This is a genomic window from Pseudoflavonifractor sp. An85 (assembly GCF_002161235.1).
Classification (GTDB): domain Bacteria; phylum Bacillota; class Clostridia; order Oscillospirales; family Oscillospiraceae; genus Enterenecus.
The window spans coordinates 1-56,665 of sequence record NZ_NFHE01000001.1 but is presented as its reverse complement, the minus strand read 5'-3'; the positions used below and the strand labels follow the sequence as shown (position 1 = coordinate 56,665).

Annotated in this window: 59 protein-coding genes, 2 tRNA genes, 1 rRNA gene and 2 other annotated features (1 of these 64 cut by a window edge); of the genes, 13 read left to right on the top strand and 49 right to left on the bottom strand. The window is 58.2% G+C overall.

Translation table 11 applies throughout. The annotated features are described in order from the left end of the window. From greA to queA, 5 genes are all read right to left on the bottom strand, one after another. A protein-coding gene (gene greA, locus B5G37_RS00300; protein WP_087252942.1) for a transcription elongation factor GreA crosses the window boundary here: on the bottom strand, positions 1-149 show its beginning. 325 nt of this gene lie to the left of the window's left edge; only the first 149 of its 474 coding nucleotides appear in the window; it begins with the start codon at positions 147-149; the stop codon falls past the left edge of the window. Positions 150-313: 164 nt separating this feature from the next. Next, complete coding sequence (locus tag B5G37_RS00295; protein WP_158099317.1) at positions 314-745, bottom strand: TIGR04086 family membrane protein; 432 nt, start codon at positions 743-745, stop codon at positions 314-316. Positions 746-809: 64 nt separating this feature from the next. After that, positions 810-1,127 carry a preprotein translocase subunit YajC gene (yajC, locus tag B5G37_RS00290; protein WP_087252938.1) on the bottom strand — a complete coding sequence of 106 codons (318 nt, stop codon included), beginning with the start codon at positions 1,125-1,127 and terminating at the stop codon, positions 810-812. Positions 1,128-1,228: 101 nt separating this feature from the next. Beyond that, positions 1,229-2,362 (bottom strand): tRNA guanosine(34) transglycosylase Tgt, encoded by a 1,134-nt coding sequence (gene tgt / locus B5G37_RS00285; protein WP_087252936.1) that lies wholly within the window; start codon positions 2,360-2,362, stop codon positions 1,229-1,231. A gap of 23 nt (positions 2,363-2,385) precedes the next feature. Beyond that, on the bottom strand, positions 2,386-3,408 hold the full coding sequence (gene queA / locus B5G37_RS00280) for a tRNA preQ1(34) S-adenosylmethionine ribosyltransferase-isomerase QueA (protein WP_087253030.1): 1,023 nt from the start codon (positions 3,406-3,408) through the stop codon (positions 2,386-2,388). 290 nt (positions 3,409-3,698) lie between these two features. Between queA and asd the strand changes: the two genes are divergently transcribed. The 3 genes from asd to dapB are packed head-to-tail and all read left to right on the top strand — an operon-like array spanning position 3,699 to position 6,474. Continuing rightward, positions 3,699-4,787, top strand: a complete 1,089-nt coding sequence (gene asd, locus B5G37_RS00275) for an aspartate-semialdehyde dehydrogenase (protein WP_087252934.1) — start codon at positions 3,699-3,701, stop codon at positions 4,785-4,787. Between the two features lie 35 nt (positions 4,788-4,822). Then, positions 4,823-5,710, top strand: coding sequence for a 4-hydroxy-tetrahydrodipicolinate synthase (gene dapA, locus B5G37_RS00270; RefSeq protein ID WP_087252933.1), 888 nt, complete (start codon positions 4,823-4,825; stop codon positions 5,708-5,710). Positions 5,711-5,721: 11 nt separating this feature from the next. Next, positions 5,722-6,474 (top strand): 4-hydroxy-tetrahydrodipicolinate reductase, encoded by a 753-nt coding sequence (dapB, locus tag B5G37_RS00265; protein ID WP_087252931.1) that lies wholly within the window; start codon positions 5,722-5,724, stop codon positions 6,472-6,474. A 45-nt stretch (positions 6,475-6,519) separates the two neighbouring features. Here dapB and tyrS read toward each other — a convergent pair whose 3' ends face one another. The 27 genes from tyrS to glnA form a co-directional block, all read right to left on the bottom strand. Further along, the gene (gene tyrS, locus B5G37_RS00260) at positions 6,520-7,749 is read right to left on the bottom strand and encodes a tyrosine--tRNA ligase (protein ID WP_087252929.1); all 1,230 of its coding nucleotides are present in this window, start codon (positions 7,747-7,749) and stop codon (positions 6,520-6,522) included. A 16-nt stretch (positions 7,750-7,765) separates the two neighbouring features. Beyond that, positions 7,766-8,635: an EamA family transporter gene (locus B5G37_RS00255; RefSeq protein ID WP_087252927.1), complete on the bottom strand. Its 870-nt coding sequence runs from the start codon at positions 8,633-8,635 to the stop codon at positions 7,766-7,768. A 27-nt stretch (positions 8,636-8,662) separates the two neighbouring features. Next, positions 8,663-8,912: a binding site (T-box leader), on the bottom strand. A gap of 28 nt (positions 8,913-8,940) precedes the next feature. Further along, a complete protein-coding gene (locus B5G37_RS00250; protein WP_087252924.1) occupies positions 8,941-9,738 on the bottom strand; it encodes a Cof-type HAD-IIB family hydrolase in 798 nt (265 codons plus the stop codon). Between the two features lie 18 nt (positions 9,739-9,756). Next, the gene (recN, locus tag B5G37_RS00245) at positions 9,757-11,448 is read right to left on the bottom strand and encodes a DNA repair protein RecN (RefSeq protein ID WP_087252923.1); all 1,692 of its coding nucleotides are present in this window, start codon (positions 11,446-11,448) and stop codon (positions 9,757-9,759) included. Positions 11,449-11,477: 29 nt separating this feature from the next. Continuing rightward, positions 11,478-11,933 (bottom strand): arginine repressor, encoded by a 456-nt coding sequence (locus B5G37_RS00240; RefSeq protein WP_087252921.1) that lies wholly within the window; start codon positions 11,931-11,933, stop codon positions 11,478-11,480. 4 nt (positions 11,934-11,937) lie between these two features. Further along, positions 11,938-12,807 carry an NAD(+)/NADH kinase gene (locus tag B5G37_RS00235; protein WP_087252919.1) on the bottom strand — a complete coding sequence of 290 codons (870 nt, stop codon included), beginning with the start codon at positions 12,805-12,807 and terminating at the stop codon, positions 11,938-11,940. Further along, positions 12,804-13,613, bottom strand: a complete 810-nt coding sequence (locus tag B5G37_RS00230; protein WP_087252917.1) for a TlyA family RNA methyltransferase — start codon at positions 13,611-13,613, stop codon at positions 12,804-12,806. Before B5G37_RS00230 ends, B5G37_RS00235 begins: the two co-directional genes overlap by 4 nt. Then, the gene (gene dxs / locus B5G37_RS00225; protein WP_343229672.1) at positions 13,606-15,441 is read right to left on the bottom strand and encodes a 1-deoxy-D-xylulose-5-phosphate synthase; all 1,836 of its coding nucleotides are present in this window, start codon (positions 15,439-15,441) and stop codon (positions 13,606-13,608) included. The genes B5G37_RS00230 and dxs overlap by 8 nt, the downstream gene beginning before the upstream one ends. A gap of 28 nt (positions 15,442-15,469) precedes the next feature. Next, entirely contained in the window at positions 15,470-15,907 is a 438-nt protein-coding gene (locus B5G37_RS00220; protein WP_087252913.1) for a divergent PAP2 family protein, read from the bottom strand. Positions 15,908-15,920: 13 nt separating this feature from the next. Further along, positions 15,921-16,805 carry a polyprenyl synthetase family protein gene (locus B5G37_RS00215; protein ID WP_087252912.1) on the bottom strand — a complete coding sequence of 295 codons (885 nt, stop codon included), beginning with the start codon at positions 16,803-16,805 and terminating at the stop codon, positions 15,921-15,923. Then, entirely contained in the window at positions 16,795-17,031 is a 237-nt protein-coding gene (locus B5G37_RS00210) for an exodeoxyribonuclease VII small subunit (protein WP_087252910.1), read from the bottom strand. The genes B5G37_RS00215 and B5G37_RS00210 overlap by 11 nt, the downstream gene beginning before the upstream one ends. Further along, complete coding sequence (gene xseA, locus B5G37_RS00205; RefSeq protein ID WP_242962710.1) at positions 17,022-18,242, bottom strand: exodeoxyribonuclease VII large subunit; 1,221 nt, start codon at positions 18,240-18,242, stop codon at positions 17,022-17,024. The genes B5G37_RS00210 and xseA overlap by 10 nt, the downstream gene beginning before the upstream one ends. Further along, entirely contained in the window at positions 18,239-19,180 is a 942-nt protein-coding gene (locus B5G37_RS00200) for a DNA-binding protein (RefSeq protein WP_087252908.1), read from the bottom strand. The genes xseA and B5G37_RS00200 overlap by 4 nt, the downstream gene beginning before the upstream one ends. A gap of 26 nt (positions 19,181-19,206) precedes the next feature. Continuing rightward, positions 19,207-19,665, bottom strand: a complete 459-nt coding sequence (nusB, locus tag B5G37_RS00195) for a transcription antitermination factor NusB (RefSeq protein WP_087252907.1) — start codon at positions 19,663-19,665, stop codon at positions 19,207-19,209. 246 nt (positions 19,666-19,911) lie between these two features. Then, entirely contained in the window at positions 19,912-20,280 is a 369-nt protein-coding gene (locus B5G37_RS00190; RefSeq protein WP_087252905.1) for an Asp23/Gls24 family envelope stress response protein, read from the bottom strand. A gap of 107 nt (positions 20,281-20,387) precedes the next feature. Next, positions 20,388-20,960 (bottom strand): SpoIIIAH-like family protein, encoded by a 573-nt coding sequence (locus B5G37_RS00185; RefSeq protein WP_087252904.1) that lies wholly within the window; start codon positions 20,958-20,960, stop codon positions 20,388-20,390. A 22-nt stretch (positions 20,961-20,982) separates the two neighbouring features. After that, complete coding sequence (locus B5G37_RS00180; RefSeq protein ID WP_087252902.1) at positions 20,983-21,513, bottom strand: hypothetical protein; 531 nt, start codon at positions 21,511-21,513, stop codon at positions 20,983-20,985. After that, on the bottom strand, positions 21,510-21,998 hold the full coding sequence (locus B5G37_RS00175) for a hypothetical protein (RefSeq protein ID WP_087252901.1): 489 nt from the start codon (positions 21,996-21,998) through the stop codon (positions 21,510-21,512). Before B5G37_RS00175 ends, B5G37_RS00180 begins: the two co-directional genes overlap by 4 nt. Continuing rightward, complete coding sequence (locus tag B5G37_RS00170) at positions 21,995-23,089, bottom strand: stage III sporulation protein AE (protein ID WP_087252899.1); 1,095 nt, start codon at positions 23,087-23,089, stop codon at positions 21,995-21,997. The genes B5G37_RS00175 and B5G37_RS00170 overlap by 4 nt, the downstream gene beginning before the upstream one ends. A 12-nt stretch (positions 23,090-23,101) precedes the next feature. Beyond that, on the bottom strand, positions 23,102-23,491 hold the full coding sequence (locus tag B5G37_RS00165) for a SpoIIIAC/SpoIIIAD family protein (RefSeq protein ID WP_087252897.1): 390 nt from the start codon (positions 23,489-23,491) through the stop codon (positions 23,102-23,104). After that, positions 23,488-23,682: a stage III sporulation protein AC gene (gene spoIIIAC, locus B5G37_RS00160; RefSeq protein WP_087252895.1), complete on the bottom strand. Its 195-nt coding sequence runs from the start codon at positions 23,680-23,682 to the stop codon at positions 23,488-23,490. The genes B5G37_RS00165 and spoIIIAC overlap by 4 nt, the downstream gene beginning before the upstream one ends. A gap of 13 nt (positions 23,683-23,695) precedes the next feature. Continuing rightward, entirely contained in the window at positions 23,696-24,208 is a 513-nt protein-coding gene (locus B5G37_RS00155; RefSeq protein ID WP_087252892.1) for a stage III sporulation protein AB, read from the bottom strand. After that, on the bottom strand, positions 24,205-25,104 hold the full coding sequence (locus B5G37_RS00150; protein WP_087252890.1) for a stage III sporulation protein AB: 900 nt from the start codon (positions 25,102-25,104) through the stop codon (positions 24,205-24,207). Before B5G37_RS00150 ends, B5G37_RS00155 begins: the two co-directional genes overlap by 4 nt. Before the next feature lie 120 nt (positions 25,105-25,224). After that, a complete protein-coding gene (locus B5G37_RS00145) occupies positions 25,225-26,445 on the bottom strand; it encodes an LL-diaminopimelate aminotransferase (RefSeq protein WP_087252888.1) in 1,221 nt (406 codons plus the stop codon). A gap of 74 nt (positions 26,446-26,519) precedes the next feature. Beyond that, the gene (dapF, locus tag B5G37_RS00140; RefSeq protein WP_087252886.1) at positions 26,520-27,311 is read right to left on the bottom strand and encodes a diaminopimelate epimerase; all 792 of its coding nucleotides are present in this window, start codon (positions 27,309-27,311) and stop codon (positions 26,520-26,522) included. Between the two features lie 97 nt (positions 27,312-27,408). Continuing rightward, positions 27,409-27,951 carry an ANTAR domain-containing protein gene (locus B5G37_RS00135; RefSeq protein WP_087252884.1) on the bottom strand — a complete coding sequence of 181 codons (543 nt, stop codon included), beginning with the start codon at positions 27,949-27,951 and terminating at the stop codon, positions 27,409-27,411. Positions 27,952-28,001: 50 nt separating this feature from the next. Next, entirely contained in the window at positions 28,002-29,333 is a 1,332-nt protein-coding gene (glnA, locus tag B5G37_RS00130) for a type I glutamate--ammonia ligase (protein ID WP_087252882.1), read from the bottom strand. Positions 29,334-29,691: 358 nt separating this feature from the next. Here glnA and ppdK point away from each other — a divergent pair, with 358 nt between their 5' ends. Next, the gene (ppdK, locus tag B5G37_RS00125; protein WP_087252880.1) at positions 29,692-32,322 is read left to right on the top strand and encodes a pyruvate, phosphate dikinase; all 2,631 of its coding nucleotides are present in this window, start codon (positions 29,692-29,694) and stop codon (positions 32,320-32,322) included. A gap of 111 nt (positions 32,323-32,433) precedes the next feature. Here the strand turns inward: ppdK and B5G37_RS00120 are convergent, their stop codons facing one another. From B5G37_RS00120 to B5G37_RS00090, 7 genes are all read right to left on the bottom strand, one after another. Next, entirely contained in the window at positions 32,434-32,736 is a 303-nt protein-coding gene (locus B5G37_RS00120; RefSeq protein WP_087252878.1) for a hypothetical protein, read from the bottom strand. A gap of 153 nt (positions 32,737-32,889) precedes the next feature. Next, positions 32,890-34,758, bottom strand: a complete 1,869-nt coding sequence (locus tag B5G37_RS00115; protein ID WP_087252876.1) for an ABC transporter ATP-binding protein — start codon at positions 34,756-34,758, stop codon at positions 32,890-32,892. After that, a complete protein-coding gene (locus tag B5G37_RS00110; protein ID WP_087252874.1) occupies positions 34,758-36,572 on the bottom strand; it encodes an ABC transporter ATP-binding protein in 1,815 nt (604 codons plus the stop codon). Before B5G37_RS00110 ends, B5G37_RS00115 begins: the two co-directional genes overlap by 1 nt. 88 nt (positions 36,573-36,660) lie before the next feature. Then, entirely contained in the window at positions 36,661-37,323 is a 663-nt protein-coding gene (locus B5G37_RS00105; protein ID WP_087252872.1) for an ATP-binding protein, read from the bottom strand. Positions 37,324-37,333: 10 nt separating this feature from the next. Then, the gene (locus B5G37_RS00100) at positions 37,334-38,032 is read right to left on the bottom strand and encodes a LytTR family DNA-binding domain-containing protein (protein WP_087252870.1); all 699 of its coding nucleotides are present in this window, start codon (positions 38,030-38,032) and stop codon (positions 37,334-37,336) included. Positions 38,033-38,057: 25 nt separating this feature from the next. Then, on the bottom strand, positions 38,058-38,498 hold the full coding sequence (locus B5G37_RS00095; protein WP_343229671.1) for a GtrA family protein: 441 nt from the start codon (positions 38,496-38,498) through the stop codon (positions 38,058-38,060). A 68-nt stretch (positions 38,499-38,566) separates the two neighbouring features. Next, a complete protein-coding gene (locus tag B5G37_RS00090) occupies positions 38,567-39,739 on the bottom strand; it encodes an FprA family A-type flavoprotein (protein WP_087252866.1) in 1,173 nt (390 codons plus the stop codon). 201 nt (positions 39,740-39,940) lie between these two features. On the opposite strand from B5G37_RS00090, the gene B5G37_RS00085 reads away from it, so the two are divergent. Continuing rightward, positions 39,941-40,777 carry a DegV family protein gene (locus tag B5G37_RS00085; RefSeq protein WP_087252862.1) on the top strand — a complete coding sequence of 279 codons (837 nt, stop codon included), beginning with the start codon at positions 39,941-39,943 and terminating at the stop codon, positions 40,775-40,777. A 27-nt stretch (positions 40,778-40,804) separates the two neighbouring features. Continuing rightward, on the top strand, positions 40,805-40,939 hold the full coding sequence (locus B5G37_RS15835; RefSeq protein WP_275532967.1) for a hypothetical protein: 135 nt from the start codon (positions 40,805-40,807) through the stop codon (positions 40,937-40,939). A gap of 60 nt (positions 40,940-40,999) precedes the next feature. Here the strand turns inward: B5G37_RS15835 and B5G37_RS00080 are convergent, their stop codons facing one another. From B5G37_RS00080 to B5G37_RS00070, 3 genes are all read right to left on the bottom strand, one after another. Beyond that, positions 41,000-41,569 carry a DUF3267 domain-containing protein gene (locus B5G37_RS00080; protein WP_087252860.1) on the bottom strand — a complete coding sequence of 190 codons (570 nt, stop codon included), beginning with the start codon at positions 41,567-41,569 and terminating at the stop codon, positions 41,000-41,002. Positions 41,570-41,656: 87 nt separating this feature from the next. After that, a tRNA-Ser gene (locus B5G37_RS00075) sits at positions 41,657-41,748 on the bottom strand. A 26-nt stretch (positions 41,749-41,774) separates the two neighbouring features. After that, positions 41,775-41,861: transfer RNA gene (locus tag B5G37_RS00070), tRNA-Ser, on the bottom strand. Between the two features lie 145 nt (positions 41,862-42,006). Then, positions 42,007-42,243: a binding site (T-box leader), on the top strand. 56 nt (positions 42,244-42,299) lie between these two features. Between B5G37_RS00070 and leuA the strand changes: the two genes are divergently transcribed. Both leuA and proC read left to right on the top strand, forming a co-directional pair. Then, entirely contained in the window at positions 42,300-43,997 is a 1,698-nt protein-coding gene (gene leuA / locus B5G37_RS00065) for a 2-isopropylmalate synthase (protein WP_204217824.1), read from the top strand. Between the two features lie 15 nt (positions 43,998-44,012). Next, positions 44,013-44,828 carry a pyrroline-5-carboxylate reductase gene (proC, locus tag B5G37_RS00060; protein ID WP_087252858.1) on the top strand — a complete coding sequence of 272 codons (816 nt, stop codon included), beginning with the start codon at positions 44,013-44,015 and terminating at the stop codon, positions 44,826-44,828. 46 nt (positions 44,829-44,874) lie between these two features. Here the strand turns inward: proC and B5G37_RS00055 are convergent, their stop codons facing one another. Beyond that, complete coding sequence (locus tag B5G37_RS00055; RefSeq protein WP_087252856.1) at positions 44,875-45,603, bottom strand: YebC/PmpR family DNA-binding transcriptional regulator; 729 nt, start codon at positions 45,601-45,603, stop codon at positions 44,875-44,877. Positions 45,604-46,020: 417 nt separating this feature from the next. Between B5G37_RS00055 and B5G37_RS00050 the strand changes: the two genes are divergently transcribed. Both B5G37_RS00050 and B5G37_RS00045 read left to right on the top strand, forming a co-directional pair. Continuing rightward, positions 46,021-47,766 carry an ABC transporter ATP-binding protein gene (locus B5G37_RS00050; RefSeq protein WP_087252854.1) on the top strand — a complete coding sequence of 582 codons (1,746 nt, stop codon included), beginning with the start codon at positions 46,021-46,023 and terminating at the stop codon, positions 47,764-47,766. Further along, entirely contained in the window at positions 47,756-49,654 is a 1,899-nt protein-coding gene (locus B5G37_RS00045; protein ID WP_087252849.1) for an ABC transporter ATP-binding protein, read from the top strand. Before B5G37_RS00050 ends, B5G37_RS00045 begins: the two co-directional genes overlap by 11 nt. Before the next feature lie 50 nt (positions 49,655-49,704). Here the strand turns inward: B5G37_RS00045 and B5G37_RS00040 are convergent, their stop codons facing one another. The 4 genes from B5G37_RS00040 to B5G37_RS15120 form a co-directional block, all read right to left on the bottom strand. After that, positions 49,705-50,502 carry an ATP-binding cassette domain-containing protein gene (locus tag B5G37_RS00040; protein ID WP_087252847.1) on the bottom strand — a complete coding sequence of 266 codons (798 nt, stop codon included), beginning with the start codon at positions 50,500-50,502 and terminating at the stop codon, positions 49,705-49,707. Beyond that, on the bottom strand, positions 50,503-51,411 hold the full coding sequence (locus B5G37_RS00035) for an ABC transporter permease (RefSeq protein ID WP_087252846.1): 909 nt from the start codon (positions 51,409-51,411) through the stop codon (positions 50,503-50,505). A gap of 62 nt (positions 51,412-51,473) precedes the next feature. After that, positions 51,474-52,475, bottom strand: coding sequence for an ABC transporter substrate-binding protein (locus tag B5G37_RS00030; protein WP_087252844.1), 1,002 nt, complete (start codon positions 52,473-52,475; stop codon positions 51,474-51,476). Further along, positions 52,472-52,639 carry a hypothetical protein gene (locus B5G37_RS15120; RefSeq protein ID WP_158099316.1) on the bottom strand — a complete coding sequence of 56 codons (168 nt, stop codon included), beginning with the start codon at positions 52,637-52,639 and terminating at the stop codon, positions 52,472-52,474. Before B5G37_RS15120 ends, B5G37_RS00030 begins: the two co-directional genes overlap by 4 nt. Positions 52,640-52,967: 328 nt before the next feature. Here B5G37_RS15120 and B5G37_RS00025 point away from each other — a divergent pair, with 328 nt between their 5' ends. From B5G37_RS00025 to B5G37_RS00015, 3 genes are all read left to right on the top strand, one after another. Beyond that, complete coding sequence (locus tag B5G37_RS00025) at positions 52,968-54,380, top strand: hypothetical protein (RefSeq protein ID WP_087252843.1); 1,413 nt, start codon at positions 52,968-52,970, stop codon at positions 54,378-54,380. 65 nt (positions 54,381-54,445) lie between these two features. Next, positions 54,446-55,600 carry a nucleoside recognition domain-containing protein gene (locus tag B5G37_RS00020; protein WP_087252842.1) on the top strand — a complete coding sequence of 385 codons (1,155 nt, stop codon included), beginning with the start codon at positions 54,446-54,448 and terminating at the stop codon, positions 55,598-55,600. 52 nt (positions 55,601-55,652) lie between these two features. After that, on the top strand, positions 55,653-55,862 hold the full coding sequence (locus tag B5G37_RS00015) for a hypothetical protein (RefSeq protein WP_087252840.1): 210 nt from the start codon (positions 55,653-55,655) through the stop codon (positions 55,860-55,862). 45 nt (positions 55,863-55,907) lie between these two features. Here B5G37_RS00015 and B5G37_RS00010 read toward each other — a convergent pair whose 3' ends face one another. Both B5G37_RS00010 and rrf read right to left on the bottom strand, forming a co-directional pair. Then, on the bottom strand, positions 55,908-56,432 hold the full coding sequence (locus B5G37_RS00010; RefSeq protein ID WP_087252839.1) for a hypothetical protein: 525 nt from the start codon (positions 56,430-56,432) through the stop codon (positions 55,908-55,910). A 117-nt stretch (positions 56,433-56,549) separates the two neighbouring features. Then, positions 56,550-56,665 (bottom strand): 5S ribosomal RNA (gene rrf / locus B5G37_RS00005).

Genomic DNA, 56,665 nt, shown 5'->3' with positions numbered 1-56,665 from the left:
TCGTATTCGCTGTTCTCGGACAGGTCGCCGAAGGAACGGGCTTCCTTGATCTGGTCGGCCACTTCCTTCTCACGAACGGTCTTGAGATAGTTGAGTTCCTGCTTGAGTTCTTCCAAACGCTCTGCACTGAGCTTGTATTCCTTGGCCATGACGTTCATCCTTTCAACGCTAAAAAATAGAAGCCGCAACAGACGGCAGCTCGTAACATGTCCATTATATATTTATAGATGTTCCTTCGAATTATAGAGATTTTCTTGCCGCTTGTCAAGGCCTTTGGCAGAGGGAATTGGCTCCCTCTGCCAATTCAAAATGTCTAGACCCGGCTGCGTCGCGCCCCGGAAGGCCTCTTTTGCGAGAACTTCAAACACAACAGACCCGCAAGAGTTCCGCCACAGAGGCAGCAGACCAGTACCACCACTCCCCGAACATCGGAAACCCGGCCTCCTCCCCGGGCCAAGCTGACCAGCCAGAGCAGCACATCATACGTGGCTCCCACCGCCAGACCGCCCAGCAATTTTCGAACTGGCCACCGACTGGCGCACACCAGCCCGCCCACCAGACTGCCCAACACACATCCCAGGGCTACCAACTGCAACTGGCTGTCCTCCCGCATCACACCTCCGGATATGGCCACGGCTCCCAGGAGCAGAACCAGGAGCTCCACAACCACCGCAATAGCCGTTCCCAATGCCACGCCCAAAACCATCTGGGCTGGGCTCCCCCGTTTTCCCTCGTCCTTACGCAAAAAAAGCACCCCTTTCCACATGGTTGTTTCACCATATGCGAAAGGGGTGCTTCTCATACCGCAATTACTTGCTCTTGGACTCCTTCTCCTGGGTGGCAGGAGCGTCCTGGTTGCTCTGGGTGCCCTTGCTGGAGATGGCCCACTTGGTGAACTCGATGCGCACGCGATCGGCGCCGGTCTCCATGACAATGGTCTCCTCCTTGATGGCACAGATGGTACCCACGATGCCACCAATGGTGGTGATCTGGTCTCCCACCTTCAGGCTGTTGCGCATGGCGGCAGCTTCCTTCTTCTTCTTGCTCTCGGGACGGATGAGCAGGAAATAGAAGATGGCGACCATCAGCAGGATCATAAGAATGCTAGACATTGCTTCGGCAGGCATACAACGATTCTCCTTTTATGTGTGGATTGTAAAAAGATACATCACGTGTCATTATACCCGGATTTTCCCTGAAACACAAGCCTTTTTTTCTGGCATCTGTTTTAGGGCATCCGCTGGGCCAGCTTCTCGGAATAGGTTTCCCGGAACTGCTGGAAGGTACCCTCATCCAAGGCCTGACGGATACGCTCCACCAACTTGTTGTAGAAGTACAGGTTGTGCATGACCGCCAGACGCATACCCAGCATCTCTCCGGCGGTGAACAGGTGGCGCACATAGGCCCGAGAGAAGTTGCGGCACACGGGGCAATCGCACTCTGGGTCAATGGGTAGTTCGTCAGTTTTATACCGCTCATTTTTCATATTCATCCACCCGCTCCAGGTAAACAGCTTGCCGTGGCGGGCGTTGCGGGCGGGCATGACGCAGTCGAAGAAGTCCACACCCCGGGCCACCGCCTCGATGATATTGGAGGGGGTACCCACACCCATGAGGTAGCGGGGCTTGTCCTTGGGCATGTAGGGCTCCACAGCGTCGATGATATCATACATCACCTGGGTGGGCTCTCCCACCGCCAGACCACCAATGGCATAGCCATCGCACTCCACCTTGGCCGTCTCCTGCATGTGCCAAATGCGCAGGTCAGGGAAGGTGGCTCCCTGGTTGATGCCAAAGAGCATCTGGCCGGGGTTGACACAGTCGGGCTGAGCGTTGAGCTTGTCGTGCTCGTCCTTACACCGCTTCAGCCACCGCAAGGTGCGCTCACAGGAGGCCTTGGCATACTCGTAGGTGGCGGGGTTCTCCACACACTCGTCAAAGGCCATGGCGATGTCGCTGCCCAGGTTGGACTGGATGCGCATGGACTCCTCAGGACCCATGAAGATCTTGCGCCCGTCCAGATGGGAGGCAAAGGTAACCCCCTCCTCGGTGATCTTGCGCAGGCCGGACAGAGAAAACACCTGGAATCCGCCGGAGTCGGTGAGCATGGGACCATCCCAGCGCATAAACTTGTGCAGGCCACCCATCTGGCGCACCACGTCGTCGCCAGGGCGCAGATGCAGGTGGTAGGTGTTGGACAGCTCCACCTGACAGCCGATGTCCTTCAAATCAAAGGCGGACAGACCACCCTTGATGGCCCCCTGCGTGCCCACATTCATAAACACGGGGGTCTGCACCGTACCATGGGGGGTGGTGAGCTGGCCTCGGCGGGCCTTTCCCTCGGTTTTCAACAGTTCAAACATGATATTCTCCTTTTTATCTCAAGTCAGGAGATGAACATGGCATCTCCAAAGCTGAAGAATCGGTACCGGTTCTCCACCGCATCTTTGTACGCCGCCAATACATGCTCCCGGCCCGCCAGGGCGGAGACCAGCATGATGAGGGTGGATTCCGGCAAGTGGAAATTGGTGATCAGGCCGTCCAGCACCTTGAACCGGTAGCCGGGGTAGATGAAGATGTTGGTCCACCCCGCCTTGGCCTCCATGGTTCCGTCCTCGTTGGCCCAGCTTTCAATGGTACGGCAGGAGGTGGTGCCCACGCAGATCACCCTGCCTCCGGAGGCCTTGGTCTGGTTGATGATATCCGCCGTCTCCTGAGAGATGACGCAGTACTCCGAGTGCATCTCGTGGTCGGTGACTTCTTCGGCCTTCACCGGGCGAAAGGTTCCCAGGCCCACATGGAGGGTGACATAACACACCTTCACCCCCATGTCCTGCACCTGTTGAAGCAGCTCAGGGGTAAAGTGCAAGCCAGCGGTGGGAGCAGCAGCAGAGCCCACCACCTTGGAGTACACCGTCTGGTATCGCTCGGCGTCCTGCAGCTCCTCCTTGATGTAGGGAGGTAGAGGCATCTTCCCCAGCTTCTCCAAGGTTTCCAGGAAAATTCCCTCGTAGTCGAAGCGGACCAGGCGATTGCCCCCCTCCACTTCTCCCACCACCTCAGCGGTGAGCTCGCCCTCGCCGAAGCTGATTTTGGCCCCGGTGCGCAACTTCTTACCCGGGCGCACCAGACACTCCCACACCTTCTCGCCCCGGTCGATGAGCAGCAGCACCTCACAGGCTCCGCCTCCGCTACGATGGCCCAGCAGACGCGCGGGCAATACCCGGCTGTCGTTGAGCACCAGGCAGTCTCCGGCCCGCAACAGCTTGGGCAGGTCATAGAAGTGCATGTGTTGGGTCCGACCTGTGGTTTTATCCAGGGTCAGCAACCGAGAGCTATCCCGCCGCTCCAGCGGAGTCTGAGCAATGAGCCCCTCGGGCAAATCAAAATAAAAATCAGATGTTTTCACGCTTTTCCCACCGTTCTTTCCACCATAACCTGCGGCATACTCACTTCTTCTGCCGCATACCATATTCTGTCACGTCTCTTTCAGTCATCTTCTATGGAAATTTTTTGTCCAAAAAAGGAAATGACAAATTGACACTTTAATGCGATAATGTTATGATGTCTTGTAAGCATTCTGTCGTTATTCGTTGGAGGGACACTCCCCCCATCGGTGCACATTCTGCTCTATTATAATACAACATCTGCCCACCTTTCAACCACTTTCTTTCCTGTGGGCAGGAGGAGGTCATCCCTGTGAGAACATACAAAGTCGGTATCATCGGCTCCACCGGTATGGTGGGACAGCGTTTCGTCACCCTGTTGGCCAATCACCCCTGGTTCCAGCTCACGGTTCTGGCTGCCAGCCCCCGTTCCGCTGGAAAGCGGTATGAGGAGGCAGTGGCTGGTCGCTGGGCCATGGATGTGCCTATTCCCGAGGAAGCCCGTGACATGACCCTCCTCAGCGCCCAGGATGACGTGGATCAAATTTCCTCCGCCGTGGACTTCGTCTTTTCTGCGGTGGATATGACCAAGGCGGAGATTCAGGCCCTGGAAGAAGCCTATGCCAAGCACGAATGCCCGGTGGTGTCCAACAACTCCGCTCACCGCTGGACCCCCGATGTGCCTATGGTGATCCCCGAAATCAACCCCCAGCACCTGGAGGTCATTCCCGCTCAGAGAAAGCGGCTGGGCACCCAGCGGGGCTTCATCGCGGTGAAATCCAACTGCTCCATCCAGAGCTATGTCCCCGCCCTCACTCCTCTGCTGGGCTATGGCATCGAGAAGGTGCTGGTGTGTACGTATCAGGCCATTTCCGGGGCGGGCAAGACCTTTGAGACCTGGCCGGAAATGGTGGATAATCTCATTCCCTACATTGGCGGCGAGGAGGAAAAGAGCGAGCAGGAGCCTTTGAAGGTGTGGGGCCGGGTGGAAAACGGGGTCATCGTCAACGCCGACGCCCCCGCCATCACCGCCCAGTGCCTGCGGGTACCCGTGTCCAACGGCCACACCGCCGCAGCCTTTGTCACCTTTAAAAACAAGCCCACCGTGGAGCAGATCAAAGAAGCTTGGCGCACCTACCAGGGCCGCGCCCAGGAGTTGAAACTGCCCACCGCTCCCCAGCAGTTCCTCCACTACTTTGAGGAGGACAACCGGCCCCAGGCCAAGCTGGACCGGGACCTGGAGGGCGGCATGGCCATTTCCGTGGGCCGTCTGCGAGAAGATACTCAGTACGACTACAAGTTTGTCTCCCTCTCCCACAACACCCTGCGTGGCGCTGCTGGCGGCGCTGTGCTGCTGGCTGAACTGTTGTGTGCAGAAGGGTACATGGACCCCATCCACTAATCCACCCCCATCTCTCAAAGAAAGGAAGTTGCCCTATGCGCACCCCCGTCTTTACCGGCGCCTGTCCGGCTCTAGTCACCCCCTTTGACCCCAATGGTGCCATCAACTATGACGCCTTTGGCAAGCTCATTGATGCCCAAATCGAGGCTGGCGTGGATGCCGTGTGCGTCTGTGGTACCACCGGTGAGTCCGCCACCATGTCCATCCGGGAGCACATTGCCGCGGTGGAGTTCTGCGTCAAGCGGGTCAACCACCGAGTGAAGGTGATTGCCGGCGCAGGCAGCAACGACACCTCCGCCGCCGTCTACCTGTCCCAGCACGCCCAGGACTCCGGCGCCGATGCCCTGCTCCACGTCACCCCCTACTACAACAAGGCCAGCCAGACCGGCCTCATTCGCCACTACGAGTACATCGCTGATCGGGTGGATCTGCCCATCATTCTCTACAACGTACCTAGCCGCACCGGCGTGTCCTTCACTGCAGAAACCTACCGTCACTTGGCCCAGAACCCCCAAATCAACGGCGTGAAAGAGGCCTCCGGCAACTTCTCCCTGCTGGCCCACACCCGGTACCTGTGTGGGGATGACTTCTACATCTGGTCCGGCAACGACGACCAGGTGGTACCCATGATGGCCCTGGGGGCCAAGGGCGTCATCTCGGTGGCCTCCAACCTCATCCCCGAGGTCATGGTCAAGATGACCCGTCTGTGCCTGGACAACGACTTTGAGGCTGCCTCCAAGCTGCAAATCCAGTACATGGACCTCATCGACGCTTTGTTCCTGGAGGTCAACCCCATCCCCATCAAGGCCGCTTTGAATCTGGTAGGCATGGACATGGGTGGACTGCGACTGCCCCTATGTGACATGTCGGAGAAGAACCTGGAAACTCTGCGCAATTCCATGGCCCGCATGGGCCTGCTGTAAGGAGCGCTCCCATGCAAAAGATAATCATTTCCGGCTGCAACGGCCACATGGGCCGTGTGGTGGCCGACATCTGCGCCTCTGATCCTCAGGTGGAGGTGGTGGCAGGCATTGATATTCTGGGCCAGAAGAACCCGGATTTCCCCGTGTTCTCCTCCCCTGCCTCTTGCAATGTGGAGGCGGATGCCGTCATCGACTTCTCCCACCCTTCCGCTCTGGCTCCTCTGCTGGAGATGTGTCAGGCGCGCAATCTCCCCGTGGTGCTGGCCACCACAGGGTATGACCAGGAACAGCTGGAGACTATTTCCCAGGCCGCCCAGCACATTCCTGTGTTCCGCTCGGCTAACATGTCCCTGGGCGTCAACGTGCTCCTGGATCTGGTGAAAAAGGCCGCCGCCGTGCTGGGGCAGGACTACGACGTGGAGATTGTGGAGCGACACCACCACCGCAAGGTGGACGCTCCCAGCGGCACCGCGCTGATGATCGCCGACGCCGCCGCCTCTGCCCTGCCCTATGAGCCGGAGTATGTGTATGACCGCCACAGTGTACGCCAACCCCGTGGTCCCCACGAGATTGGCATCTCCGCCGTGCGGGGCGGCACCATTGTAGGTGACCACACGGTGATTTTCGCCGGACGGGATGAGGTCATTGAACTCAGCCACCACGCCGCCAGCCGAGAGGTCTTTGCCAATGGGGCCGTTCGGGCCGCCAAATTTTTGGCCCAGGTCCAAGCCCCCGGCCTGTACGACATGTCTTATTTGGTATAAAAAAGTCCTCTTGGACAGCAGCTGCTGTCCAAGAGGACTTTTTTGTTATTCGGCAACCTTCACGCAGTGGAAGACCTTCTTACCCTTTTTGATGATGGCCCCGTCGGTGCCGCAGTCCTGACAGCAGAACTGGGCGTTGACGTCGGTGACCTTCTCCTCGTTGACGGACACGCCGCCCTGCTGCACCAGACGGCGGGCCTCACCCTTGGAGGGGCACAGGCCGCACTTGACCAGCAGGTCCAGAATGCCGATCTTACCCTCGCAGAAGTCGTCCTGGCACAGGGTGGTGGTGGGCATGCTGGAGCGGTCTCCGCCGCCGGCAAACAGAGCTTTGGCAGCGGCCTGAGCCTTCTCCGCCTCCTCCTTGCCGTGAACCAGGGCGGTGAGCTCGTAGGCCAGAATTTCCTTAGCCTTGTTCAACTGGCTACCCTCCCAGCTGTCCATCTCATCGATCTGCTCCAGAGGCAGGAAGGTGAGCATACGGATGCACTTGAGCACATCGGCATCCTCCACGTTCCGCCAGTACTGGTAGAAGTCGTAGGGGCTGGTCTTGTTGGGGTCCAGCCACACAGCGCCGGCAGCGGTCTTGCCCATCTTCTTACCCTCACTGTTGAGCAGCAGGGTGATGGTCATGGCGTGGGCATCCTGGCCCAGCTTGCGGCGGATGAGCTCGGTGCCGCCCAGCATGTTGGACCACTGGTCGTTGCCGCCAAACTGCATGTTGCAGTTGTAGTGCTGGAACAGGTAGTAGAAGTCGTAGGACTGCATAATCATGTAGTTGAACTCCAGGAAGCTCAGACCCTTTTCCATGCGCTGCTTGTAGCACTCAGCGCGAAGCATGTTGTTCACGGAGAAGCAGGCGCCCACTTCCCGCAGCAGCTCCACATAGTTCAGGTCCATCAGCCAGTCGGCATTGTTGACCATCATGGCCTTGCCCTCGCCAAACTCAATGAACCGCTCCATCTGCTTTTTGAAACACTCACAGTTGTGCTGGATGGTCTCGGGGGTCATCATGGTGCGCATGTCGCTGCGGCCGGAGGGGTCGCCCACCATGCCGGTGCCGCCGCCAATGAGGGCAATGGGGCGGTTACCTGCCATTTGCAGACGCTTCATCAGGCACAGAGCCATGAAGTGGCCCACGTGGAGGGAGTCGGCAGTGGGGTCAAAACCGATGTAGAAGGTGGCCTTGCCGTTGTCGATCATCTCTCGAATCTCTTCCTCGTTGGTCACCTGGGCGATGAGGCCACGGTGGACCAGTTCGTCGTATAATTTCATCAAACTTACTCCTTTATCATGATTTATCGGGCACGGCCTGGGCCGCATCCGCTTTCGTCTTCCACACATTATATCCAACCACGCCGCCAATGACGATGACCGCCCCCAACAGGGACATCCCGCCAATGGTCTCATGGTAAATGAGGGCCACCAAAATGGGGTTCAAAATGGGCTCGATACCGGAGACCAGACTGGCGGTCACCGCCGAGGTGCGCGCCAGTCCCATGGTCAGCAGGATGTAGGCCAGCCCCACCTGGAACACACCCAGTACCACCAGGCTCACCAGGGAGGTCGCTGTCACGCTGCGCTCCGCCACCAGCCAGGGCAGGCCAATCACCGCGCTGCACACGTTGCCCCAGAACACCGAGGAGATGGGGTCACAGTCCGGCATGTCCTGGAGGAGAAACACCCCCGCATAGCTAAACCCGGACAGCAAAGCCACCACGTTGCCCGCCATACCACCTGCCTGGAGGCTGTCCACAAAAAAGCACAGAACCCCCAGCACCACCACGCCGCAGGCCACCAGCTCGCCTCGCCGTGGCAGCTTCCGCCACACCAGGGCGGTGAGCAGCAGCACGAAGATGGGAGCGGTAAATTGCAGCACAATGGCATTGGCTGCCGTAGTCATCTTGTTGGCCATGGTAAACAGGGTGTTGGTGCCGCAGATGGCCAGAGCACCCAGCCCGATCCAAGGGTTGAACCGGGGCCGATGCCCCATGCGCCACAGGTACACCCCAATGACCACCAGGGAGATGAGATTGCGCCCACTGTTGATGGACATGCTGCTCCAGGGAATGATCTTGATGCACACCCCACCCAGGCTATACAAAATAGCGGCCAGAAGCACCAGCACCACGCCGTTGTGCTCAGACTTTTGCATTGACATAAATAAAAACACCCCCTGTCCCGTAGGACAGAGGGCGTGAAAGACGCGGTACCACCTCTGTTTGCCGCTTCCTCGCGAAAGTCGGCCTCAGGGAGTTGTCAACAACTCCGCGCGCGATATCGGGCGCACCCGTCCTCCCCTACTTTCCCCACATCCGGGGCCGTTTCAGGGGGCTGCTCCAAGGTGTATTCACCCCTCACACCTGCACTTCCTCGCACCAACCGGAAGCTCTCTGAGCCGTTGTGTGATGGCTACTTGTCCTCTTCGACGCATTGTTTTGATGATAGCACAGCAATCCGTGCTTGTCAAACGCTTTCTTGGGGGAGAATCTCGAAGTGGCGCAGGGCCTGGGAAATGCCCTCATCCTCCACCGTGGCGGTGACGTAATGGGCCAACTGCTTCACCCGGTCGTCCGCATCGCCCATAGCCACCGCCGTGCCCACCAGGGCCATCATGGTCAGGTCGTTCTCCCCATCTCCAAAGGCCATGGTTTCCTCGGTTTTCAAACCATAGTGCTCCATGGTGGCCCGGATGCCGTCGGCCTTGCCCTCCCCCTTGGCCATCACGTCGATGCCCAGGGGATGCCAGCGGGTGGAGCTGCACCCGGGCATCACCGAGACAAACAGCTCCTCCTCTTTCTGACTGACAAAGGGGACAAACTGATACGTCTTGTGTTCCAGCATCCGCTGGACCGGCATGACCGGGTATTTCTGGGTATGTAAAAACTCGAACACCTCATCCACCCGCTGGTTGTGGCAGGTGAGGTAGCTCACCCCGTTCTCCTCCACCAAAGCTGCCAGCTCCGGATGGGCATCCAGCACCGCCATAGCGGCCCGCAGGTCCTCCACCGGCACCGGGTTGTCCCGATAGACCCCCTGGGCATTGTAGCAGCACTGGCCATTGATGGTAATATACCCGTCAAACTCCACATCTCGCAGCATTCCGGTGCTTTTCAGGTCCTGAGGGGCCCGTCCGGAACAGACAAAGATGAGAATGCCCGCCCGCTGCAAGGCCTTCAAATCCTCCCGCAGCTTCAGGGACATGATCTTGTTGCGGTAGGACACCATGGTCCCGTCAATGTCAAAGAAAATGGCTCGTATCATGAAAAGGGTTCCTCCGTGTTATGCTTGTGTTTGTTTCCAGGCTTCCGCCTTTTGCAGCTGTTCTTCTGCCCCCTCCAGCAAAATTGCAGTGGAAGCGCCGCCGCTGAGCCGGGCCAGTTCCTCCCGCCGCTGGGAACGGTCCAACTGCTCCACGTGGGTGTAGGTGCGGCCATCCCGCTCTCCCTTTTCCACGGAGAAGTGTACGTCGCCCATAGCGGCAATCTGGGGCAGATGGGTGACACACAGCACCTGCCGTCCCCGGGCCACCTGGTAGAGCTTTTGGGCCACCTTGGTGGCCGCCCGACCGGACACACCGGTATCCACCTCGTCAAAGACCATGGTGGTGACACAGTCGGTCTCAGCCAGCACATTTTTCAGCGCCAACATAATGCGGCTGAGCTCACCTCCGGAGGCAATGCGGTGGATGGGCTTGAGGTCCTCACCCAGGTTGGCGGACATCAAAAACCGCACCCGGTCCATGCCCCACTCGCCCAGACCGTCCTCCCCCTCCACGGAGTCGAACTCCACCTCAAATTGCACCCGAGGCATATCCAGGGCAGACAGCTCCCCCTGGATGCGCTTTGCCAGCACATTGGCCGCTTTTTTTCGGGTCTGGGACAGCTTTTCCGCTTTTTCACGGGCCACTTGCAGGGCCTGATTCAATTCTTGTTCCAGTTTCTCCCGGCGCTCGTCGGAAAACTGGATGCTGTCCAGCTCCTTCTGACACCGGTCCAGATAGTCCAGCATGGCCTGTTCGTCGGCCCCGTACTTGCGCTTGAGGCGGTGGAGCTGATCCAGCCGCTCCTCCACGTCATCCAGCTGACCGGGATAGAAGTCCAGGTCACTGCGGGCGTCCCGCACCAGCTCTGCCACGTCGTCGGCCGCATAGCGCAGCTGAGCCACCTTTTGGGCCAGCTCGGCCAGATCGGCGCTGTACCGCCCTCCCTGGGTCAGGGCGTCCTCGGCACTGGTGAGCAAGGCCACCGCCCCGTCGGACATGTCTCCGCCGCTCAATGCTTGCCATGCCTGATCCACCGCCTGGGTAATGCGCTCGGCGTTGCGCAGGATTTCCCGCTGGGCGGTGAGTTCTTCTTCCTCGCCCACCCGGATCTGAGCCCGCTCCAGCTCTCCAATCTGGTGCTGGAGGGTGTCCATCCGCCGGGCCTTCTCTCCCTCGTCCATATGCACCGCTTGCAGTTGGCGGCGCAGCTGGCGCACCTGATCATAGGCCACCCCATAGTCCTCCCGCTGGGGCACCAGGTGGCCAAAGTTGTCCAGGCTGTCCAGATGGGTCTCCTCATCCAACAGCTGCTGGCCGTCGTGCTGACCGTGGATGTTCAAAAGCTGGCTACCCAGCTCTTTGAGCTGGGTCACCAGCACCGGATGGCCGTTGACCCGACAGGTGTTCCTGCCGTCGGGCTGAATTACCCGCTCCACCAACAATTCCCCGTTTTCGTCCGGGGCAATGCCGTACTGTTCAAACCAGGACAGAGCGGGCAGCTGGGTAAACACCGCCGTCACCCGGGCGCACTTGGCCCCCGTACGGATGAGGTCCCGGCTGGTACGCCCGCCGATGATGGCTCCAATGGCGTCCACCACGATGGACTTACCTGCTCCCGTCTCACCGGTGAGCACGTTAAAGCCCGGGCCGAAGGCGATTTCCCCCTGGGAGATCACCGCAATGTCCTCAATGTGTAGCAAAGAAAGCATCTGTTTTCTCAACCTCCAGGCATGCCGGATCAGTCCAGCATCGCCGCCATATCTCGACAAAATTCCTCGGCCAGGTGGTTGTTTCTCATAATCATAATCACCGTGTCATCTCCGGCCAGAGATCCCACAAAGCCGTCAATCTCCATTCCGTCCAGGGCCGCACCGGCGGCAGAGGCCAGACCGGGCATGGTTTTGACCACCACAATGTTTTGGGCCACGTCAAAGGAGGTGACCCCCTCTTTGAAGATGTTGCGCAGGCGTCCGGCAAAGTTGTGGTGGGGCTGCTTGTTGGTAGCCACCACATATTTGTAGGACCCGTTTCCCGTGGGCTGCTTGACCAGGTTCAGCTCTTTTATGTCCCGGGAAATGGTGGCCTGAGTGGCCAGAATCCCGCATCCCCGCAGGCTCTCCAGCATCTGCTCCTGGGTCTCGATATCCTGAGATGCGATGATGCGCAAAATTTCCGACTGTCGCTTGGACTTCATCCTCTCACGCCTTTCCCAATTTCTGATTGATCACTTCGTAGAAGGTGCGGCCCGTGAGTTTCACCAGCCGGGTCACCTGTCGGGACTTGCGGCACTCCACCCAGTCCCCGGGCTGGATTTTAAATGCCCGTCCGCCGTCCACCGACAAGCTGGCATTTTTTCGGCTCCCGGGGGCCAGACGTACCCCCACCGACCGCTCACTGCCCAGCACAAAGGGCTTGGCGTGGAGGGAGTGGGCGCAGATGGGGGTGACAATCATATTTTCCGCCGTAGGCTCCACAATGGGGCCTCCCGCGGCCAACGAGTAGGCGGTGGACCCGGTGGGGGTGGCAATAACCACACCGTCCCCAGAGAAGGAGGAGATCACCGTCCGGTCCCCTGTCACCTGTAAATCCAACACCCGGGCCACTGAGGTGCCCTTGGTGACCACTGCGTCGTTGAGGGCAGTCTCGGAAAACACTCGGCGCCCGTCCCGACGCACGGTGATGTCCAACATCATCCGCTTTTCAATGGAGTACTTCCCAGCCGTCAAACGGCTGAGCATGGACAGCTCGTGCTGCTCCAGTTCCGCCATAAAGCCCACGCTGCCCAGGTTAATACCCAGCACGGGAATCTGTCGAGCGTTGGCGTCCCGGGCGGCGTGGAGGATGGTGCCGTCGCCGCCAAAGCACACCAGCACATCAGTGTCCTCCAGCTCCGCTTTCATCTCGCCAAAGGGCTGGTGGGCGGGCAGGTGCATCCGGCCGGACTCCTCCAGGTCAAAAGGCAGGCAGATCACCACCTGGGCGCCGTTGTCCTCCAGGATGCGCTTGGCCGTCATGGCCGTTTTCAAGCCCCGGTCTCGATAGGGGTTTGGGCTGAGTAGCACCTTCATGCATGTTCTCCTTCTAATTGGGCGTGGGAGCGGCGCACCAGCTCCTCCAAGTCTCCCCACTCCGGTTCCCCCGGCTGGGCCTGCATATATCCAAGATACTCAATGTTCCCCTCCGGGCCTCGGATGGGGGAAAAGTCAATGCCTTTGACGGTAAATCCCGCTTCGGCAGCGTGCTGAGTGAAGTTCTGCAGCACCTCCAGGTGGACGGCAGGGTCCCGGACCACGCCCTTTTTGCCCACCTTTTCCCGGCCTGCCTCAAACTGCGGTTTGATGAGGGCCACCACTTCCCCTTCCTCGCTCATGAGCTGGCGCAGCGGGGGAAGAATCAACTTCAAGGAGATGAATGACACGTCAATGGAGGCAAAGTCCAGCACGTCGGGGATCTCCTTGTGGGAGAGGTAACGGGCATTGGTGCGCTCCAGCACCACCACCCTCTCATCGCTGCGCAGGGACCAGGCCAGCTGGCCATAGCCCACGTCCACGGCATACACCTTGGCCGCCCCGTTTTGCAACATGCAGTCGGTAAAGCCGCCGGTGGACGCGCCGATATCCGCCGCCGTCTTGCCCAACAGGTCGATGGGGAAGTGCTTCATAGCCTTCTCCAGCTTCAACCCGCCTCGGCTGACGTAGCGCAGGGTCTGCCCCCGCACCTCCAACTGGATATCCTCGTCCAAGGTCATTCCTGCCTTGTCCATCCGCTTTTCCCCGCTATATACCTGTCCGGCCATGATGATGGCCTGGGCCTTCTGCCGGCTTTCGGCAAAGCCCCGCTCCACCATCAGAACATCCAGTCGTTTTTTAGCCACCGGTCATCATCTCCAATGCTTTCTTGCAGATACCCTCTGCATCAATTTCCTTCATCGCTCGCAGCTGGGCCACCGAGCCCTGGGGCACAAAACCGTCGCCCAGGTTCACCAAAGCCGCCTGTACCGCATGCCCCTGCAAGGCCAGCTGGGAGACGATGGTGCGCCCCACACTGCCGGTATCGTTGCACTCCTCGGCCACCAAGAGCCGACCGGTGTGCGCAATACTTCCCACCACAGGACCCAGATCTAAGGGGCGGATGCTGTTGAGCTTGAGCACATCCGCGGTGTATCCCCGCTGCTGGAGCAGCTGGGCAGCCTGTAGCACCTGGTCAATCATGGTGCCGTAGGCCACCAGGGTGATGTCCCCACCTTCTTGAAGCACTGTGGTGCCCTCCACGCCGGCCATGTCCTTCCAGGTCCCTTCCCCGCCTCTGGGGTAGCGCACCGCCACAGGACCGGTCATCTCGGTGACGGCGTGACGGAGCATGGCCCGCAGCTCGGCAAAGCTGGCAGGGCACAAAATCTGCATACCGGGGATGGTACTCAAAAAGCCCACGTCAAAGACTCCGTGGTGGGTTTCGCCGTCCTCGCCCACCAGACCTGCCCGATCCACGGCAAAAATGCCGTGGAGGTTTTGCAGGGCCATGTCGTGGATGAGCATGTCATACCCGCGCTGCAAGAACGAAGAGTACACCGCAAACACCGGAAGTGCCCCCTGTTTGGCAAGGCCTGCGCTCATGGCCACCGCATGGCCCTCGGCAATGCCCACGTCGAAGAAGCGCTGAGGATAGGTTTTGGCAAAGTCACTCAGTCCCGTCCCCGACTGCATGGCGGCGGTAATGGCCACCAACTCCGGTTTCTCCGCTGCGAGCTCACACATGGTCTGGCCGAACACGGCAGAGAAGTTCTCCCCGCCCCCTTTGCTGGCAGCCAGTCCAGACTCCACATCAAAGGGGCCTACCCCGTGGAAGCGATCCGGTTCTCGCTCAGCAGGTGTATAGCCTCTTCCCTTTACAGTTTTGACGTGGAGCAGCACCGGGCTGTTCAGTTCTTTGGCATAGCGCAGCATCCGGGTGAGATAGCTCACGTCGTGGCCGTCCACCGGTCCCAGATAGGTAAAGCCCATGTCTTCGTACATGGAGTAGCCCAAAATGGCGTCCTTCACCATCTTCTTGGCCCGGTGGGTGACCTTATACACAGCCTGTCCCACAGCATTCTTCCCCGTCACACTGCGATAAAGTTTTTTCAGGTGCAGGTACTGGGGTTTCAGCCGCTGCCGGGACAGGTGGGCAGCCACGCCACCCACATTTTTTGTGATGGACATGCCGTTATCATTGAGGATGACAATCAAGGGCTCGCCGCTGCTGCCCGCGTCCGCCACCCCCTCAAAGGCCAGTCCACCGGTGAGGGCCCCGTCTCCGATGAGAGCCAGGACACTGTAATTCTCTCCGTTGACAGTGCGGGCCCGGGCCATGCCCAGAGCCACCGATATAGAATTGGAGGCATGTCCTGCGATAAAGGCATCCGCACGGCTCTCGTAGGGTTTGGGGAATCCGGACAGACCGCCAAATTTCCGCAGGGTGTTCATGGCAGAGCCACGCCCGGTGAGGATCTTGTGGGCATAGCACTGGTGGCCCACGTCAAAAACCAGCCGATCCACATTCAGGTCAAACACCCGGTGGGCCGCCACCAGAATTTCCACCACGCCCAAGCTGGAGGCCAGATGTCCTCCCGTCTTGGACACAGACTGGATCATCTGCACCCGCAGCTGTTGGCACAGCTGTCTGGCCTGCTGATCCGTCATTTCACTCATATGTTGAGGCAACACGCCGTTCCACTCCTTCCCGGTGCACGGGTCACAGGAGCAGCAAGGTTCCCGTGACCCCCACCAACACGCCCAGCACTGCACCGGCAGCCACCTGCAACGGCGTGTGGCCAATGAGCTCTTTCAGTTCCTCAGCAAACAGCTCGGGCTTGTATTCGTCCCAGTTCTTCATGATGTAATTGAGAATTTTGGCCTGCTCTCCCGTCTCCTTGCGGACGTTGGCCGCATCGTACATCACGATGAAGGCCATTACCACAGCCAGGGCAAAAATGGGCTGGTCAATGCCCTCGGTCATGCCAATGGCGGCAGCACAAGAGCACACCAGAGCGGAGTGGGAACTGGGCATTCCACCCCCGGTAAACAGATAACTCCAGTCCACCTTTCGGTAGACGATTACAGAAATCACCATTTTCAACGCCTGAGCAATGGCCCAAGCCGCCACAGCCAGAAACAAAATGGGCGTAATCATAGCGCAGTCCCCCTCAGTGGTCCCGCTTGGCCAAAGCATCGGCCAGGGCACAAAGAAATTCACTGTTGGGGAACGCCTCCTGCACTGCCATCTTGGCCCGGTGGGTGTAGCGCTGCACCAGCTCCTGGCAGATGTCCAGGCCGTACAAGGTGGCGTAGGTCACCTTGCCGTTTTCCCGGTCGGAGCCCACGGGCTTGCCCAGCTCCTGGGTGGTAGATTCCTCGTCCAGCATGTCGTCCCGAATCTGGAAGGCCATGCCCAGTGCCTGGGCATACTCCTTGGCCGCCTTCCACTGCTCCTTGGTGGGAGCCACAGGGGCGGCGGTGAGGCCCAGCAGGCAAGCGGCCTTTAACAAAGCTGCCGTCTTCCAGCTGTGCACCTGATTGAGGCTCTCCTCATCTCGGGCAACCCCATTCATGTCCAGGTACTGCCCCGCACAAATGCCCTGAACGGCTCCGGCTGCCTGAGCCAGCACCGCGCAGGCCTCGCCGTTGGATTCCGGACGCAGCGTGCGCCGAGAGGTGGCCAACCGGGAAAAAGCCTCCGCCTGGAGGGCATCTCCCGCCAAAACCGCTGTGCACTCGCCGTACACCTTGTGACAGGTGGGCTTGCCCCGACGCAAATCGTCGTTGTCCATACAGGGCAGGTCATCGTGAATGAGGGAATAGGTATGGAGCATCTCCACGCCCACAGCATAGTCCAGCGCCGGCTCCATCTCTCCACACAGGGCCTCACAGAACTTCAGCACCAGCACGGGACGAATCCGCTTGCCCCCGGCCAACAGGCTGTACCGCATGGCTTGCAGCAGCTCCTGGTGGGGGCCCATATCCAGAAGGCTTTCCTTCAAGGCCTGCTCCGCCATCTGGCGGGCCTGGTCATATTGTGTCTCAAACTCCATCTGTCTGCGCTCCTTCCTGGAAGGGAACTTCTTCCTGACCGCCCAAGAGCAGCTGGACCTTCTGCTCGGCCTGGTCCAGCATCTGGGCACAACTTCCCGCCAGTGCCGTTCCCTCTTCAAACAGTTTCAGCGATTGATCCAATCCCGACTCGCCCTTTTCCAGCTGGGCCACAATTTCCTCCAGTCGCTTCATGGATTCTTCAAAGCTCTTCTTTTTTACTGCCACTGCTGCTCCTCCTTATCTTCCACACGGCAGTGCAACACACCGTCTGCCACCATCACATCCACATCATCTCCTGTGGAAATCTGGTGCACTGTGGTTACAGTCTGGTTTTGGTGCCGAGCAATGGCATAGCCACGCCCCAACACCTTCAAGGGACTCATGGCGTCCAAACTTCCGGCCAGTCCGGCCAGTTCCACCCGCCCTTGGCGCAGGGTACGCTCCAGGGCCAGCGCCAGGCGATGCTGCATGCCGTCCAGGCGCATACGCTGGTCATCCACCACCGCTACGGGATTGCGCAGCACCCGGCTCTGCTGCAAACGCAGCAACTCTCTCCGACGCAGCTGAACCTGGGCCTCCATGGCCTGACGCAGTCGCACCGTCAGCCCCTCCAGCCGTTGGGCCTCCTGTCTGGCATCGGGTACCGCCAGCTCCGCGGCGTTGGAGGGGGTGGAAGCCCGCACGTCCGCCACATAGTCGGAGATGGTCACATCCGGCTCGTGGCCCACCGCCGAGATGACGGGGATGTGGGAACGGGCAATGGCCCGGGCCACCGGCTCCTCGTTGAAGGCCCACAGGTCCTCCCGAGAGCCGCCGCCTCGGCCCGTAATGATAAGGTCAATGTCCGTGCGTTGGTTGACCAGGTCCAGGGCGGCAGCAACCTCCTCTGCTGCGCCCTCTCCCTGCACCCGCACCGGCACTACCAGCACCCCAGCCATGGGCCAGCGCTGGCGGAGAATGCGGATCATGTCCCGCACCGCAGCCCCCGCCGGAGAGGTCACCAGGGCAATGCGCCCAGGGTAGGCGGGCAAAGGCTGTTTTTTATCCGGATCAAAGAGGCCCTGGGCCTCCAGTTTCTGTTTCAGCTCCTCAAAGGCCCGGTCCAGAGCGCCCCGTCCGTCCTCCATCAGCTGGGAACAATAGAGCTGGTACTGTCCGTCTCTGGGGTAGACGGCCACCCGCCCGTAGGCGATCACCAACATGCCGTTGGCAGGCCGAAAGCGCAGACGAGATGCATCCCCCCGGAACATGACGCAGCGAATGCTCCCCTGCTCGTCCTTCAAAGAAAAATAGTGGTGCCCGGAGGGATAGCACTTGTAGTTGGACACTTCCCCCCGCACCAGCAGGCCACGCAGCAGCGGATCGGAGTCCACCAGTTCCTTCAAATAGCCGTTGACCTGAGAGACAGAATACACGGGCAGCTGGGCGCCGCTCACGGCTGTACCCCCCGCTCCAAAGCCCGGTGGGTCAGGATCGCCACACCCAGGGCGTTGTCCGTGGAATACTGGGGCGGAGCAAAGATGGCACCCAAAGGCTCCAGGCGGCTGCGCAGCAAGGTGTTGGATGCCACGCCACCGGAGCACAGCACCGGCAGGTTGCCATACTGCTTCTGGGCCCAGGCGGTGGTGCGAGCCAGAACCGAGGCCAGGGTCTCAAAAGTAAACCGGGCCACGTCGGCAGGAGCTGCTCCCTGCTCTGCCATGGCCTTGATTTTATTTTCCATACCGGACAGAGAGAAGGTACCCTCTTTGGTTTTCACCGCAAAATGTTTCTCCTCCTGGGAATCCCGGCTGAGCACGTCCATGGCTTTCCCCGCCGGGAAGTCCAGACCCAGCATCACCCCGATGCGGTCCACCAGCTGGCCCGCAGAGATGTCCGAGGTGCCGCCAATGACCTGGGCGGTCACAGTATGGCCCTGAGGATGGACCACCAACAGCTCGGTGGTGCCACCGGACAGATGCCAGGCCAGGTGGGGCTGATCCAGCAGATCCTCCCGCCCTGCCGACCAAGCTGCGGCGGCAATGTGTCCCTGCTGATGGGAGCAGGGATAGAAGGGGACGCCCAGGGCAGCGGCCAGGGAGCGGCCCTGCCCCTCTCCCACCAGGAAGCAGGGCATATAGGAGTCCTCCACTTCCCGGGGCTGGGTGGAAGCGCCCACCGCTTGAATTTGGCCCATCGCCCCGTCGGACCGCAAGGCCTCCGTCATCAAATGCAGGCGTTTGACATGCTGAAACACCGCCTCGCTCTGGCGCAGGCCCAGGCTTCCCTCCGGTACGGTGAGAAGCTTTCCTCGGTTCTCTCCCACGCTGCCGTCAAACACCGCCGCCGACGTGGTGTAGTTGCTGGTATCAAACCCCAAACACATTCCTGCCATGGCTATGCCCTCCCTTCTGTTTTGGGTTATTCCTGGGTCTGGGGGAATTCCTCCCGGACAAAGGCTCCCAAAATGCCGTTGACAAACCGGACCACATCTTCGTCCAGATACTTCTTTGCAATTTCCACGGCCTCGTTGATGGCCACCTTGTTGGGTACATCAGGCATATACAAGATCTCATACATGGTCACACGCATAATGGCAGCGGCCACCCGGTCAATGCGGGAGAACCGCCAACCCTTGGCGTGGCGTTCAATGTAGCCGTCCAACTCGGCCCCGTGGTCAGCCACCCCCCGCACCAGGGTGACAATATACTCTTTGATGCCCTCATTGGGGTACTGGGCGTAGAGTTCCTCCTCCTGCCCGCGGGCAGCAAAGGCCTCCTCGGTCAGCTCCCGCTCCAGCAGCTGATCCGCCTTCAAGTTGGAAAACGCCAGTTCAAAGGTCAGGTGCATTGCGATCTCCCGGGCTGTTTTTCTGGTCATGGAACGTTCATCCTTTCACGGCTTTTCTCGCCGACTCATCTAGTTTCTTCAGTGTCAAAGGGGCGCACTCCCCCAATTTGTATATACAACGTATTATACACGCAACAGCCCTAAAAGAAAACCCCTTTCCACCCTCCATCCACCGAATTTGGACAAATGGGCAACCCAGCCGCCTTGGGGGGTAAATCCCTGTGCAAAACGCAAAAGAGCCGCTGCGCACGATGCGCAGCGGCTCGGGCAATCTCTTTACTTTTGGAAGGTGACACCGGACACAGTGACGTTGACGCTGGCCACGTCCAGACCGCTGGTGTTCATCACCGCATTCTGGATGGCGTCCTGCACGTTCTTGGCCACCTCAGGCACCACATAGCCGTACTTGACCAAAATGGTCACGTCCACCAACACGGCCTCGCCGTCCACTTCCAAGTGTACGCCCTTGGCCACCCCTCTGCGGGTCACCAGATTGGCCACTTCGTTGGTCAGGGTGGTACCCAGGGCGCTCACCCCGTCCACCTCCATGGCTGCTGCCCCAGCGATGACGGCCAGCACCTCCTCGGAGATGTTCACGCTGCCCAATTCCTCCTGACGGGAGATATATTCCTTGCCTTCGGCCATACCGCCTCACGCTCCTTTTTCAGTTTCAGGGCTTACAAAGCACCGCCCATTGTGGATAACTGGGGCTATTATACCACCGTCAGGGTGAAAATACAATCCCGATTTTCTCAGGGCTGTGCCTCAATGATCTTGATTTGATCCGCCTTTAGCCCCGTTTCCTCGCGCACAATTTCCACAATTTTGGCGATATCTGTCTCGCTCAGCCCCTGCTGGGTGGCGGAGACCACCAGGCTCACGCTCTCCTCGTCGATGAAGCACACACAGTCCCCATAACCCTTGGCCGTGACCAGATTTTCCACCTCTGCCTCGGACAGGGTATAGGCCGCCATGGTCTGGATGGAGGCGTTGGCCTCATCCACCACCTTCTGGTCCGCCTTCTCGTCCGCCGCAGCCTCTTGCAGCAGCTCCAAAGCGCTGTCCCGGGCCTGTTGGCGGTTGAGGCGGGCACTGGCAAAGTAGCCGCTCTCGCTGCTCTCCTCCACCTGGCCGTCTACCTCTTCCCCATCCTGCTGCTCATCCACGCCATTGACCAGGGTGGTCTGGCCCAGCACCTTGCCGTCCCCACCCTCCTGGCTGCTCTCGCCGGTGAGCTGGTTGTTGTACGACCAGTTGAGATACACCGCCACCCCTACAAAGAGCACAATCGCCAATACCACTGCATTCCGTTTCCACACACTCATCGCTTCTACCTCCTACTACAATTTACGTCTCCCCCGCACACACGGTAATGCGATCTGAACCCAGTCCTGTCAACGCCGACACCGCCTGGGTCACCGCCAACCGTACCTGAGGATCCTCTCCCCCAGGACAAACCACCAGCGCACCCCGAAAGCTGGGATAGTACTGGGTCACCACAGCCACGTCCTCCCCTTCTTCCCCGGAATAGACCACAGTGGTCTGCTCCCGGGTGCTGGAGTTCTCTCCCTGCTCTTCCAGGGTATCCGTGGCCAACACACGCTCCACTCCCTGGTCCAGAGAGAGGAGCACAGTAGCCTCCCCAGCCCCCTGGATGCGTGAGATGGCCTGGGCCAGCCGCTGTTCCAGCTGGGACAGAGAAAAGGCCTCTTCCTCCGATGTCGTCGTCCCGCCCTGGCTCTCCACCTGGTCTTTGGAATCCCGGGTGGGCCATGCCAGCAACACCACGCCGGCCAAAACCAGCAGCAGGATCAGCTTGTATTGGCCCAGCCACTTGCGCCACTGCTCCGGCGCGGGCAATTTTATGTTCCACTTCACCCGTCCACCACCTCAAAGCTTTGACGCTGCACAGGGATGCCCAGTTCCTCTTGCAGCACACGGGACAGGCTGTCTTTCTGGGCCTGGCTCCACGTCCCTTTCAGTTCTACTCTCCAGGGCTTGGGAAGCTCATCCTCCCATTGCACCACCACCTCCACCTGGCATTGCACTCCCAGCGCTTCTGCCTTGTCCAAAATATATGCCTCCGTCTCCTGCGCTATGATGGATTCATACATCAAATTATTTTGCTCACTCAACGCCTGCTCCGCCTCCTCCATGATGTTGGAGTCCAACTCCAACAGTTTCTCCCAATCCTGCTCATTTAGGCCCAGCACCGGCCCCACAGTCACCATCAGTAGCAACAGACTGCCCACCAGTTTGCACACCCGTTTCCCTCCGCTGCCCTGCACCAGCGCCCCGGACACCACCATCACCAACGAAGCACAGGTAATCCCCAGCACCCACTGTTCCATCCAGCCGCTCATCCGCTCACCGCCGATACTGAGGACACCAAAGACACCAAGAGCAGCAGCGCGCAGGCTCCTGTCATGCCCATGATGAGGCCAAAGGCCCCGCCAATCTGCTCCACCAGGCCGCACACCCGGTTTTGCCCCATGGAAGCCGCCAGAGCCGCCACCAACTTGTACAGCACATAATGCACCAACAGTTGGAGCACAGGAATGAGACAAATGCCCAAAATAGTCACCATTCCAAACACCCCCACCGTGCTGCGCAAAATTCCCGCCGAGGCCAGAATGGTCTCAGAGGCATCAGATAAGATCCCCCCCACCACCGGAATGGCTCCGGATATGGCAAACTTGGCCACCTTCATGGACATAGCGTCCACCGACCCGGACACCACGCCGCTCATGGATAAATATCCAACAAACACCATCATCACCACCACCAAAAGGGTGGTGACCACCCACTTCAGCCACCCGGCCAGCTGGCGAAGACCGGCATTTCCCACCGCTGCCCAGGCCACGCTGGCCGCCACATAGCCATATACCAGTGGGATGAGCACCCGCTGGATGAGATTCATAAGCAGGCTGGAAAAGCCAGCCGCCGCCACCTGTCGGGCCGCCGCCCCTGCAATGGCCCCGGTGGCCGCCGTGGCCCCTGCCACCACCGGGAGCAGCACGGTGGAAAATGCGGTCATACGCTCCACCGCCGTACACCCCAGCCCCAACAGGGAAGACATGTCGGACACCGCCGCCACCGTCACCGCCATGGCGCCGGCCAGGGATACCACCGGGATCTCATCCGGCCCCGATGTGTCATACACCGTCTGGGCCAGTCCACATAACAGCAAGATGATGAACAAAATCACCGCCGAGCGCACCCCCGCCCGTACAATGCCCACCATCTCTCCCTTTCCTGTATCCAGCAGCCCCTCCAGGCCCTCATCCAGGCTCTGGCCGTAGACGGCATTTCCTCCCTGTCGCTCTGCCTCCCGTTCCAGCTCTTCCACGCCCAAAGCATCCTCCTGCCCTTCCAGCACCTCCTCCTGGGTCAAGGCCTGGGCGGGACAGATGCACAGCAGCACCACCAGACACACCAGGGTCAGCCATCGCATGTCCTCCACCTCCTACCCCATCAGATCTTCCAGCAGCGTCAACACCCCGTTCATCAGGGGCATGGCGGCCACCAGCCCCAACACGGTGCCGGCCAGCTCCACCGTGCCCGCCAGTCCATTCTCCTTGGCATCTCGGCAAAACTCCGCGGCAAACCGGGTGATAATGGCAATGCCGGTGGCCTTCATCACCGGCACCAACAACTCCTGAGAGATACCACCCGCCTGGGCCAAGTGCTGGATAAAGGCCACCACCTCTCCCAACTCTCCTGACACTGCCAGCATCACCGCTGTGGTGGCGCAGATGGCCAGCACCAGGGCGATCTCCGGGGTCTGTTTGCGCACCACAGTCCCACACACCACCGCCACCAGCACGCCCCCCGCCACCATAATCATCTGGCTCATAGGTCAAAGAGGGTTTTGACCATGTCAAACAGGGTGCTGATCTCCTGCACCACCATCATCAGCACCACCACCAGAGCCACCAAGGTGGTCATGGTGGCCATCTCGTCCCGCCCCGACCGGGTCAGCACCTGATTGAGTACTGAGACCAAAATCCCAATGGCGGCAATTTTAAAAATCAAATCCACATTCATGGCTACCCTCTCCTCATACAAACAGGATCATCAGCACCGCTCCGGCGGTGACCCCCAGGGCTCCGTACACCCGGCCCAGCCGCCCCCGCTGCTCCATGGCCTGGGACAGTTGTCCTTCCAGCCGTTCCCGGGTGTGCTCCAGGGCCAGACGTTGGCTGTCCCCGTCATATTGGCCCAGCACATGTCCCAATCCCTCCAGCAGCTCCACATCCACCGGCTCCAGCCGCATCTGGCTGGCCTCTATAGCCTGCCGCCACACCTGGGCAAAGGTGCGGCCCTGCAGGCGCTGTGCCCCCTGGGCACACAGAGAGAAAAAGATGTGGGACGTCCCGCTCCCCTGCTCGGCGGCCCGATTCAGAGTCTCCGGAAGAGGGGTCAGCTTCCAGGAGAGCTCCCGCTGGACACACTCCAGCCCAGCCAACAGTCCACGCAAATCCTTCACCCGCCCCTCCAAATGGGCGATGGCCCCCAGCCCTAAGGCAATGGCCCCGCAGGCCAGACAGGCCGCTCCCACCAGACGTATCATGCCACCACCTCCACTTGGGCGCTCCGGTTCGCTCCCCGGCCGTGGAGCAGCACCACCCGGCGAAACACCCCGGCCCGACACAGAGCCCGGTACACCGGGCGGCAGCTCAGATCCTCCATGGTCTCCCCGTGGGCGGTGGCCAATAGGGACACCCCGCACCCCACCGCCTGAATCATGGCCTCCACATCCCCCATCTGGGTGATCTCGTCCATGGCAATCACCTGAGGATTCATCCCCCGCAGCAGCATGGACACGGCGGTGGCTTTGTCGCACCCGTCCAACACATCGGTGTGCCGCCCCACATACAGCTGGGGCTCCCCCTGCCACATAGCGGCAATCTCCCCCCGCTCGTCTGCCACAGCCAGACGCAGAGGCTCAGACACCGCCCCGTCGGACAGTCCCCGCACCAGATCCCGCAGCAGGGTGGTCTTTCCCGCCCCAGGGGGCGCAAAAATCAAAGTATTTTGCAGCCGCTCTCCCTCCATAAGCTGGGGCAGCAGCGTCTCAGCCTGTCCCTCCACAGAACGCGCCACCCGTACGGACACCGAGGAAATCTCCCGCAGGGTGACAACTTGTCCATTCCGCACCACCGCAGAGCCGCAGATGCCGATGCGGTGTCCGCCCTTCAAGGTGAGAAACCCCCGCTGCACCCGATCCAACACCGTGTGGGCGGAGGCCTGGGTGGCCTGCTCCAGCACCTGCCGCAGCATCTGCTGGGTCACAGCCATATCGCCCACCTCTTGCTCCCCCATTTCGTCCAACACCGTGGGTAAAAATCCCTGCCGCAGCCGGATTTCCTCCACCCGGCCTCTCAACTGCTGAGGTAACTGCTTCAGGGCACATCTGAGATTTTGAGGCATAATGGCAACCACCTGCCCAAATGGGCTGTCCACCATGAAACTCCCTCCCTTTCGTATGGTACACCCCATTGTATGAAGGCCTGTCCCGGGGTATGACAGCAAAAAAAGAACTGCCCCGCCCAATGGCGAGACAGTTCTCGGTATCTTTCACAAAAGTTAACCCAGTACAAACACGATACGTTCTACCGCTTCCTGGGTGGCTTGGGCATCGCCGAAGGCGGTGACCCGGATGTACCCCTCTCCGCTGGGGCCAAAGCCCGCGCCAGGGGTGGTGACCACATTGGCTTTCTCCAGCAGCAGGTCAAAGAACTCCCAAGAGCCCATGCCCTCCGGGGTCTTGACCCAGATGTAGGGGGCGTTGACCCCGCCGGACACGGTGAGGCCTGCTTTGGTCAGGCCCTCCCGGATCACCTGGGCGTTGCGCTGGTAGTATGCGATGGTCTCCTTGACCTGTGCCTGACCTTCGGGAGAGTACACGGCCTCAGCGCCCCGCTGCACCACATAGGGCACCCCGTTGAACTTGGTGCATTGGCGGCGGTTCCACAGGCTGTTGAGGGAAGCCCCGCCCCGTACCAGCTCCTTGGGCACCACGGTATAGGCGCAGCGGGTGCCGGTAAAACCAGCGGTCTTGGAGAAGGAGCGGAACTCAATGGCGCAGGTCTTAGCCCCTTCGATTTCAAAGATCGTGTGGGGCACGTCGTCCTGGGTGATGAAGGCCTCATAGGCGGAGTCGTAGAGAATCACCGCATCGTTGGCGTTGGCGTAGTCCACCCAAGCCTTCAGCTGCTCCCGGCCGGCCACAGCCCCGGTGGGGTTGTTGGGGAAGCAGAGATAAATGAGGTCCACCTTCTCCTGGGGGATGGCGGGAGAGAAGCCGTTTTCTGCGGTACAGGGCATATACACCAGCTTGGACCAGTGCTGGCTATCGGCATCGTAATCCCCAGCCCGGCCAGCCATGGCGTTGGTGTCCACGTACACGGGGTACACCGGGTCGCATACAGCCACCACATTGTCCACCCCGAAGATGTCACCAATGTTACCGCAGTCGCTCTTGGCGCCGTCGGAGACGAAAATCTCATCGGGGGCGATGGTGACGCCCCGGGCGGCGTAGTCATACTGGGCAATGGCCTGGCGCAGGAACTCGTAGCCCTGCTCGGGGCCGTAGCCGTGGAAGCCCGCTCCCGTAGCCATCTCTTCCACCGCCTTGTGCATGGCCTCGGTGACCGCCGGAGCCAAGGGGCGGGTAACGTCTCCAATACCCAGCTTGATGAGGGTTTTGTCCGGGTTTGCCTGGGCATATGCTGCCACTCTCCGGGCGATTTCGGAAAAGAGATAGCTGCCGGGCAATTTCATATAATTTTCATTGATGGTGGCCATGGGAGTTCCTCCTGTATTCAGCTGTTTACAGCATTAAATTTCTCCAGATATTGTACAACAACTTTCCCTCCGGGTCAATGGGCAAGTTGCCCGTCAAACACCGTCACTGCCGGCCCCGTCATATAGATGTGCCCATCCTCTTCCCAGCGGATGGACAGTTCACCGCCCCGCAACTCCACCACCGCCTGACGCCCGGTGCGCCCAGCGCTCGTCAAGGCTGCCAAGGCCGCACTGGCCCCAGTGCCGCAGGCCATGGTCTCCCCGCTGCCTCGCTCCCACACCCGCATAATAATCCGCCCCTCCCCCTTGGGGGTGACAAATTCCACATTGACACGCTGGGGCAGCTGGGGATGACGTTCCAGCTGTGGCCCCAAACGCACCACATCCACCCTGTCTACATTTTCCACCAGACATATCAGGTGGGGATTTCCCATCCACACCGGAGTGCCCACAATAGGTGCACCATCCACCTCTAAAACCAGAGGCCGGCCCACTTGCGGCTCCCCCATATCCACGGTGACCTCTGTGACCTGCCCTTCTTCCACCCGAAGGTCCAGGGTGCGCACACCACCCCCGGTCTCCACCGTCAAGCAAGTTTTATGGGTATGTCCCCGGTCATACACGTATTTCCCTAGGCAGCGGATGCCATTGCCACACATACTGCCTTGAGAACCGTCGGCGTTGAACATAGCCATGCGAAAATCCGCTTTTTGAGAGGGACAGATGCAAATAAGCCCATCGCCGCCCACGCCGGTGTGCCGGTCCGACAGCCGTCGGGCCAGCGCCTCCGCTTCCTCCGGATCTCCGTGGGGACAGTAGAGAAAAATATAGTCGTTACCCAACCCGTGCATTTTGGTAAACTCCATACCACCACTCCCTTCTCTGGTGTTATATGAGCACCAAAGACAGGAAATACCCATAAAAAGGCGAGGAACAGCCAATCTGCTGTTCCTCGCTTGGTTCTCATATGGAATTTCCCAGCACGATGCGGGCGGTCTCCGCCAGCTTGGCGCCGTGGTCCATGCTCTCCTTTTGCAGAAAGCGATGGGCCTGCTCTTCGGTCATGCCGTGGCGATCCATGAGCACCGCCTTAGCCTGGGCCACCAACTGGTTTTCTTCCTCGCTGCGGTGCCCCGGCACCGGATAACGGGACACCCGGCGGCGGGCAAATTGCAGCAGCATCCGCACCGAAGCCAACATGTCTCCCCGACTCACCGGAGAAGGCAGCTGGAAAATTTCCTCCGTTTCGCACAGCTCCAGGCGGTTTTGTGGGGCCACCATCAGCATCACACACCGCTCCGGCAGGTCGTAATACAGATCCTCCCCCGCTCCATCGGGAAACTTGAATCCGCACACCACCACGCCCAAGCCCTGTTTATTCACCAAACGCCGCACCTCAGCGGCGCTGTGGCACACCACGCAGTCGGCCACGCCGCCGCTCTCCAGCACTTCAGAAATGCTGGCTGCTGTGGCCCGATTTTCAAAGGCTACAATCACTTTTTGCACACGAGATCACACTCCTCCCATCCTCAGTTGCCCTAGGGCAGCGGGAGCGATCAATAGTTGATCATGTACTTATCCAGCTCCCAGCTGGACACGCGGGTGCGATACTCCTCCCACTCTCGCTCCTTGCCGGCGATGAACTGGCTGGCCACGTGCTCACCCAGGGTGGACATGATGAGCTTATCCTTCTTCAGCAGCACCAGAGCCTCGTCCAGAGAACCGGGCAGAGCCTCGATGCCACGGCGCTTGCGGGTGGCGGGGGTCATGTCGAAGATGTTCTCGGTGATCTCGGCAGGCAGAGACAGATCGCGCTCAATGCCGTCCAGACCAGCGGCCAGACACACCGCCAAAGCCAGATAGGGGTTGCAGGCGGGGTCGGGATTACGCAGCTCCACACGGGTGGACTGGCCACGAGCGGCGGGAATACGGATCAAGGCAGAACGGTTAGAGGCAGACCAAGCCATGTAGCAGGGAGCCTCATAGCCGGGCACCAGACGCTTGTAGGAGTTGACCAGGGGGTTGGTGATGGCGGTGATGCCCTTCATGTGGTGGAGAATACCGGCCATGAAGGAGTAGGCCTCCTTGGACAGCTTCTTATCCCCGTTTTCATCGAAGAACACATTCTTGCCGTTGCGGAACAGGGACATGTTCACGTGCATGCCGGAACCGGCGATGCCGAAAATGGGCTTGGGCATAAAGGTGGCGTGGAGACCGTTTTTCTGGGCAATGGTCTTCACCGCCAGCTTAAAGGTCATAATCTTGTCGGCGCACTGCACGGCGTCAGAGTACTTGAAGTCGATCTCGTGCTGACCAGGAGCCACCTCGTGGTGAGACGCCTCGATCTCATAGCCCATCTTCTCCAGAGCCAGACAGATCTCGCGACGGGTGGACTCACCGTGGTCCAGAGGGCCCAGATCGAAGTAACCGGCCTCGTCGTTGGTCTTGGTGGTGGGACGACCCTCCTCGTCGGTCTTAAAGAGGAAGAACTCAGGCTCGGGACCCACGTTGAAGGCCTCGTAGCCCATGTCGTTGGCCTTCTTCAGCACCCGCTTGAGCACACCACGGGGATCGCCCACAAAGGGGGAGCCGTCGGGATTGTATACATCGCAAATCAGACGGGCCACACGGCCGTGCTGGGGACGCCAGGGGAAGATAGCAAAGCTATCCAGATCGGGGTACAGATACTGGTCGGACTCGTTGATGCGCACAAACCCCTCGATGGAAGAGCCGTCCAGAGTGATCTGGTTGTTCAAGGCCTTCTCAATCTGGGAGGCGGTGATGGCCACATTTTTCAGCTGGCCAAAGATGTCGGTAAACTGCATGCGAATGAAGTTGATGTCCTCTTCCTTCACAATGCGGATGATGTCTTCTTTCGTGTAACCCATATCCATACCCCTTTTCGTAACGTTTCCGATTGGCCGTTTATCCCGGGAAAACCCGAAAAAACGCCGCAAACTATTTTTCTCATTTTCTGTGTTCAGTATATCACGAACCCCTTTTTTGTCAATGTATTTTTGCACGGATGCAAAATTTCAGCGCAAAAATCAAGTTCACACCATCGAGAAGCCGGTTTTTTGAGTTTTATCACATATGGCTTATCTCCCAGTTTTTAGCCCTCTCGCATTCTCCAGTTTGCACAAACCGCACGAATTCCTTCTTGACTTTTTGGTGATATCTATCTAGAATGACATCATAAGCTTTCCCCTGGTAAAGGGAACCCACACAAAAATGGAGGAATGTAGTATGTCTCACAAATATGTCTATTTGTTTTCCGAAGGCAACGGCAGCATGAGAGAATTGCTGGGCGGCAAGGGCGCAAATTTGGCCGAGATGACCAACTTGTGCATGCCCGTTCCCCAGGGGTTCACCATTACCACCGAGGCCTGCACCCGTTACTATGAGGACGGACAGGTCATCGCCCCTGAGATTCAAGCCCAGATTTTAGAATATATTGAAAAGATGGAAGAGATCACCGGCAAGAAGTTCGGCGATCACGAGAATCCCCTGCTGGTCTCCGTCCGCTCCGGCGCCCGGGCCTCCATGCCCGGTATGATGGACACCATTTTGAACCTGGGCCTCAACGAGGACGTGGTTCAGGTCATGGCCGAAAAGTCGGGCAACCCCCGCTGGGCCTATGACTGCTATCGCCGCTTCATCCAGATGTACTCCGACGTGGTCATGGAAGTGGGCAAGAAGTACTTTGAAGAACTGATCGACGAGATGAAGCACGCCCGGGGCGTCACCCAGGACGTGGAGCTCACCGCCGACGACCTGAAGGAGCTGGCTGAACAGTTCAAGGCCGAATATAAGGAGAAGGTGGGTAAGGACTTCCCCACCGATCCCAAGGAGCAGCTGATGGGCGCCGTCAACGCCGTGTTCCGCTCCTGGAACAACCCCCGCGCCATCGTCTACCGCCGCATGAACGACATTCCCAGCTCTTGGGGCACCGCCGTCAACGTGCAGGCCATGGTATTCGGTAACATGGGCGACAACTGCGGCACCGGCGTGGCCTTCTCCCGCAATCCCGCCACCGGTGAAAAGAAGATCATGGGCGAGTTCCTGGTCAATGCCCAGGGCGAGGACGTGGTGGCCGGCGTACGTACCCCCATGCCCATCAGCCAGATGGCCGAGAAGTTCCCCGAGGCCTACATCCGCTTCGAGGCCGCTGCCAAGGCCCTGGAGGACCACTATCACGACATGCAGGACATGGAGTTCACCGTGGAAAACGGCAAGCTGTACATGCTCCAGACCCGCAACGGCAAGCGCACCGCTACCGCTGCTCTGAAAATCGCCTGTGACCTGGTGGACGAGGGTCAGATCACCGAACAAGAGGCTGTTCTGATGATCGACGCCCGCAATCTGGACTCCCTGCTCCACCCCCAGTTTGATCCCGAGGCTCTGAAAAACGCCAGCCCCATCGGCACCGCTCTTCCCGCCTCTCCCGGCGCCGCCTGCGGCCGCATCGTGTTCACCGCCGAGGACGCCAAGGAGTGGGCCAGCCGCGGTGAGCCCGTGGTTCTGGTCCGTCTGGAGACCAGCCCTGAGGACATCGAAGGCATGGCCGCCTCCCAGGGCATTCTCACCGTCCGTGGCGGTATGACCTCCCACGCCGCCGTGGTAGCCCGTGGCATGGGCACCTGCTGCGTCTCCGGTTGCGGCGCTATCAAAATGGACGAGGTCAACCGCCAGTTTGAGCTGGCTGGCAAGGTCTATCGTCAGGGCGACTGGCTGAGCCTGGACGGCTCCACCGGTAACATTTACGGTCAGGCTCTGCCCACCGTGGACGCCGCCATCGGCGGCGAGTTTGGCCGCATCATGGCCTGGGCCGACAAGTACCGCCGCCTCCAGGTGCGCACCAACGCCGACAACCCCAGAGACGCCCGTCAGGCCATGAAGTTTGGTGCCCAGGGCATCGGCCTGTGCCGCACCGAGCACATGTTCTTTGAGGGTGAGCGCATCCTGGCCATCCGGGAAATGATCTGCTCCGATACCACTGAGCAGCGTGAAAAGGCCCTGGCCATTCTGGAGCCCATGCAGCAAGGTGATTTTGAGGCCATGTATGAGGCCATGGAGGGCAATCCCATCACCATCCGCTTCCTGGATCCCCCCCTCCATGAGTTTGTTCCCACCGACGAGCCGGACATCCAGCAGCTGGCCAACGCCATGTTCAAGAGTGTATCCGACATCAAGGCCATCATCGCCAGCCTCCACGAGTTCAACCCCATGATGGGTCACCGTGGCTGCCGTCTGGACGTGACCTATCCCGAAATCGCCCGGATGCAGACCCGCGCCGTCATCAAGGCCGCTCTCAACGTCCAGGCCAAGCATCCGGAGTGGAACATTGTGCCTGAGATCATGATCCCCCTGGTGGGCGAGGTCAAGGAGCTGGCCTACGTCAAGAGCGTGGTGGTGGAGACCGCCGACCAGCTTATCCGTGACTCCGGCACCAACCTGCAGTACAAAGTGGGTACCATGATCGAGATTCCCAGAGCCGCCCTCACCGCCGATGAGATCGCCAAAGAGGCCGACTTCTTCTCCTTCGGTACCAACGACCTGACCCAGATGACCTTCGGCTTCTCCCGTGACGACGCCGGCAAGTTCCTGGAGTCCTACTATGACAAGAAGATCTACGAGTTTGATCCCTTCCAGCGCCTGGATCAGGTGGGCGTAGGCCGTCTAGTGAAGATGGCCGCCACCCTGGGCCGTGAGACCAAGCCGGGTCTGAAGCTGGGCGTGTGCGGTGAGCACGGCGGCGAGGCCTCCTCGGTGCAGTTCTTCCACAACGTGGGTCTGGACTATGTCTCCTGCTCCCCCTTCCGGGTGCCCATCGCTCGTTTGGCTGCGGCACAGGCAGCCATTCGCAATCCAAACTAATTAAAAGACAAGCAAACCGGCGCACCGCAAAAGCGGTGCGCCGGTTCTTTTACCGTCACATAAGCTTACACAGCTCACGGCTGGAAATCGCGCAAATTTCTGATGTCTGCCTTACTCCTCTTTGGGTTCCTGTGCTTCTTCCGTTTCCGGCTTTCCTCGGTTAAGACAGTAGCGCACAATCTTCATTCCGGCGCTCACAAACCAGGTGGCAGCCCAAATCACATTGATGGCCAGGGCCGTGCCCTCTTTCCCAGACAGAGGCAACAGGGAAATACCGCCAATGACCAACGAGCATACAATGCCCAGGATGGAAACGTTTTTCTGCTTCCAGCCGTCAAAATACAACACCGCCACACAAAAGGCACATATGACCACAAATCCGCCCTGTTCTCCCACGAGATTCATCTCAAACATATCTTTCTCCATCCCTTCGTACCGGCGGCCCCAACGCCCTTCGGGCCGTGCAACCGCTCACTTTTCTGTATTGTAGCATATCTGCTGGTCTATGCAAGTCCTGAATCCCACAAAGTCACAGTCCCCCGGATGTACCATCCGGGGGACTGTGTTTCACACCTCTGCTTTTTGATAATACTGGGCCTGCGCCTGCCACAGCTGGGCGTAAACGCCCTCCGCCTCCACCAACTGCTGGTGGGTGCCTTGCTGGACAATATGGCCGTGGTCAAAGACCACAATGTCGTCGCAGAACTTGCAGGAGGACAGGCGGTGGCTGATATACACCGCCGTCTTGTCTCCGGCGATCTGGTCGAACTTGCTATACACCTCTGCCTCTGCGATGGGGTCCAAGGCGGCGGTGGGTTCGTCCAGGATGATAAAGGGGGTGTCTTTGTAAAGGGCCCGGGAAATGGCGATTTTCTGCGCCTCACCCCCGGAGATCTCCACACCCTTCTTCTCCAAGTCCTTGTAGAGATAGGTGTCCAGCCCCTGGTCCATCTTCTCCACCCGGTCCATGATTCCCGCCTGGGTGAGGCACTGGGCCACCCGCTCCCGGTCGTATTGGGTACGTCCCGCCACATTCTGACCTAAGGGAAGCGCCAACAGGTGGAAGTCCTGGAACACCACCGAGAACAAAGCGATATAATCCGGGTACTGGTATTTGCGGATGTCGATGCCATTTAACAGGATTTCTCCCTCGGTGGGGTCATAGAGGCGGCACAAGAGCTTGATAAAGGTGGACTTGCCGCTGCCGTTCTCCCCCACCACTGCCAGGCGGCTACCCACCTGGAATTTCAGGTTGACATGGCGCAGGGCCCAGGCCTCGCTGTCCGGGTAACGGAAGGAGACGTCCCGAAACTCTACCTGATAGTTGCGGTCGGAGCGTTTTTCTGTGGTGAGGCTCCCCTGGTACATCTGGTTTTCCACGTCCAGAAATTCCAGGCTCACCGCCAAATACCGGGCATTGCACTGAAGCTCTCCCAAAGTCTCCATCAGACCAGCCACCCCAGCAAAGAGTGTGGTGACCGCGCCCACATACTGGGTGATGCCGTCCACCCCAAAGGCTCCCGCCCAGGATTTCAGGCACACGTACAGGTATACGACGCCGGTGAGGAGGGCCGAGACTCCCTTGCCCGCTGCCGCCCACAGCCCCATGGGGCCTTTGGCCCATCGGGCCAAACGGGACTTCACTCCGAATATGTTGTGCTTTTTCAAATAATACTGGTACACGTTGGGCTGTTGCTCATAAATCCGCATATCCAGCGTCCGATGAGACTCGTTGGCGTAATATCCAAACCGGGAAAAAATCCGGTTTCCCAGCCGCATTTCCTCTCCATTCATACCCCAATAGGCATTGCTGCGGTTGGCGCACACCGGGGAGAGAAAGGCCACCCCCAACATCACCGCCACCATGGCCACTATACACAGTGGGTGGTTCAAAAAAGCCAGGGCATGATTTTGAGGAATTTTTAGGGCCACCAGCCCTCCTGACAACACAATACCCACGATAACCCGGAATATATAGGTCAGACCATCAGAAAAGTACTTCAGCAGATTACACATACCCCAGCAGCCCCAAATAAAATTCTGCCGGATTTGCTCATACAAATCGTAGATTTCTTTCTCTTGCATGAGAGCGTAATCCAAATCCATCATCTTATCCATGTTCAGCTTATCATCCCAGATGTAAGCCTGCTCTTTTTCCCAAGTTACCCAACGAGACAGAGCACCTCCCAGAAGCAACAAGCCAGCGGTGACCCCCAATAGCAGTCCTATCCACCAGGCCAATACTTGGGAATCCCGTCCCTGGGACAGCTCCCCAATGATGCGGGCAGAAAAATAGATGGATGTATACGGAGTCACTGCTGTGACCACCGCCGAAAGAGCCATGGACACCAATAGCGTGGGGCGCAGCTTCCACCAGATACGCCACCCTCGAAAGGTCAGCCGCAGGCTTTCTCTCCAAGACATGGTTTTCTCCATTACAGCTCCCCTCCTTCCTGGTAATACCGGCTCTGGACCTCAAAGAGCTTTGCATACCCGCCGCCCAAATCCAGTAGGGACTGGTGGGTGCCCTCTTCCGCAATGCGGCCATGCTCCAGGTAGAGAATCCGGTCACAGAACCGGGTGGAGGCCAGACGGTGGGAGATGAATAGAGAGCTCTTTCCCTGGGTCATGGAATTGTATTTCATGTAAATGTCGTGCTCCGCTAGGGGGTCTAAGGCAGCAGTGGGCTCGTCCAACACCACCACGGGGGCGTCCCGGTACAGAGCCCGGGCCAGCATCAGCCGCTGCATCTGTCCCCCGGACAGCTCCACACCGTCCTCAAAGACATTGCGGGTCACGGGAGTATCCATCCCCCGAGGCAGGGCTTCCACCGCCTGGGTCAGTCCCGCCCGTTCTAGACAGCGTGCCACCCGCTCCCAGTCGATGCTCTCTGCTCGCTGAGCCACATTCACTGCTACGCTAGTGTCCAGCACGGAAAACTCCTGGAACACGGCGGAAAACAGGTGATAGTATTCTCTGCGGTTGTAGGTGCGGATGTCCACCCCGTTGAGACGGACACTTCCCTCAGTTGGGTCCAAAAAACCGCACAGCAACTTGACCAAGGTGGTCTTGCCCGCTCCGTTCAAGCCTACGATGGCCACCTTCTCTCCCGGATGGAGGGTAAAGGACAAATCAGAGATGGTGTCCTTCTCAGCCCCGGGATAACGGTAGGACACATGGTCCAGCTTGATTTCACAGTCCTTTAAGCCTTGGGGCAGCGGCGCTCCCTCCTCAAAGGCGAAGGGCTCCGGCCACTCCAAAAATTCCCGCAGGGTGGACAGTTCCAGACTATGGCGATGAAGGTTGGAGAACTGCTCCATAATCCCTTTCACCCATTGGGCAAAGCCGCTGATGGCAGCAAAATACAACAGGAACTGAGATACTGGAAGTCCCTGGGTCAGGGTCAGCCAGATCAGGTAGGCATAGGCCCCCCCATTGCGCAGCAGAGTGAGCAGGGCATCCACCACATAAGTGAGAAAGTACACACGCTCCCGTCGGGTCAAAAACGCCCGATAGGCCCCCATGGCACTATCAAACACATCTTCCAACCAGGGCCGCAGACCAAAAATGCGAATATCTTGGGCATACTCCCGCCTGGTGGCCACTTGTTTCACATACTGAATGGTGGTCATGCTGGCAGCCCGCTCCTCCCGATGGCGGTAGCCCCAGCCCTGTAAATGTTCGTTGACCAGAAATCCCACCGCTGTGGTGAGGATAATCAGAGCCACCATCCAACCACTGAGCCCCGTGAGCAAAAGCAGGTATACCACAAAACCCAGGACATTGGTCAAAATATCCGTCCAGGTAGTCCAAATGGCCTCTGCTGCATCTGCATTGCTGTTGGTGGTACGATGAGCCAGATTTTCATACCGTCGAAACTGAGTATCCAACAAGTTTTCAAAGGAGGTCCCCGTCACCTTACGGGAAATTCTCCCCACGATTTCTTCTCGGACCTCCACCCGCCCAAAGACGGCGTTGGCATTCAAGTAGCTCTTCCCGCCCCACAACAGCAACAGGGCCAGGGTAAACACCCCGATGGTGGCCAGCAGCTGAGAAAGCGGCACATGCCCCTCCACCTGGCCCAGCACCACGGGGACAAAGAGCATTTCCACCACCGTAGCCCCGGCGGTAGCTACCGCCAACAGCAGGCAGATGAGCAATACCGAGGGGCAGTTGTCCCACGCTGCCCGCACAAAGTAGGCGGTATTCTTCCACATGTTATATGTGGGCTTTTTCTTCTTCTCCTTCATGTTCTCACCTCACCAGTACCCTATCACAAAAATTCGCCCCCGGAGTGATCCGGGGACGAATAGCAAATCTGGGGTGTTGAATTGCACCTCACAGCTGTGGAATTAAAATCTCGGTGGTAAAGGCCCCCGCCTCACTGTTGCGGCTGAGGTAGCCGTCCAGGCGCTCCACAATGTCATCCATGCGCACCAATCCGAAGCCGTGGCCCTCCCCCTTGGTGGTGCGGAAGCCCTTGCCCACCTTGGAAAGCTTGCCCGTGGCAGTGAAGTTGGTGAAGGAGATGTACAGCTGGGTGCCCTTCATGTCCATATACACCCGGATGAGCCGCTCCTGGGGCGGCAGAGCCAAGCTGGCCTCCATGGCGTTATCAAAGAGGTTGCCCAGAATGACACATAGGTCCAGCTCGGACATGGTGAGCCTCACCGGGATGTGGGCATCCACATGTACCGGGATATCCCGGGCCTTGGCCAGGGATATTTTACTGTTCAAAATGGCGTCTGCCATGGCGTTGCCCGTCTTCACCACTGTGTCCACGGTGTTCAAGTCCGTGTCCAGCAGGTCCAGATAGGACCGGATGGCCTCCAAATCCCCCTGGGCAGCGTAGGCCTTCATAGTCTGGATGTGGTTGCGGTAGTCGTGCCGCCACCCCCGCATCTGCCGGTACATGTTCTCCACCTCTTGGTAGTGGGTGTCCAGCAGTTCCCGCTGGTAGTTCTCCAGCTTCTCATTCACCCGTTTGGATAGAAACCCCATGGCGACCTCCTCAACTGTGGGCGATGATGGCCCGGTTCAGCCCTTCATAGGCACCCCGGGGCAGAGGCAGTACGCTGCCGTCGGAGAGCACCACCTGGGTTTTGGTCACCCGGCGCACCACCTCTAGATTCACCACCATGGAGCGTCCCAGACGGTGAAACCGCCCGTCCAGGGCCTCCTCCAGGCGGCTGAGGGTGGACTTGGTGGTGTAGTCCCCTTTGGCATGTACCGTCACATAGTTGCGGCACACCTCCAGGTAGCGAATTTCTCCCAGGGGGATGCGCACCATCTCGCCCCCTTGCTCCAAGGTCAGCACCCGCTCCCGCCGGCGCACCTTGTCCACTGCCCGGTCCAGAACACCCCGCAGCTTGTCCCCATTTACGGGTTTGAGCAGGTAGTGGAGGGCAGCCACCTCGTACCCTTCCGCGATGTAGTCGGAATACCCAGTGATAAAGACAATCTGGACGTCCTGGTTGTCCCGGCGGATCTCCTTGGCCATGCTCACACCGTCCACCTGTCCCATCTCAATGTCCAATAAAAGAAGGTCAAACCGCTTTTCCTCGGCGTAGCGGAACAAAAAGCTCTCCGCTGAGGGGAACTTTTCCACATGGAGGGCAATGTCCCGCTCCTGAGCCCAGGCGGACAGGAAGGTTTCCACATAGGCGGCATCGGTTTGACTGTCGTCACAGATGCCAACACGTAGTTCCATCTTCCATTCCCTCCCCTGTTTTTTCTTACTTGCTCTCCCCTGTATTGCGGAAGGCAAAGAACCGCTGACCGGCGTAGTTGAGCACCACAAACAGGCCTGCACCCACCAGCATGGTCAGATTGCCCTGCATCTGCTGGCTCAGCGGCATGCCAGACAGAACCACCGCCACCGCGGGCTTGGCAATGCCGTAGGCCAGCACCCAGCACACAGCAATGCTCAGCACAAACCGAGCTACGACCTTCCAACCTCGCTCTGCGTTGCGGAAGGTAAAGTGCTTATTGAGAAAATAGCTGACCACACTACCCACAATGTAGTTGGCCGCTGAGGACAGCCAATAGCCCAGATCACCCCAGGTGTGCAGCCCCGCCAGGTTGTACAGGGCGAACATTACCCCGAAGCCCACCGCTGTATTGAGAACGCCCACCATCAAAAAACGGATAAAGGTGCCTTCAAACAGTTTCTTCACACAATTCTCTCCTTTTGTGCAAAAAAAGGGCAAGCACCGGGCTTGCCCCTTTTTCGTAATCATTGGAATTAGGCCAGTGTAGCCTTCACAGCCTGAGCCAGCTCACCCAGAGCAGCGCGGCTGGTATCGTCCAGAGCGGAACGGATGGTAACCACCTGGTCCATCACAGTGATGTTCTTCAGCTGATCCAGAGCGGCACGCATCTCCTTGGCGGCCAAGGGAGCCCAAGTGCCATTCTCCACCAGAGCCACGGTGCGGTTCTGGAAGGCCTTGGTCTTCAGGCGATAGAGGAAGGTAGCCATGGGAGTAAACACAAAGTTATCGTAAGTAGCAGCAGCCAGCACCATATTGGTGTACTGGAAAGCCTTGGCCACAGCCTTAGCCCAGTCCTCCCGGGTCAGGTCGATGGCTTCCACCTTCACGCCCTCTGCCTTCAGCATCTCCACCAGCTCCAGAGCGGCCTTGGCGGTGTTGCCGTGGATGGAGGCATAGGCCACCAGCACGCCCTTCTCCTCAGGCTGATAGCTGCTCCACAGATTGTACTTCTCCAGAGCCAAACCAATGGCATCTCCGGTGAGCACAGGACCATGGAGAGGAGCAACCACAGCGATATCCAGGCCAGCAGCCTTTTTCAGCAGAGTCTGCACCTGGGGACCGTACTTGCCCACAATGTTCAGGTAGTAGCGGCGGGCTTCCTCCACCCACTCGGTCTCGGGGTTGCCGTCACCGAAGCGGCCAAAGCCGTCGGCGGAGAAGAGCACCTTCTCGGTGGCCTCATAGGACACCATGGCCTCCGGCCAGTGGACCATGGGAGCCATCACAAAGGTGAGGCTGTGTCCGCCCAGATCCAGCACGTCCCCTTCCTTGACCACCACAGCGCGGTCCGTATAGTCCACACCGGTGAACTGCTTGAGCATGGGGAAGGTCTTGGCGTTGCCCACCAGCTTCATCTCAGGATAACGCTGGGCCAACTGGGCCACACTACCAGCATGGTCCGGCTCCATGTGATGGACCACCAGATAGTCGGGCTGACGATCACCCAGCACCTCGTCCAGGTTGGACAGCCACTCGTCCGTCTTGCGGGGGTCTACCGTGTCCAGAATCGCCACCTTCTCGTCCACAATCACGTAGGAGTTGTAGGTAACACCCTGGGGCACCACGTACTGGCTTTCAAACAAATCAATATCGGCATCAAAGCAGCCGACCCGGTAAATGGAAGTCGAATTGAGCAGTTGATTCACAGTGTCCACACCTCTTTTTTCTTTATCCCGACTATTTTACTATGAAATTTGAAAAACGTCAAGGAACTTTTTCCACAATTTCGTGCAGAGCAGTTATTTCCAATTTGTAAATACTCCCACCCTTGCGTCCTTCTCTCCTTGACTTTGTTCTTTAGGTCTGCTAGAATTTAATTGCAAAAATGATATTAGGGGTTTTTGTTTATGAGTTTCAAAATTATTGTTGATAGTTGCTGTGACCTCAGCCCCGAACTGCTCAAGTCCGGCATTTTCCATAGTGTTCCCCTGACCATCTATGTGGGTGAGGCCGAGTTCCGGGACGACGACACTCTGGTACCTCAAACTCTGGTGGATGCCATGGCCATGTGTCAGGATGCCTCCCACACCGCCTGTCCTTCTCCGGCGGACTATTTGGACGCCTTTGAGGCGGTGGACGGCGACATCTATGTGGTCACCCTCTCTGCCCTGCTCTCCGGCTCCCACAACAGCGCCTGGCAGGCAGCCCAGATGTTCGTGGAGGAACACCCCGAGCGGAACATCCGGGTGTTCAATTCCTGTTCCGCCTCTGCCGGCGAAACCCTCATTGCTTTGAAAATCTCTGAGCTGGCCTCCTCCGGCCTTCCCTTTGCCCAAGTGGTCTCCCAGGTGGAGAAGTATATCACCGAGATGAACACCCTCTTTGTCCTGGAAACCCTGGACATGCTGCGCAAGGCCGGCCGTCTGACCCGGGTGCAGTCTCTGGTCACCGGGGCTTTACGGGTGAAACTGGTGATGGGCTCCACCCCTGAGGGGGAGATCAAAAAGCACACCCAGGCCTTGTCCATGAAGCAGGCTCTGAACAAGCTGGTGGACGTCATTGCCGCCGACGAGAAGCACAAGGGCAAAGTGCTGTGCATTGCCCACTGCCTGTGCCGAGAAAGAGCCGAGTACCTGCGCATGTTGATTTTGAAATCCTGTCAGGTGGCCGACGTCATTATCACGGAGACCCGGGGGATCAGCTCCTTCTATGCCAACAACGGCGGCGTGGTGGTAGCCTACTGACATCAAGACGAGAAAGGAGCGATTCCCATGGATCACCCCTCCAAGCGTGACCAGCGGCGCGCCCTATTTTTCCGGCGTTGGCTCTACTGGGTGCTCATCACCATCTTGGTGTTGTGCGTCATCGGGTTGGGGGTCAATCTGGCATCCTGGCTCGGCATTTAATTTCACAATCCAAAAAGCCCTCTGTCAAGCTTCCGGTTGACAGAGGGCTTTTTATGTAGATTACTCTATATGATTTACGCTGTGGTGATACACCACCATGGACACTCCGACATCCTGCACCAGGATATCGCTGGGCAATCTGGAAAACAGATAGGTGACATACAGATCTCCCGCTGCCCCGGATAAGTTGGCGATCTGGATGAAGTAAATCCCCCAAAAATGCTGGATGCCCACCACAGAGTTGAGAACCAGCAATACTGCCCCCAAGACTACCACAGGGGCCAGCGCAATGATGAGATAGGCACGTTTTTCAAAATAGTCTTGGCTCCCGGCATAGGCATACAGCCCAGTAAAGCCGTACTTCACGGTGCGAGAACCAAAATACTTCATGCACATACCATGCACCAGTTCATGCAAGACGATGTAGACCACCGTCCCCACCGACATAAGAAGCAGGTTCATGCCAAGGAATATCGTGGTAATGGGAACTAGCAGATTGCCGATAGCGACCAACACAATCAAGATCACCAGCCCAAACCCATTGACCAGCAATGCTAATTTTTTGTCCTTTTGTATATCAATGGACAGAATTTCACCGTAACCAGCGGGAAGTTTCGTCACACATTTCACAGGCTGTTCCCCATTCCCATAGAATCTAACAGAGCTACTTGTAAAAGAAAAGGATCTTAAATGCAATTAAGCATCAAGATCCTTTTCTGGCGCGGAAGGAGGGATTTGAACCCTCGCGCGGCTTTAGACCGCCTACTCCCTTAGCAGGGGAGCCCCTTCGGCCTCTTGGGTACTTCCGCAGACCGAATAAAAGTAAATATAAAATTGGCGGAGAGGGTGGGATTCGAACCCACGGCCCTTTCGAGTCACTAGTTTTCAAGACTAGCTCCTTAAACCACTCGGACACCTCTCCATAAAGGAGCTTGCAGCCCAAATGCAAGAGTTATCTTACCATAGGCTTCCCATTCTGTCAAGTCTTATTTGGCAATTTCTCCAACCATTTTCCCCCACCTTTGTTCCTTGACAAACACGCTTTGTTACGCTAAAATATCATCAAGTCAAAGGCTACGATGGGAAGAAGACGCAGAAGACCTTCTTCAGAGAGCCGGTGGGTGGTGCAAACCGGTGGATGTCCCTGCGTGTATACTGGACCCGGAGCCGCCGTTCTGAACCCTTTGTGCAGTAAGGACGGACGGGTGATCCCGTTACAGGTCAAGGCCTTGTTGGAGGTCGTGAGCGTACACAGGTAACTGTGGACGGAATTAGGGTGGTACCGCGTATTTTACGCCCCTGACATTTTGCGTCGGGGGCTTTTCTCATACCACGAGCTGTTCAAAGGAGGAACTTCCCCATGAATTTGAAACCAGGTTTTCAAAAGTATATCCCCTTCCAGCCTCAACCCATCACCAACCGCACCTGGCCGGACAAGGTGCTGACCCATGCCCCGGTGTGGTGCTCAGTGGATCTGCGAGACGGAAACCAGGCCCTCATTGACCCCATGAACCTGCAGGAAAAGCTGGAATACTTCCACACCCTGCTGGACATCGGCGTGAAAGAAATCGAAATTGGCTTTCCCTCCGCTTCTGAGACGGAATACGAAATCTGCCGGGAACTCATTGAGGGTGGCCACATTCCCGATGATGTCACCATTCAGGTGCTGGTGCAAGCCCGGGAGCACCTGATCCGCCGCACTTTTGAGGCCATCCGTGGGGCCAAGAATGTGATTCTCCACTTCTATAACTCCACCTCCACCTTGCAGCGCAAGGTGGTGTTCGGCATGGACTGCGCAGGCATCACCAAAATTGCCACGGACGCCGCCGACCTCATTTATGAAATGGCCCAGCCCGTCATTGAGGGGGGCACCAACCTGCGCTTTGAGTACTCCCCCGAGTCCTTCATGGGCACTGAGATGGACTATGCCGTGGAAATCTGCGCCGCTGTGCTGGACCACCTCCACGCCACGGCAGAAAATCCCGTCATTTTGAACCTGCCCACCACCGTGGAAAACTGCATGCCCAACCAGTTTGCCGACATGCTGGAGTACTTCATCCGTAATCTGCCTGGCCGGGAACGGGCCATCATCTCCCTGCATCCCCATAACGACCGGGGTACTGGCGTGGCCACCACCGAGTTGGGCCTGCTGGCTGGGGCTGACCGCGTGGAGGCCACCCTATTCGGCAACGGCGAGCGCACCGGCAACGTGGACATGGTTACCCTGGCCATGAACATGTGGACCCAGGGCATCGACCCCCAGCTGGACTTCCACAACATCAACAAAATCCGGGACATGTACGAGCGCTGCACCAAGATGAAGATTGGCGAGCGTCAGCCCTACGTGGGCGAGCTGGTGTTCACCGCCTTCTCCGGCAGCCACCAGGACGCCATCAACAAAGGCTATCACTACATGCAGGACAGCGGCACCGACATGTGGGAAGTGCCCTATCTGCCCATTGACCCCGCGGATGTGGGGAGAGAATATGAACCCATCATCCGCATCAACTCCCAGTCCGGCAAGGGCGGCGCCGCCTTTGTCATGCAGCAGAGCTTCGGCTATGACCTGCCCAAGGCCATGCACGCGGAGTTTGGCGCAGTGGTGCAAAAGGAGTCCGACCGGGTGGGCAAAGAGCTCAAGCCCGAGCAGATTTTCCACCTCTTCGACCAGGAGTATCTGTCCGTGCCCAAGACCTATCAGCTGGAGCGCCACAGCTTCCAGGAGGATGCCCGCCATGGCGATGCCAGCTGGGTGACCTTCGAGGGCGAGGTAAGCTACAAAGGTCAAAGCATGGAAGTCTGGGGTGAGGGCAACGGCCCCATCGACGCCTTCTTCAACGCCCTGCACAATCTGCCTGTGGCCCCCATCGACGGCTATCAGTTCGTAGACTACAAGGAACACGCCATCTCCTCCGGCTCGGACACCCAGGCCGTGTGTTACATCCATTTGAAGGCCCCCAACGGTCAGGATGTGTTCGGTGTGGGCAAGAGCCACAACATCAACCGGGCCTCTCTGCGGGCCATTCTCTGCGCCATCAATCGTTATCTGCGTGATTAAAAGGAGGATCTCCCCATGCATCAAGTTGCGTTTATCGGCTGCGGCAACATGGGCTCTGCCCTGGCCCGGGCGGCCTGCCGCAGTCTGGACCCCCAGCAGGTGATGTTAGCCAACCGCACCCTGGCCAAAGCGGAAGCTCTGGCCCAGGAGCTGGGCTGCCGGGTGGCCCAGGACAACGGGCAGGCTATCCAAGAGGCCGATTACATTTTCCTGTGCGTCAAGCCCTACCTGCTCTCACCTGTGCTGGCTGAGTTGGCCCCTGTATTGGAGCAGTCCCAAGGTAAGGTGCTCATCTCGGTGGCTGCCGGGGTGACCCTGGACACCTTGCGCTCCTTCCTCCCCGCTCAGGCTCAAACCACGCCCCTGCTACGGCTGATGCCCAATACCTGTGTAGAGATTGGACAGGGCATGTCCGCCCTGTGCGCCGATCCCTCTGCTTCTCAGGAACACGTCCAGGCCGTCCAAGCGATTCTCTCCCGCTCCGGTCGAGTGGATCTGGTGGATGAGGCCAACATGGACGCCTTTACCTCGGTGGCTGGATGCGGCCCCGCCTTTGTCTACCCCTTCATTGAAGCTCTGGCCGACGGCGGAGTAATGGTGGGTCTTCCCCGCAAGCAGGCCATGGAGTACGCCGCCCAGATGATGCTGGGGGCTGCGGCCATGGTGCTGGAGACGGGCCAACACCCCGGCGCGCTGAAAGACGCCGTGTGCTCCCCCGGCGGGTCCACCATTGCCGGTGTGGCCGCTTTGGAGGCCAATGGCCTGCGCCACGCTGCCATCCAGGCTGTGCTGGCTGCCTATGAAAAGAACAAGCAGTTGGGCAAACAATAAATCAAATACGCCCCCTCCGGCTGCGCCGGAGGGGGCGTTGACATTCTTATTCCTGATCCCAGTTGTGGTAGATGTTCTGGATGTCGTCGTTGTCCTCCATGATGTCGATCATCTTCTCCATGTTCTGGATGTCCTTGGCATCGGTGAGGGTGACGTAGTTCTGGGGCACCATCTCCACCTTGGCAGAGGCGAAGGTGTAGCCCTTCTCCTCCATGGCAGCCACCACGGTGGCGAAGGAGTCGGGATCGGTGTAGATGGTGAAGCACTCCTCTTCGGGCTCGAAATCGGCAGCGCCGCAGTCCAGAGCGTCCATCATCACGGTGTCCTCATCCAGGTCCTCCCGCTCGATGATGAGCACGCCCTTCTGGTCAAAGGACCAGGACACACAGCCGGTGGCACCCAGGTTGCCGCCGAACTTGTCGAAGTAGTGGCGCACCTCGGAAGCGGTGCGGTTGCGGTTGTCGGTGAGGGCCTCCACGATGACAGCCACGCCGCAGGGACCGTATCCCTCATAGGTGATGGCCTCGTAGTCGTTGGAGTTGCCGGAGCCCAGGGCCTTCTCAATGGTGCGCTTGATGTTGTCGTTGGGCATGTTGGCCGCTCTGGCCTTGGCAATGACGGTGGCCAGACGGGAGTTGTTGTTGGGGTCGCCGCTGCCGCCGGTCTTCACGGCCACGATCAGCTCACGGGCGATCTTGGTAAAGGTCTGAGAGCGCTTGGCATCTGCCGCGCCCTTGGTCTTTTGAATGTTATGCCACTTGGAATGTCCGGACATGAAAAAATCGTTCCCTTCGTTCTATAAATTCCTAATTGCCCCGTTTGATGGGGTGCGAAACACGTTTACAGGTTAGTATACCATGGTATTCTCCTCTTTTCAAGGCTTTCCCAACATAATCCAGCCGCTTTTTTATGAAAAAAGCCCTTGACAATTTCCTACCCCAGTGGTATATTATCTTTACAGTTAGCGAAAGCTAACTCGTGCAAATCTCCTTCCTCCATGTTTCGAACCAAAGAGCTGAGCAGTCCGCACATAAGTGCGGACTGCTCTCTTTTTCAGATGAAATTCGCATGGATTCCAGAATATACTACGGTTTTTTGTGGGAGTTGCCGCTTCCATATTATTTATAAAATGTGTATACTGGATTACGTGTTTGTAAATAAGCAAAATTTTGAAGCAAAGGAGAATCGGAGTATGATCAGACTTCTGGCAAAATCCATTCGAGAGTACAAACGAGATGCGCTATTGACCCCCCTGTTTGTCACTCTGGAAGTCATCATCGAATGCATCATCCCCTTCCTCACGGCCAATCTGGTTTGGGAAATCCAACATGGCTGTGAGCTGTCCACCATCATCCGCTACGGTGTGATCCTCATGGTGTTGGCGGGCTTTTCCCTGTTTTTCGGACGAATCGCAGGCACCACCGCCGCATCCGCATCGGCCGGATATGCCCGAAATTTGCGCCGGGATATGTTCTACAACATTCAGAACTTCTCCTTTGCCAACATTGACCGCTTTTCCACCTCTTCCCTGGTCACTCGTATGACCACCGACGTGACCAACGTGCAGATGGCCTTTATGATGATCATCCGGGGCGCCATTCGCTTCCCCCTGATGCTGGTATTTTCCTTTATCATGGCCTACATCATGGGTGGCTCCATGGCCTTCATCTTCCTGTTCACCATCCCGGTGCTGGCCATTGGTCTGGCCATCATCATCTGCAAGGTACATCCCCTATTTGTCAAGGTGTTCCGCAAGTACGACACCCTGAACAACTCCATCCAGGAAAACGTACAGGCCATGCGGGTGGTAAAGTCCTATGTGCGAGAGGATTTTGAGAAGGAAAAATTCTCCGTGGCCGCCGAGGACGTGTGCCGGGACTTCACCCGTGCTGAGCGCATCATGGCCTTTAACTCTCCCCTCATGCAGTTCTGTCTGTATTCTGCCACCTGCCTCATCCTGGGTCTGGGCGCCTACTTCATCATTAGCACTCAGGGCGTGGCCCTCACCGTTGGCAAGCTGTCCTCCTTGTTTGTGTATAGCTTTCAGATTCTGGTGAGCTTGATGATGCTGTCCATGGTGTTCGTGATGATCACCATTTCTGCTGAGTCCGCTCACCGTATTGTGGAGGTGCTCCAGGAGCGCAGCACCATTACCAGCCCTGCCAACGCCGTGATGGAAGTCAAGGACGGCTCCATCGACTTTGATGGCGTGGACTTCAAGTACTCTGCCGACGCTGAGCGCGATGCTCTGTCCCAGATCAACCTGCACATCCGCTCCGGCGAGACGGTGGGTATTCTGGGCGGCACCGGCTCCTCCAAGTCCTCCCTCATCCAGCTCATCCCCCGTCTGTACGACGCCACCCAGGGCACCGTGCGCGTGGGCGGCGTAGATGTGCGGGACTACGACTTGGATAGTCTGCGCAACGCCGTGTCCGTGGTGCTGCAAAAGAATGTGCTGTTCTCCGGCACCATCAAGGAAAACCTGCGCTGGGGTAACCCGGATGCCACCGACGAGGGGATCATGGAGGCCTGCCGTCTGGCCCAGGCCGACGAGTTTATCCAGCTCTTCCCCGACATGTACGACACCTACCTGGAGCGTGGCGGCGTCAACGTCTCCGGCGGCCAGAAGCAGCGTCTGTGTATCGCCCGGGCTCTTCTGAAAAAGCCCAAGATCCTCATTCTGGATGACTCCACCTCTGCCGTGGACACCAAGACCGATGCCCTCATCCGCAAGGCCTTCCGGGAGTTCATCCCCGACACCACCAAGATCATTGTGGCTCAGCGCGTGGCCTCGGTGCAGGACGCCGACCGCATCCTCATCATGGACGGCGGACGCATCGTGGCTATGGGCAATCACGAAGAGCTGATGAAGACCAGCCCCATCTACCAGGAAGTTTACGAGTCTCAGAACAAAGGAGGACAAGACGATGAAGCCTAACGGACCCATCAATCGCAAAGGCACCTTTGTCCGCCTGCTGCGTACCCTTTTTGAGTTTTTCCCCGTGCTTATGCCGGTCTCTCTGGTGTGTATCCTGTTCAGCGCTATTGTTGGTAGTTTGCCCACCGTCTTTATGCAGAAGATCATTGCGGTCATCGAGACCAACTGGCAGACTGGTAACTGGGCCGCTGCCGCCCCTGAGATCCTGCGCCTGGTGGCCATTCTGGGCACCATGTACGGCCTGGCCCTCATCTCCACCATTGTTTGGACCCAGCTGATGGCGGTCATCACCCAGGGTCTGTTGAAAAAACTGCGTGTAAAGATGTTTGACGGCATGCAGAACCTGCCCCTGCGCTACTTCGATACCAATGACCACGGCGACATCATGAGCCACTACACCAACGACATCGACACCCTGCGCCAGATGGTGGCCCAGAGCTTCCCTCAGCTGCTGTCCATGATCGTCACCATTCTGGCCGTGCTGGTCATCATGCTCTATTACAGCTTCTGGCTGAGCCTGGTCATTCTTCTGGGCTCCCTGGTGATGGTGAAGTTCACCCGCTCCATTGGCGGAAAGTCCGCCTCCTTCTTCCAGCGGCAGCAGAAGTCCCTGGGCAAAGTGGAGGGCTTTGTGGAAGAGCTGATGGACGGCCAGAAGGTGGTCAAGGTGTTCTGCCACGAGGCGGAAACCTGTGCCGACTTTGACCGTCTCAACGACGCTCTCATGTCCGATTCCAAGCAGGCCAACACCTACGCCAACACCCTCATGCCCATTCTGATGAACACCGGCAACTTCATCTATGCCCTGGTGGCCATTGTGGGCGGCATCCTCCTCATCACCCACGCCCCCAACCTGAGCTTTTCCGGCATGGCCTTCAGCATCAGCATTGCCGTTCCCTTTCTCAACATGACCCGACAGTTCACCGGTACCATCGGTCAGGTGTCCCAGCAAATCAACCTGGTGGTCATGGGTATGGCCGGTGCTCACCGCATCTTCGAGCTCATGGACGAGGAGCCTGAGGTGGACGAGGGCAATGTGACCCTGGTCAACGTCCAGGAAGAGCAGGACGGCTCTTTGAAGGAGGTCCCCTACCGCAGCAACGTCTGGGCCTGGAAAGTACCCCAGGAGGACGGCTCCTTCCACTACACCCGCCTCACCGGGGATGTGCGCTTCGAGCACGTGGACTTCGGCTATGTACCCCAGAAAACCGTCCTTCACGACATCTCCCTCTTTGCCAAGCCTGGCCAGAAGGTGGCCTTCGTAGGTGCCACCGGTGCTGGTAAAACCACCATCACCAACCTCATTAACCGTTTCTACGACATCCACAACGGCCGCATCCTCTACGATGGCATTGACATCATGACCATTCGCAAGGCAGACCTGCGCCGCTCCCTGGGCATCGTGCTCCAGGATACCAACCTGTTCACTGGCACCGTCATGGACAACATCCGTTACGGTCAGCTGCAGGCCACCGACGAGGAGTGTATCGCCGCTGCCAAGCTGGCAGGCGCCCACGACTTCATCACCCGGCTGCCCCACGGCTACAATACCATGCTCACCAGCAACGGCGCCAACCTCTCTCAGGGTCAGCGTCAGCTGTTGGCCATTGCCCGCGCTGCGGTGGCCGATCCCCCGGTGATGATTCTGGACGAGGCTACCTCCTCCATCGACACCCGCACTGAGGCCATTGTCCAAAAGGGCATGGATGCTCTGATGTATGGCCGCACCGTGTTTGTCATCGCCCACCGGCTGTCCACGGTGAAGAACTCCAACGCCATCATGGTGCTGGAGCAGGGCCGCATCATCGAGCGCGGCAGCCACGACGACCTCATCGCCCAGAAGGGCAAGTACTACCAGCTGTACACCGGCGCGTTCGAGCTGGAATAAGCCGCACAAACAAAAAAGCCGTTCTCCCATGGGAGAACGGCTTTTTCTATTTAGGTCAAAAGCATCCGGTCGTTGTCCAGCTGCTGACCGGTGCCCGCTTTGAACTGCTCCAGGAGATCTTGGACGGTCATGCCATCTCTCTGCTCCCCTTCCACGTCCAGAACCACCTTTCCCTCGGCCATCATCAGGGTACGGTTGCCCAGCTCCAGGGCCTGGGTCATGTTGTGGGTGACCATCAGGCAGGTGATGTGGTCCCGGGCCACAATGTCCCGGGTCAGCTTCAACACCTGATCCGCCGTGGCGGGGTCCAAGGCGGCGGTGTGTTCATCCAGCAACAGCAGCTGGGGCGGCACCAGGGTAGCCATGAGCAAAGTCAAAGCCTGCCGCTGTCCGCCGGACAACAGCCCCACCGGGTGGCCCATGCGGTCCTCCAGCCCCATGCCCAGCAGGCTCAGGTGATCTCGGAACATGGCCCGGTCCTTCTTGCTGATGCGGCTAAAGGGAGCGTTGCCCCGGGAGGAACGCAGATAGGCCAGAGCCAAATTCTCCTCGATGGTCATATTCGGTGCAGTGCCTTTGAGTGGGTCTTGGAACAGCCGTCCAATGGTGCGGCTGCGCTTATGCTCCGGCAAATAGGTGATGTCCCTACCACCCAAGGTGATGGTGCCCTCGTCCACGTAGAACACTCCGGAGATGGCGTTGAACAAGGTAGATTTTCCCGCTCCGTTGGAACCAATGATGGTGATGAAATCCCCGTCCTTCACCTCCAAGGAGAGGTTGGAGAGGGCCGTTTTCTCATTGATGGTACCGGGATAAAAGGTTTTGGAAATTCCCTGTATGCTCAGCATTTATCGGTTCCCTCCCTTTCTGGCCATGGCCTTTTTCTGTTGGAATGCCACCCAGTTGCGCAGGGTGGGAGCTGCAATGGCCAAGCCCACAATGATGGCGGTGACCAACTTCAAGCACTCTACCGGCACCGCCTTGGTGTAGAGCACGATGGCGTAAATGAGGCGGTAGACCATAGAACCCAAAATCACAGCGATGGCTCCCTTGAGAATGGTGCGACGGCCCAGCAGGGTCTCGCCGATGATGAGGCAGGCCAGGCCGATGACCACAATGCCGGTACCGCCGTTGATGTCTGCGGTGCGCTGGTACTGGCCCACCATAGCCCCAGACAGGGCGGTGAGAGCGTTGGCAATGCACAGGCCCACGGTGATGGTAAAGGTGGGGTTTACCGAGGAGGCCCGCACCATATCTCGGTTATCACCGGTGGCCCGGATGGACAGGCCCAGGCGGGTGCCCAAAAACAGCACCAGCAGCACCGCCATGAGGATGGTCACACCCCCAGCCAGCACCGTTTCATACCAGGTGCCGCCAATCCCAGTGGCTCGGAACAGAGAGAAGATGGTGTCATCTTTCAAGAGGCTCACATTGGAGCTCCAACCCATCACCATCAAGTTCACGGTATACAGCCCCGTGTTGGTGACGATGCCCGCCAAAATGGAGGGCACACCCAGGCGGGTCTGCAAAAAAGCGGTGACGAAACCCGCACAGGCTCCCGCCACCATGGCCGCCGGAATGGCCAAAATGGGGTGACCGGCCGCGGTCACCGTCACCGACACCGCCGCCCCCAGCACAAAGGCCCCGTCAGTGGTCAAGTCGGCAATGTCCAAAATGCGATAACTCAAAAACAAAGCCATGGCCACCAGAGCATACAAGAACCCCAGTTCCAAAGCCGTCTGTACAATGTAAAGCATGCGCTCAACTCCTCACGACCCCGTGGGTCATGGAGCATCCATGACCCACGGGGTATTCTGGTTTATTCCTGGGTGGTGGTCACTTCCACCAGCGTTCCCATGTCTGCAAAGATCTGAGGATCAATGCCCAAGGTCTTGGCGGTCTCGGTGTTGACAGTGATGAGGCCGCCGTCCATGTAATACACGTCATCCATGCCGTCCATGCCCTCAGTGATAGCCTGATAGGCCAGGTCTGCGGTACGGGCGCCCAGATCGGTGTAGTTCACGCCGCACGTGGCAAAGGCTCCGTTGCGCACAAAGGAGTCTGCCCCGGTGTAGTGGGGGATGCCTGCCTTGGCCAGCTGCTCATAGATGGCCAGCTCTGCGGACATCACCACGTTGTCGGTGGGGGTGAAGATGGCGTCCACACCAGCGGCCACCAGAGCAGAGGCAGCAGCGATCACCTCGTCATTGGTGTTGCCCGTCTGCTCCACATAGGAGATACCCTTACTGTCCAGGTACTTTTTGGCCTCCTGAATGGGGGTTTCCGAGTTGCCCTCCGACAGAGAATACAACAGCCCCACCTTCTTGGTGTCGGGATTCTGCTTGAGCATCATATCCAAAATCAAACTGGTCTCCAGGGCATCGCTGGTACCGGTGACGTAATCGATGCCGGTCAAGTCCTCCCCTTCGGGGTCGGACACAGCGGCGTATGTCACGGGAGTCTGGGTATCCTGGGCACACAGGGCCATCACCTGGGCGGCGGTAGTACCGATGGGAATGATGGCATCCACTCCATCCACAATGGCCTGATCCCCCACCTGCTTGAGCACGGTTTGATCGTTTTGCCCGGAGTATACCTCGTACTCAATGGTCACATTCTCTTTGGCTGCAATGGCGTCCAGCTGGCCGGTAATGGCCTTGGCGATTTCATCCATAGAGGCGTGATCCAACTGTTTGACCACGGCCACCTTGTAGCTGTCGTCCTTCTTCTTGCCACCCGCTCCACAGGCACACAGGCTCAGCAACATGGTCCCCGCTACGGCACTAGCGGCAAATCGACGGATGATCTGGTTGTTTTTCATGGTGTTTTCCTCCATTTTTTAAATTTGAGTGGCAGATGTTTTTCCGCTTTGCCAAGGCCGAAAAATGAAAAAAGCCTCTGCCCCACATGGGACAAAAGCTCAGCTTCTGCGATACCACCCAAATTGACGCCAAACGACGCCCACTCGCTTACGCATACCATCATATGCGCCCCTTCTGATAACGGGTGGGGTACCCGTCGGCTCCTACTTGGTCTCCCGTTCGGTCCGCCCTCCGAAGTCCATTCCCCTAGCTGCTCCCCGCCCCGCTCCCACCGCCCGGGACTCTCTGAAGGTTCGCTACACTGGGTACTACTCTCCGTCACTGGTTTGTCGAGATGTACTTGTTGTAGCCATTATACGCACCCACCCCCGGGTTGTCAACCCCTTTGGCAAAAATATTTTTATCACGCTAACGTGATACAACAGTTGAGCTAGTGGGTTTTCTCCTTGTGGCATGTATGATAGAATGAAGGGAACATGGAGGTGACGAGCATGAAGGAACAGGAACTTGAATTTCTGCTCTACCAACAGGCCTACCAGCTCTCCCCGAAAGATTTCTCTCCCTGGCGTAGGGCGTTGAAGCAGGTGTGCTGGGGGCTGGCCTTGTGGTCCATCACCCTGGACATATTTTACCTCAACTACCTGCTCCCCACCCTGGGTGCCATTCTGCTGTGGCTGGGCCTGCGCAGTCTGCGTCGGCAAAACCGCCCCTTCCATGTAGGCTTTGTACTGAGTTGGGTGTTATCTCTATACCATGTGTTGATTGTGGCTGCACTGGCCACCCCCGCCACCCAAAATGCCCCTCTTCTTCTGGGCCTGAGATGGTTTGGATCTCTCATCACCTGGGGCGTGTATCTGTGTCTGTGGCTGGGGCTGCGGGGAGTGTTCCGTCAAGCGCAACTCCCCCCCAAAAACCGTGCTGCCGGGTGGTTGGTGGTGTGCTATGGACTGCTGATGGCAATGGCCTTTCTCTCCCTCAATCTGCTAATTTTGGTCTTGCCCGTCCTCCTGGTATACATTTTTCTGCTTGTGGGGTTGTATCGCACCCACCGCAGCCTGGACCAGGCGGGGTATGCCGTCCATCCGGCGCCGGTTCGCGTTTCCAACGGATGGGCTGCAGCCACCTGGTTGGGCCTCACCGTTCTGGCGGTGGTAGTACCCCTGTCCCTGTCTCTGCGTCTGCCTTTGCAAGGGGCGGAACCTTTCACCCTCAACACCCAGCAAAGCCAGGTGCGTGGCCAGCTGGAGCAGCTGGGCTTTCCCGCAGAGTTGCTCGTGTTGCTGCCAGACGCCCAGGTGGCCCAGCTGGAGAACGCCACCCAGGTACAGGTAACCACCCAAACCGGTAGCCTAGAATATGCGGACATGTCCAAGCTATCCATGGATATTGTGGAAGTCGCTCTGACACAAACCGGCGATATTCGGGTCTACGCCTTCTTCCATTGGGACTCTCCTCCCAAACAACGTATGCTGGAAGGTTTGTATCTTATCCCCAACATACACGAGCTGGCCGTTTCCCTCTCCATCGACCAGCTCCAGGGCATGTTGTTCTGGGAAGAGAGCGGGCAAACCTTCCAGGCTCCTCTGGGCAACCTGTTTACCTCGCCCCCTGAAATTCAGCTCACCCACGCTTCCCAGGGGTATTCCTACGCAGACCTCACCTTCTCTCTGCCCAAAGATGGGGAACAGATCCGCGGATATGTCTCCTGGACCTTGCATGGCTTTACCATGGCCACCAATCTCAATGCCAAGGTGGTATACCTGCACCAGGAATCCCCCCTCCTCTACCCTTGTAACACCCCTGGCAATCAGTATTTCACCAACTCCTGGAGTAGCATGGGAAGCGCTCCATTTTCTGCTTTGGATCGCCCCCTGCTCATCCAGTACCCTGACATCAGCTCATAATTTCTGGGACATGCAAACATCCCCTCTCCTGTGCATACTCATTGCCAGAGGGAGGGGATGTTGTTATGTTTCGGCTTTTGCGTCTACCGGCGCTGCGGGATTCTCTGGTGACCATCGCTCTGTTGGTCGCCATCGCCGCTCTGGTATCTGCCCCTACACAGGCGGTGGATGGGGCCAAAAATGGGTTGGACCTGTGTTGCAACGTCATCATTCCTTCCCTGTTTCCCTTCTTTGTCCTCTCCTCTATGGCGGTGGATTTGGGGCTGGCTGCCTATCTGGGACGGCTCTTGGAGGGGGTCATACGTCCCCTGTTTCGGGTCAGCGGCAGCTGTGCCATAGCCGTGGTGTTGGGCTTCATTGGCGGCTATCCTCTGGGCGCCAAAACCGCTATAGAGCTGTACCGCCAAGGACTGTGTTCCAAAGTGGAAACAGAGCGATTGCTGGCCTTTTGCAACAACTCCGGCCCTGCCTTCATTCTGGGTGTGGTGGGGGTGGGCGTGTTCGGCAGTAGCGCCATTGGCCTATTGCTCTACGCCTCGCACTGTTTGGCCTCTCTGCTCACCGGCCTCATCTTCCGCTTCTATGGCACGCAGCAGGAAAAGCAAGCCCCTTGCACCCACACCAAACCCATCACCACCACCACCATTCCCGCCGCCTTTACCGGCGGAGTGGTGCGTTCCTTTTCCAGCACCTTAAACATCTGTGCCTTTGTCATTTTCTTCTCCGCCATGCTCCAGCTTTTGGCTTCCTATGGTGCGTTTACTGCCTTTGCCAAGCTGCTGGCCCTGCTGGGGGTCTCCCCCCAAGTGGCTCCTCAGCTGGTAGCGGGACTTTTAGAGCTGACCTCCGGGGTCTCCTCCCTCAGCGGGGCGGCCAACTCCGTGGGCACCATCTCCATGGCCGCCTTCATGTTAGGCTGGGCCGGGTTGTCGGTCCACTGTCAGGTGCTGTGCTTTCTGGTGGATGGCGGGCTCTCCCCCAGAACCTATTTGGCAGGCAAGCTGCTACACGGCATTTTTTCCGCCATCCTCACCTATGCTCTGGTCTCCAAGCTCTCCCTCACCTATCCGGTGTCCTACTATCTGAATTCCCAGACCCAGTCTCTGATTGGTCTGGATTTTGGCCACATTCTCCCTGTCACCCTGGGAATCTCCGCCCTGTGCTGGATCGCCATGGTCTGCTTCTGTCGATATTTGACGGGAAAAAGATGTGGAAAATGAACTGCATATGTTGTATACTGTTAGGGATCTCGGAAAGACAGGAGTTTTACCTATGCTGTTTCAAAAAAACATCGAGCCTCGATGTGCCTATTGTAAAAAGGGGATTTCCCTGGATGAGGAACAAATTCTCTGCTCCCGCAAGGGCGTGGTGGACCCCGGCGGGTCCTGCCGTGGATTTCGATATGATCCCTTGAAGCGCATCCCCAAAAAGCCTGTGGTGGCCAACTTCTCCCGTTGGAAGCAGGAAGATTTCACACTGTGAAAACAGCTCCCCAGAAACGTGAAGTTTCTGAGGAGCTGTTCTTTTTTACTCCGCTTCATTTCGCAGCATAGTGCTCAATGCCCGTTGAGCCCCCGCCACATCCTTGATGTTTTCCAGCACACATACTGGAGCATAGGTACGGCCCTGTGATCCTACGTAGCGGCGGGCAAAGAGGATGCTGGCATTCCCATTTTTGTACCTGCGTATCTTCATGGGAGGCAGATCATCCGGCGTATAGAAGCTCATATCCTCTCCCTCTGCCACAATCAGTCGATAGTTGGTGACATAATACTGGATTTTCCCCTGTGTTCTGGCATGTCGGATGAATCCACCGAAGGTAAAGGAAAGTCCAACGAACAAAAACAGGAACGCAATGAGCCAGACAAGGATGGATGCTTTCCCAGTATAGGCCACCCCCAGAAAGATCAAGGAGAATGCCGTCCAAATGATCCCAAAAGGAACCGTCACGAAGGCATTGGGATCAATCAGCCGTCCCTTTTCCGGCTTTCCTTTCCATAGCACATATTCTCCAGGATCCAGATAAGAGGAATCAAGTACCCATTCCTGCATATGGTTTAACCTCCTTATTTCCCTTTATCTTCTTTATTCTAAGCGCCTACCAAACAAATGTCAATCGCCACAGCGGCAGAAAAAGAAATGAGGACGATCCAAAGATCGTCCTCATTGTGTCGGCACTACCTATCTTCCCAGGCCGTCGCCAGCCAAGTATTTTCGGCGCAAGTGAGCTTAACTGCCGTGTTCGGAATGGGTACGGGTGGACCCTCACTGCAATCAGCACCGAC

Bases quoted from the DNA above. Each gene is read 5' to 3' on its own strand.
- B5G37_RS15120 (WP_158099316.1), bottom strand. From the start codon at position 52,639: ATGATGGTATGCGTAAGCGAGTGGGCGTCGTTTGGCGTCAATTTGGGT.
- B5G37_RS00200 (WP_087252908.1), bottom strand. From the start codon at position 19,180: ATGGCAGGAATGTGTTTGGGGTTTGATACCAGCAACTACACCACGTCG.
- dapB (WP_087252931.1), top strand. From the start codon at position 5,722: ATGCAAAAGATAATCATTTCCGGCTGCAACGGCCACATGGGCCGTGTG.
- B5G37_RS00020 (WP_087252842.1), top strand. From the start codon at position 54,446: ATGTTTCGGCTTTTGCGTCTACCGGCGCTGCGGGATTCTCTGGTGACC.
- ppdK (WP_087252880.1), top strand. From the start codon at position 29,692: ATGTCTCACAAATATGTCTATTTGTTTTCCGAAGGCAACGGCAGCATG.
- B5G37_RS00050 (WP_087252854.1), top strand. From the start codon at position 46,021: ATGATCAGACTTCTGGCAAAATCCATTCGAGAGTACAAACGAGATGCG.
- B5G37_RS00175 (WP_087252901.1), bottom strand. From the start codon at position 21,998: ATGAGCGGCTGGATGGAACAGTGGGTGCTGGGGATTACCTGTGCTTCG.
- B5G37_RS00215 (WP_087252912.1), bottom strand. From the start codon at position 16,805: ATGGAGTTTGAGACACAATATGACCAGGCCCGCCAGATGGCGGAGCAG.
- B5G37_RS00100 (WP_087252870.1), bottom strand. From the start codon at position 38,032: ATGGAACTACGTGTTGGCATCTGTGACGACAGTCAAACCGATGCCGCC.
- B5G37_RS00035 (WP_087252846.1), bottom strand. From the start codon at position 51,411: ATGCTTTACATTGTACAGACGGCTTTGGAACTGGGGTTCTTGTATGCT.
- B5G37_RS00085 (WP_087252862.1), top strand. From the start codon at position 39,941: ATGAGTTTCAAAATTATTGTTGATAGTTGCTGTGACCTCAGCCCCGAA.
- B5G37_RS00105 (WP_087252872.1), bottom strand. From the start codon at position 37,323: ATGGGGTTTCTATCCAAACGGGTGAATGAGAAGCTGGAGAACTACCAG.
- proC (WP_087252858.1), top strand. From the start codon at position 44,013: ATGCATCAAGTTGCGTTTATCGGCTGCGGCAACATGGGCTCTGCCCTG.
- B5G37_RS00030 (WP_087252844.1), bottom strand. From the start codon at position 52,475: ATGAAAAACAACCAGATCATCCGTCGATTTGCCGCTAGTGCCGTAGCG.
- yajC (WP_087252938.1), bottom strand. From the start codon at position 1,127: ATGCCTGCCGAAGCAATGTCTAGCATTCTTATGATCCTGCTGATGGTC.
- B5G37_RS00220 (WP_087252913.1), bottom strand. From the start codon at position 15,907: ATGATTACGCCCATTTTGTTTCTGGCTGTGGCGGCTTGGGCCATTGCT.
- B5G37_RS00240 (WP_087252921.1), bottom strand. From the start codon at position 11,933: ATGAAGTCCAAGCGACAGTCGGAAATTTTGCGCATCATCGCATCTCAG.
- leuA (WP_204217824.1), top strand. From the start codon at position 42,300: ATGAATTTGAAACCAGGTTTTCAAAAGTATATCCCCTTCCAGCCTCAA.
- B5G37_RS00185 (WP_087252904.1), bottom strand. From the start codon at position 20,960: ATGAGTGTGTGGAAACGGAATGCAGTGGTATTGGCGATTGTGCTCTTT.
- dapA (WP_087252933.1), top strand. From the start codon at position 4,823: ATGCGCACCCCCGTCTTTACCGGCGCCTGTCCGGCTCTAGTCACCCCC.
- B5G37_RS00025 (WP_087252843.1), top strand. From the start codon at position 52,968: ATGAAGGAACAGGAACTTGAATTTCTGCTCTACCAACAGGCCTACCAG.
- recN (WP_087252923.1), bottom strand. From the start codon at position 11,448: ATGCTTTCTTTGCTACACATTGAGGACATTGCGGTGATCTCCCAGGGG.
- B5G37_RS00235 (WP_087252919.1), bottom strand. From the start codon at position 12,807: ATGAAGGTGCTACTCAGCCCAAACCCCTATCGAGACCGGGGCTTGAAA.
- nusB (WP_087252907.1), bottom strand. From the start codon at position 19,665: ATGACCAGAAAAACAGCCCGGGAGATCGCAATGCACCTGACCTTTGAA.
- B5G37_RS00250 (WP_087252924.1), bottom strand. From the start codon at position 9,738: ATGATACGAGCCATTTTCTTTGACATTGACGGGACCATGGTGTCCTAC.
- B5G37_RS00170 (WP_087252899.1), bottom strand. From the start codon at position 23,089: ATGCGATGGCTGACCCTGGTGTGTCTGGTGGTGCTGCTGTGCATCTGT.
- B5G37_RS00010 (WP_087252839.1), bottom strand. From the start codon at position 56,432: ATGCAGGAATGGGTACTTGATTCCTCTTATCTGGATCCTGGAGAATAT.
- B5G37_RS00045 (WP_087252849.1), top strand. From the start codon at position 47,756: ATGAAGCCTAACGGACCCATCAATCGCAAAGGCACCTTTGTCCGCCTG.
- B5G37_RS00115 (WP_087252876.1), bottom strand. From the start codon at position 34,758: ATGGAGAAAACCATGTCTTGGAGAGAAAGCCTGCGGCTGACCTTTCGA.
- B5G37_RS00190 (WP_087252905.1), bottom strand. From the start codon at position 20,280: ATGGCCGAAGGCAAGGAATATATCTCCCGTCAGGAGGAATTGGGCAGC.
- B5G37_RS00165 (WP_087252897.1), bottom strand. From the start codon at position 23,491: ATGAGCCAGATGATTATGGTGGCGGGGGGCGTGCTGGTGGCGGTGGTG.
- B5G37_RS00145 (WP_087252888.1), bottom strand. From the start codon at position 26,445: ATGGCCACCATCAATGAAAATTATATGAAATTGCCCGGCAGCTATCTC.
- dapF (WP_087252886.1), bottom strand. From the start codon at position 27,311: ATGGAGTTTACCAAAATGCACGGGTTGGGTAACGACTATATTTTTCTC.
- B5G37_RS15835 (WP_275532967.1), top strand. From the start codon at position 40,805: ATGGATCACCCCTCCAAGCGTGACCAGCGGCGCGCCCTATTTTTCCGG.
- B5G37_RS00255 (WP_087252927.1), bottom strand. From the start codon at position 8,635: ATGTCAATGCAAAAGTCTGAGCACAACGGCGTGGTGCTGGTGCTTCTG.
- B5G37_RS00055 (WP_087252856.1), bottom strand. From the start codon at position 45,603: ATGTCCGGACATTCCAAGTGGCATAACATTCAAAAGACCAAGGGCGCG.
- glnA (WP_087252882.1), bottom strand. From the start codon at position 29,333: ATGGGTTACACGAAAGAAGACATCATCCGCATTGTGAAGGAAGAGGAC.
- tgt (WP_087252936.1), bottom strand. From the start codon at position 2,362: ATGTTTGAACTGTTGAAAACCGAGGGAAAGGCCCGCCGAGGCCAGCTC.
- spoIIIAC (WP_087252895.1), bottom strand. From the start codon at position 23,682: ATGAATGTGGATTTGATTTTTAAAATTGCCGCCATTGGGATTTTGGTC.
- B5G37_RS00150 (WP_087252890.1), bottom strand. From the start codon at position 25,104: ATGGTGGACAGCCCATTTGGGCAGGTGGTTGCCATTATGCCTCAAAAT.
- B5G37_RS00040 (WP_087252847.1), bottom strand. From the start codon at position 50,502: ATGCTGAGCATACAGGGAATTTCCAAAACCTTTTATCCCGGTACCATC.
- B5G37_RS00155 (WP_087252892.1), bottom strand. From the start codon at position 24,208: ATGATACGTCTGGTGGGAGCGGCCTGTCTGGCCTGCGGGGCCATTGCC.
- B5G37_RS00120 (WP_087252878.1), bottom strand. From the start codon at position 32,736: ATGTTTGAGATGAATCTCGTGGGAGAACAGGGCGGATTTGTGGTCATA.
- tyrS (WP_087252929.1), bottom strand. From the start codon at position 7,749: ATGAAATTATACGACGAACTGGTCCACCGTGGCCTCATCGCCCAGGTG.
- B5G37_RS00110 (WP_087252874.1), bottom strand. From the start codon at position 36,572: ATGAAGGAGAAGAAGAAAAAGCCCACATATAACATGTGGAAGAATACC.
- B5G37_RS00015 (WP_087252840.1), top strand. From the start codon at position 55,653: ATGCTGTTTCAAAAAAACATCGAGCCTCGATGTGCCTATTGTAAAAAG.